This is a genomic window from Microbacterium sp. P03, assembly GCF_043556235.1.
GTDB lineage: Bacteria > Actinomycetota > Actinomycetes > Actinomycetales > Microbacteriaceae > Microbacterium.
The window spans coordinates 227,429-282,905 of the sequence record NZ_JBIGIM010000004.1 but is presented as its reverse complement, the minus strand read 5'-3'; the positions used below and the strand labels follow the sequence as shown (position 1 = coordinate 282,905).

Here is a 55,477-nt window from a genome sequence, read left to right as displayed (position 1 = left end):
CCGGGGCGGAGAACGGCACGTAGGACATGATCGCCAGCACCGTGGGGTTGTCGTTGAAGAAGATGACCAGGAAGTACGGCGCCATGATGAGGATCGTGATCGGGAACGTCGTCGAGCCGATGTCCTCCTGACGGGAGACCATCGCGCCGGCCGCGGCGAACAGGGCGGCCAGCAGCACGAACCCGAACAGGAAGAACACCGCGAACCAGAGGATGGGCGCTCCGAGCAGTTCGAGCAGCTCGCTCTGACCGATGATCGTGAGCCCGACGATGGATATCGCCGCCAGCACGAGGATCTGCGCCATGGCCAGGATCGTGTTGCCGATCACCTTGCCGGCGAGGAGCGTGCGTGCCCGGATCGCCGAGATGAGGATCTCGACCACGCGCGTCTGCTTCTCTTCGACGACGCTCGCGGCGATGGTGGACCCGAACAGGCTCGCCGCCATCAGGAAGACCACGCCGAAGCTGATCGCGACGAAGTAGCGCACGATGTCATCGGTCTGCGACGGATCCAGCAGCTCCACCCTCGGCACCTCCGACAGCTGCATCGTCAAGCCGCTCGGGGCGGATGAGTTCGCGATCAGCACGTAGCCGAACGGTGTGGCCGAGGGGTCGGCGACGATGGCGGCGTCGACCGTGCCGTCGGTCACGAGCTTCTCGGCGGCGGCGCGGTCGGCCACTTCGGTGACCTCCAGTCCCTCCGTCGAGGTGAGCAGCGACGCGGCGTCCGCGGTGATCGCCACCGGCGTCCCGCCCTGGTTCTGCGCGCTCAGCCCCCCGAACACGATCCCGGCCAGCGCGGCGATGAAGAGGATCGCCGAGGAGATCAGGAACGCCTTGCTGCGGAGCTTGGTGCCGATCTCGCGTTCGGCGACGAGCCAGACTGCGGCCGCCTCGCTCGGGGCGCTCGGGCGCGTGCCGGAGCTCCTCCCGCCGGCGCTCGTGGTGCCGGCGCCCTTCTGAGCGGTGCCGTTGTCGGCGGTGCCTCGTGTTGCAGTGCTCATTTCACGACCTCCCGGAAGATCTGGGCCAGACTCGGACGTTGCGGGGCGAAGCTGCCGACGGCTCCGCGGGTGACGGCTTCGCGCAGGACGCGCTGCGCGGTGTCCTCGGAATCGACCTCGAACAGGGCGTATCCGCCGTCGAAATCGACGATGTCCACTCCGGGCTCACCTCGAAGCCACCCGGCATCCCCGACGGTGACCAGCTCGTAGCGATGGCGGGAGTGCGCGGCGCGCAGTGCTTCGCGCTCGCCGGTCGCGCGGATGGTGCCGCCGGCGATGATGACGAGGTCGTCGCAGAGCCGCTCGACCAGGTCGAGCTGATGGGAGGAGAACAGCACCGCGACACCCGACGCGGCGCGCTCCTGCAGCACCGCGGCGACCACGTCGACGGCGATCGGGTCCAGCCCGGAGAAGGGCTCGTCCAGGATCAGCACCTCCGGGTCGTGCACGAGCGCCGCGGCGATCTGCGCCCGCTGCTGGTTACCCAGCGAGAGCGTCTCGACGTTGTCGTTCAGGCGTTCGCCCAGACCGAGGCGCTCGAGCAGAGCAGTGGCGGATGCCGCGGCATCCGTCTTCGAATACCCGTGCAGGCGCGCCAGATAGGTGATCTGCTCGAGCACCTTCATCTTCGGATAAAGGCCGCGTTCCTCGGGCATGTACCCGAAGCGTCGGCGGTCGTCGGTCGATACCGGGGTGCCGTCGAGCGTGACGGTGCCTCCGTCGGCGCCGAGCACGCCCAGCACGATCCGCATCGTGGTGGTCTTGCCGGCGCCGTTGCCTCCGACGAAGCCTGTCAGGCGTCCCGGGCGCACTTCGAAGCCGACGTGGTCGAGCACGCGATGCGTGCCGTAGCTCTTGTCGAGATCTGTGAGTTGCAGCATGCGAATCACGCTACGGATGCCGCGTCCCGGCCGGATCCCCCGTGGGGCGGAGATCTCGCGAGCGTGAGGGGGAGGTGGCCCGCGCCGTGCGGATGAGGCGGCGTCCGGGGTCGTGCGGCGTCGCGGAAGCCGCGCGAACGGTCGCGACACGCCGCTGGGACACGCGGTGGCGCGGAACGTACGGCATGTCGCGACCGTTCGCGGCGCCGAGGGTGCGGCGCGGCCGGGGAGGGCCGGGCGACGAGGCCTTGGCGCCGAGGTCGCGGCGCGCGGGCGTCGAGCGGTCGCTCAGACCAGGTGGTGGCGGAGCGCCAGCACGGCCGCGTGCACGCGGTCGCGCGCGCCCAGCTTCTGCAGCACGTTCGAGACGTGCGTCTTGACGGTCGCCTCACCGATGTACAGCTCGGCGGCGATCTCGGCGTTGCTGCGGGCGTCGGCGAGCAGTCGCAGCACCTCGGCCTCACGCTCGGTCAGCGGCTCGGTCAGCGGTGAGGGACCGGGCCTCTCGTCCGCGGCCGGTGCCGTCACGGCCCGCACCGACCCGAAGCGCTCGATCACTCGACGGGTGACCGCCGGGGCCAGCAGCGCGTCGCCGCCCGCCACCACGCGCACGGCCGCGACGAGCTCGCTCGCGCCGGCGTTCTTCAGAAGGAAGCCGCTGGCCCCGGCATCCAGCGCCTCGAAGAGATAGTCGTCGCGGTCGAACGTCGTGACGATCACGACCCGCGCGCTCGACGTCGCATCGGCGACGATGCGCCTCGTCGCCTCGAGTCCGTCCATGTCGGGCATCTGCACGTCCATGCAGATCACGTCGGGTGCGAGCTCGGATGCTGCAGCCACCGCCTGCGCTCCGGTGCCGGCCTCGCCGACCACGGTGATGTCGCCGGCCGACTCGAGGATCGTCCGGAACCCCGCGCGCATCACGGCGTGGTCGTCCGCCAGGAGCACGCGGATCACGACGCGCCCAACGGGACGGCGAGCCGCACGCGGAAACCGCCGCGCGGGCGCGGACCGATCTCGATCGTGCCCCCCGAGGCGACGGCGCGCTCGCGCATCCCGAGCTGGCCGAGCCCCGGCCGCACCGTCACGGCGGCGCGTCCGGTGTTGACGACTTCCAGTTCGAGCGAGTCCGGCCCGTAGCGCAGGCGCACGTCGGCTGCGGCATCCGGCCCGGCATGACGCCGCGCATTCGTGAGGGCCTCCTGGGCGATGCGATAGATGTTGACCTGAGTCACGGCCGGCACCGGCGCCGGCTCGCCGACGATGGTGAACGATGTGGGCAGTCCGGCGGCATCCGAGGCGGCCACCAGCACGGGGAGCGACTCGAGGCCGATCGTCGAGGCGGGGGCGTCGTCGGTCGCGCCGGGTGTACGCAGGGTGTCGAGCAGCCGGTGCAGTTCGTCGACGGCTTCGCGAGCGGATGCCTCGATGCCCGTGATCAGGCGGGCCGAGGCATCTGGATCCGTCGGCAGCACGGCACCGGCCGCGGCCGCCTGCACACCCATCACCGACACGTGGTGGGCGACGACGTCGTGCAGCTCTCGGGCGATGCCCACGCGATCGAGGGCCACCGCCTGCGCCGCGGTGACCTCGCGTTCGCGCTCGAGCTCGGCGGTGCGCTGCACGAGCACGTCGCGTTCGGCGGCGGCCGTCCAGGCGCGCTCGCCGAAGTAGTAGGCGCCGCCGAAGTACAGCGCGTTCACGAGGATGTTGAGCATCGCGCTGGCGATGAAGGGGCTGAACGCCCCGGCGACCACTCCGGCGTCTTCGGCGTGGGTGAGGGCCTCGCCGTACATCGTGGCGAGCAGCCACACGAACATGCCGACGATGATGCCGCCGCGGACGATCGCGGCGCGCCGACGGCGGGGCGACCACGCGCCGACCGTGTAGAACGAGATGAACATGGCGATGTTGCCGACGTAGATCTCGGGCACGCGCAGGCTGACGGCCGCGAAGTAGGCGACCGCGATGATCACCGCGACGATGGCCGGCCATCGCCGTCGCGCGGCCAGGGGCGCCGCCAGCACGAAGGCGTAGACGATCGCGTACTGCATCGGACCCTGCTCGTCGCCGTAGACGCCGGCGATCGCACTGAGCACCGAGCTCAGGAGCGCGCCGACGAAGATGACGGCGGCCAGGACGACGTCGTTGCGCAGCTGCTGCCGGGTCGGCGCCAGCCGCTGCGGGCGTGGGGTGGGAGGAGCGGATGCCACGCCCCCACGCTACGGGCAGCCCGGCGGTGAGGCATCCCCCGTGCGGGGGAGGTGACGAACGGGTAGAAAGGGTCCATGACCGGTCGGATCACGATAGATCTGTTCACCACGCTCGACGGCGTCGCGCAGGCCCCGGGCGGACCCGACGAGGACACTTCCGGTGGCTTCGAGTTCGGCGGCTGGCAGGCGCCCGTCGAGGACGAGAGGATCGCCGAGCTCGTCGGCGCCGGCATCGAAGCGATGGATGCGCTCGTGCTCGGACGCCGCACCTACGACATCTTCGCGGCATACTGGCCGCAGCACACCGGCACCCCGGTCGGACGTCGTTTCGCGGAGATTCCGAAGTACGTCGCCTCACGGCATCCGTTCGTCCCCGAATGGGCAGGAACAACCCATCTGGGAGAGGATGCGGTGGCCGCCGTCACCGCACTCCGCGACGTCCACGAGAACATCCATGTGATCGGCAGCATCGACTTCGTGCAGTCGCTGCTCGCCGTCGAGGCGTACGACGAACTGAAACTCTGGGTGCACCCCATCGTCCTCGGGCAGGGACGCAAAGTGTTCCCGGACGGCGCGGTGCCTGCGCGGCTCCGGCTGCTCGAACCGCCGGTCGCGGGGAACACCGCCGTCCAGCTGCGCTACGCCCCGGACGGGAAGCCCACGACGGGTCAGATGTAGCCGCCGGCGTCACGCGAAGCGGCCTCAGAAGATCATCGGTCGATCGTCGTCGTCGTCGGGGCCGTTCAGATCGAGGTCGACGACGACCGGAACGTGGTCGCTCGGTGCCTCGCCCTTGCGCTCGTTGCGGTGGATGGCCGCGCCCGCCACGGCGTCGGCGAACGCGTGCGAACCCAGCACGAAGTCGATGCGCATGCCCTCGTTGCGGGGGAAGCGCAGCTGCTTGTAGTCCCAGTACGTGAAGCCGGTCGGCACCAGCGGACGCACGACGTCTGTCAGCCCGGCCGCCTCCAGGGCGGCGAACGCCTCGCGCTCCGGGGGCGACACGTGCGTCGCGAACCCCTCGACCACGGCGGGGTCGCCGTTGTCGGCGTTCGTCGGAGCGATGTTGAAATCACCGGTCAGCGCGAGCGCCGCGTCGGGGTCGGCTGCCAGCTCGTCCCGCACGTGCGCGGTGAGGGCGCTCAGCCAGTCGAGCTTGTAGTAGTAGTGCGGATCGCCCAGCGAGCGCCCGTTGGGCACGTACAGGCTCCACACCCGCACCCCGTCGATGGTCGCCCCCATCGCGCGGGCCTCCTGTGGAGCATCCGGCCCCTCGTGGCCTTTCGCGAATCCCGGCATGCCGGGGAAGGACGTGGCGACGTCGGTCATCGCCGAGCGGCTTGCGATGGCGACCCCGTTCCACTGCGAGAAGCCGTACGCCTCGACGTGGAAACCCGCGTCCTCGAAGGCCTCGTAGGGAAACTGCTCGGTCTTGCACTTGATCTCCTGCATCGTGAGCACGTCGACGCTCTCGCGCACGGCGAAGTCGACGATGCGGTCGACGCGGGCACGGACGGAGTTCACATTCCAGGTCGCAAGACGCATGGAGCCAGCCTAGGCCGGGGTGCCGACGCCGATCGCCTCCGAGCGCTCGAGGGCCGCACGCATCTCGACGGCCATGACGGCGCTCAGCTGCGTGGCCAGGCTCACCCGGCCGGTCGGGGTGCTGCGCCAGTCGTCGCCGGCGAGCATGAGGCCGTCGCGCTGCGCGCTCTCCCAGAGGGAGTCGGTGCTCCCGCGCACGAACGCGACCAGCTCGAGGCGCCCGGCCGCACCGGGGTCGAGGTGCGGCAGCAGCAGCCCGAGGTAGCGGTAGAAGATGCCGCGGAACAGCCCGGAGTCGCCGCCGTCGTCCTCGCTCACGAAGACACCGCCACCGGTGAGCTGCCGGATGGTCGCGAGCGCGGTCTCCTCCGCGGCCCGTAGGGGTGTGCGATCGCCGGTCGCCCGCCCGATCTCGACGGCCGCCCCGATGTAGAGGCCCTGGTTGTAGGTGAAGCGCCAGTGGTCGACCGTGCCGTCGCCGGTGCGGTTGACCCCGTCGTCGACGATCCCGTCGGCCCCGCGCATGCGGGTCGTGAGCCAGTCGAATCCGCGCCGCGCATACTCGAGGGCTCGCGGGTCGCCGTCGGCTGCGGCGAGGCGGGCCGCGAGGATCGCGAACGGGCCGTTCGCCGGCGTGTTCTTGTACGCGAGCTGCTGCGTCCGCCAGGCCAGACTCTGCCCGAACGCGTCGTTCCAGCCGCGCCGGAACGAGTACTCCCACAGCGCGCGCGCATCCTCGCCGGCCGCGACGTCGCCCGCGGCGGTGCGCAGGCGCTGCAGGGCGAGCGCGAACCAGAGCATGTCGTCGAAGTAGTCGTTGTACAGCGACCCCCGGTTACGACGACGGATGCCGCGTGCCACGCGCGCGGCATCCTCCGCCCATGCCACGCGCCGGGTGCGCTCGAACGCATCGAGCCGGACGTCGACCAGATGTGCGAGCCACCAGTAGTGGAACGGCTCGTGCAGCCGCCGCGGGAACGTCATATGTGCGATCCGACGGTCATCGGCGCCGAAGAACTCGTCGATGCTCTGCTGCGCGATATCGGCCCGATGCGCCCAGGTGGAGGCGGACGGCGCTGCGGCGTCGGCGCGTGCGTTCATGCCCCGACGATACCCAGCGCCGGCGACCGGCGGCACCGTCTCCTTCGCCGCCGGTGGCCGGTCCGTAGAATCGACGGCATGACCGCTGCCTCCACGCCCGAGCTCGAAGCCGACCGCCAGGCGCTCATCGCCCTCATCAAAGATGAGGCCGTCTTCCACGGCGACTTCACGCTCTCCAGCGGCAAGAAGGCGACGTACTACGTCGACATGCGCAAGCTGACTCTGGATCACCGGGCCGCGCCTTCGATCGGTCGCATCATGCTCGACCTCATCAAGGACGTCGACGGCGTCATCGCGGTGGGGGGCCTCACGCTGGGTGCCGATCCGATCGCCAACTCGGTGATGCACGAGTCGGCGCGCACCGACAGCCCGCTCGACGCGTTCGTCGTGCGGAAGGAGCCGAAGGACCACGGCCGCGGACGTCAGGTGGAGGGGGCGGATGTCGCCGGCAAGCGCGTCGTCGTCGTCGAAGACACCTCGACCACCGGCCAGTCCGCGCTCAAGGCCGTCGACGCGCTGCGCCGCGAGGGCGCCGAGGTCGTCGCCGTCGCCGTGATCGTGGACCGCAGAACCGGGGCACAGGCAGCCGTCGAAGCGGAAGGGCTGGAGTGGCTCGCCGCGATCGACCTCGACGATCTCGGCCTCGCACCCCAGTAGCTCCGCGCCGAAAGCAGCGCCTCGCTCGTCCCGCGCCGGAAGGGAGCGGCGGGGAGGTCAGGAGCCGACCGGCGGATCACTCCGATCGTCGCCTGCGGGCGGATCGTTCCGCTCGTCGCGGTGGCTGCGCACGAGCTGCATCACGAACACGATCAGCGTCCCCAGCAGGATGATGACGCTCACGCCGTACAGCAGTGCCTGCGCAAGCGGTGTCATGCGGGCCGCTTCCCGGCCGAGGCATCCGTCACGATCTTCTGCACCCGCGCCGCGCGCGTCTCGGGCCGCTTCGCCATGGCGATCAGGGTCAGTCCCTGCTTCCGCGCGGACGCGGGGAAGGCGTCCCAGTTCGCCCGGGCCGCAGGCGCCGCGTCGAGGGCGGCCGTGAGCTCAGGAGGTTCGATGCCGGCCTCGGGCCCGTCGAGCATGGTCCACGACCCGTTGGCCTTCGCGACCTCGATCGCGCGGACGCCCGCCGCCTCCAGGAGACCCGCGGCCTCGAGGTCGATCAGACGGGCCTTGTTGGTCGCGGCCCATCCGCTCGACGGGCGCCGCGGCGCGAACCAGAGACCCGACGTCTCCTCGTCGAAGGTCCGCACCGGACCGTCGATCCAGCCGAAGCACAGTGCGGTGCGGATCGCCTCCTCGTAAGGGATGTGGAGGTGGGTGTACCCGGCCCGTCCGCGCACGAGCCACACTCCGGTCGCCGAGGCGTGGTTCCCGGCCAGCCAGGCGCGCCAGGTCGCGGCATCCGCGGCCACCACCTTCTCGCCGTCGTCGAGCGCTCCCATCAGAGGATGTCCGTCTCCTCCACCTCGAGCGGCTCGTCGCGCACGAGGTCGGCGACGGAGTCGAGCACCTCGTCGGGGCGGAACGGGTAGCGCTCCATCTCGGTGCGATCGCTGATACCGGTGAGCACGAGGATCGTGTGCAGCCCCGCCTCGATGCCGGCGACGACGTCGGTGTCCATCCGGTCGCCGATCATGCCGGTCGTCTCGGAGTGCGCGCCGATGCGGTTCAGCGCCGACCGGAACATCATGGGGTTCGGCTTGCCGACGACGTAAGGCTCCTTGCCGGTCGCCTTGGTGATGAGGGCGGCGAACGAGCCCGTCGCCGGCACGACGCCGTGCGCGGTCGGCCCGGTCGCGTCAGGGTTCGTCACGATGAAGCGCGCGCCGGCGTTGATGAAGCGGATCGCCTGCGTGATCGCCTCGAACGAGTACTGCCGCGTCTCGCCGACCACGACGTAGTCGGGCAGCGACTCGGTCATGACGAAGTCCGCTTCGTGGAGCGCTGTGGTCAGGCCCGCCTCGCCGATGACGAATGCGGTGCCGCCCGGCAGCTGCGAGCGCAGGAAGTCGGCCGTCGCGAGCGCCGAGGTCCAGATGCGGTCTTCGGGGACGTCGAGACCGGACCGTCGCAGCCGCGCGCTGAGATCCCGCGGCGTGAAGATCGGGTTGTTGGTGAGCACCAGGAACGGGGTGCCCTCATCGCGCCACTGGGCGAGCAGGTCGGACGCACCGGGGATCGGCCGGTTCTCGTGGACGAGGACACCGTCCATGTCGGTCAGCCAGCATTCGATATCGGCGCGGGTCCGCATGGTGTCAGCCTATTCCGTGGACGCGCGCGAAGACATACGCGCGGGGGCATAGTCTCATCTCGTGGCGCGCGCCGATTGGGATCCCGAGGACCTCCCCGACCTCTCAGGGCGCACCTATCTGATCACGGGCTCCAACGCGGGTCTCGGATACTTCGCGACCGAACAGCTCGCCGGCGCCGGCGCCCACGTCATCATGACGGGCCGCAACCCGAACCGGCTCGCGTCGGCTCGTGCGGCGGTGCTGCGCCGGGTTCCGGATGCCTCGGTGCAGACGCTTCTCCTCGACACGAGCAACCTCGGCTCGGTGCGCGCGGCGGCCGCGACCGCCCGCACCCGCGGGGGACTCGACGGGCTGCTCCTGAACGCCGGCATCGTGCACCCGCCGAAAGAACGCGAGCTGACCATGGACGGCAACGAGGTCGTCTTCGCGACCAACGTGCTGGGTCACTTCGCGCTCGCCGGGGCGATGCTGGCAACCCTCGCGAAAGCGCGCGGACGCATCGTCTGGCTCGGCAGCATGTCGACGTCGATGTGGGCCTACGACCCGGTCGACCCGCAGATGGAGAGCGACTACAGCCCGTGGCGCGCCTACGTGCAGTCCAAGGTCGCCACGACGGCCCTCGGCCTCGAAGCCGACCGGCGGCTGCGTGAGACGAAGGTCGCGGTGCGCAGCATCGTCGCGCATCCGGGATATTCCACCAGCGGCCGCACGATCGGCATCCACGGGGTCAACGAGCCCTCTCGACTGACCCGCTTCACCGACAACCTGCAGGTCGCGTTCACGCAGTCCAAGGACCGCGGCGCGTGGTCGCTCGTGCGGGCACTCGTCGACCCCGCGGTCGAGGGCGGAGAGCTCGTCGGCCCGCGGTTCGTCGCCCGCGGCGCGCCGAGACGCGCGACCCCGGCCAAGATCACGCGCGACCTCGAGATCGGCGCGCGGCTCTGGGGCGTCTGCGAAGACGCCGCCGGCATGCGGTGGCCGTTCGGCCGGGCGGCCGCCGCGTCGAAGTGAGCTCTGCGCGCCGTTCTACGCGGTGAGCCAGACGGCGTCCGCCGCCCCGGCCGGAAGATGCAGGGTGTCGCCGTCGAGCGTCAGGGTCGAGGCATCCGTCACCTGCACGTCGGCGCCGGGGCGCACACCGGCGTCATCCAGCACGCGCAGCAGATCGGGGTCGCGGTCGCTCACCCGCAGCACGCGCCCGCGGTGGCCCGGCTTCGCCGTGCCGAGCAGGGTGAAGGGTTCGCGGTGCACGCGGCCCGCGGCATCCGGAATCGCGTCGCCGTGCGGGTCGAACCGAGGATTGCCGAGCCGGTGGTCGATGCCGTCGAGCAGCCGATCGCTGACGGCGTGCTCGAGAACCTCGGCCTCATCGTGCACCTCGTCCCAGGAGTAGCCGAACTCGCCCACCAGCCAGGTCTCGATCAACCGATGCCGACGGATCACCGCGGCCGCCCGCTGCTCGCCCGCGGGGGTCAGCGACACCGGGCCGTACGGGCGGTGCGACACGAGACCCTGCGCCGCCAGCTTCTGCACCATCTCGGTCACGCTCGAGGGGGCGAGCCCGAGCTCGAGCGCGAGCTGAGACGGGGTGATGCGATCGTCCTGCCACTCGGTGTGGTGGTAGATCGTCTTGAGGTAGTCGTCGATCGCGGGGGAGGCCACGCGCCCAGGGTACCGGCCGAGCATCGCTCAGCCGGTGGCCACGAGCCAGAGCAGCACGCCGTTGAGGGCGATGAGGAAGACGGATGCCGCGATCCCGGCGATCGTCGTGATCCCCCGGTTGCGGTGCGCGCCGAGCACCGCGCGTCGCGATGTGAGTACGACGAGCGGGACGAGCGCGAAGGGGATGCCGAAGGAGAGCACCACCTGGCTGAGGACGAGGGCGAGTGTGGGGTCGAACCCGACGCCGAGGATGACGAGGGCGGGGATCAGGGTGATCAGTCGGCGCGCGAGCAGCGGGACGCGCACGCGGAGGAGCCCGCGCATGATCTCGGCGCCGGCGTAGGCGCCCACCGACGTCGAGGCGAGACCGCTCGCGAGCAGCCCGACGGCGAAGAGCGTCGCGACGAGGGGGCCGATCCCGTTCTCGAGGGCGGCGTAGGCGCCCTCGAGGGTGTCCGTGCCGGCCACGCCCGTGAGGTTCGCGGCGGCCAGCAGCAGGATGCAGAGGTTGACCGTGCCCGCGATGAGCAGCGCGATCGAGACGTCCCAGCGCGTCGCCTTCAGCAGCGTCGGCGTCGGGATGCCGCGGCGGACGGCGAGCGAGGCATCCGGTCCTGTGTCGTCGCCGGCGCCCTCTACCGGAGCGAAGCGGTCGCGCGCGAGGGCGGAGTGCGCGTAGATCGCGTGCGGCATGATCGTCGCCCCGAGGATCGACGCGGCGAGGAGGACGGAGTCGGTGCCCTCGAATCGGGGGACGAGCCCGGCGACGATCCCGGCCGGATCGGGTGGGCCGATGAAGACGCCGACGGTGAAGCCGACGCCGATGACGAGGATCAGTCCGATCATCACGATCTCGAACGTGCGCGCTCCGCGCCGGGACTGCAGGACGAGGAGGCCCATCGAGATCACACCCGTGATCACGCCGCCCCAGAGCAGCGGCACGCCGAAGAGCAGGTGGAGCGCGATCGCGCCGCCGATCACCTCGGCGATGTCGGTGGCCATCGCCACGAGTTCGGCCTGCAGCCAGTACGCACGTCGGGCCCACGGGTTGCGGATGCGTCGTCCCAGCGTCTCGGGGAGGCTCTGCCCGGTGACGATGCCCAGCTTGGCCGAGAGGTATTGCACCAGCCACGCGACGATGTTGCCGAGGACGACGACCCAGACCAGCAGGTAGCCGAAGCGGGCACCGGCGGTCATGTTGCTGGCGACGTTGCCCGGGTCGAGATAGGCCACTCCCGCGACCATCGCCGGGCCGAGCAGCCAGGCGCCGCGGAACGGCGAACGGCGTCGGGCGGCTGCGGGGGCGGTGACGGGTTCGGCCGTGATCCCCAGTGATTTCGGCATACCGAAAAGCTAGACCATTTTTCGGTATGCCGAAAGCGGGTCCGGGTGGCGCTCTCGGGGCCGGCGTGCGCGCAACTCCTCACCATCGGACGCCGTGGGTGGAATTCGGGCCCGATCGGAGCGCGGCAGGGAGATTCTTGGGGAGTTACAGGCCCGGGCAAGTCGGTAGCCTTGCCCGGTGAACGCCGAACCCGAGCCACCCAGGGCCGACGCCGCGGCCGAGCCCGTCGAGCCCTTGCTCGCGGTCGGCGTGGGCCCGTGGCCGGGCGGACCGGACGCGTGGCCGGACGACCCGCACCTCGATCCCGAGCTGCTCGCCGGCGGCGACGCCCGCAACGTCATCGACCGTTACCGCTATTGGCGGATGGACGCGATCGTCGCCGACCTCGACGAGCACCGCCACCCCTTCCACGTCGCGATCGAGAACTGGCAGCACGACATGAACATCGGGTCGATCGTGCGGAGCGCGAACGCGTTCCTCGCCGACACCGTCCACATCATCGGCCGGCGGCGCTGGAACCGCCGCGGGGCGATGGTCACCGACCGATACCAGCACGTCGTTCACCACGCGGATGTCGCGGCTTTCGCATCATGGGCGGCCGAGGCATCGCTCCCCATCGTGGCGGTCGACAACGTCGACGGTTCCGTCGCGGTCGACCGGGCGGACCTGCCGGAGCGCTGCGTCCTGCTGTTCGGACAGGAAGGGCCGGGGCTCAGCGCCGAGGCGCTGGACGCGGCATCCGGAGTCGTCGAGATCACGCAGTACGGATCGACCCGCTCGATCAACGCCAGCGCTGCGGCCGCCGTCGTGATGTACGAGTGGTGCCGGCGGTGGGCGCAGGGCTGAGCGCGCCGGCGGTCACGCGCCGGTCGTCATCCAGCGCGTGCCCCGCACCCGCCACCCGAGGGTGGCCAGCCGCGCGAGGAGGTACACGCCGAAGAACGCGACCGCGAGCCACGCGAGGCCGTCCGCCCCACCCGCGCCCACCGCGTCGAGGACGACCAGCACGGGCACGAAGGCGACCAGGGTGAGGCCGCCGGCGAGCGCGAGGTATCTCGCGTCGCCCGCTCCCATCAGCACGCCGTCGAGGACGAACACGACCCCGGCGACGGGCTGGGCCACCGCGAGAACGAGCAGTGCCGGCCGGATGAGGGCGGCGAGCGCGGCATCCCCGGTGAAGATGAGCCCGATCACGCCCGACAGGGCGGCGATGACGGCGCCGACGACCACCCCGAACCACGCACCCCAGGCCACCGTGCGGCGCAGCACCCGCACGACGGTGCGCTCGTCCTCGGCGCCGAGCCCCTTGCCGATCAGCGCCTGCGCCGCGATCGCGAGCGCGTCGAGGGCGAAGGCCGCGGTGGAGAAGATCGTGAACACCACCTGCCACCCGGCCAGCTCGTCGGTGCCGAGACCGGTCGCGATGCCGACCGTCGCCAGCAGGGCCACCCGCAGCGACAGGGTGCGCAGGAACAGCCATCCGCCCGACCGCGCCGATCCGGTCACACCGTCGCGCTGGGGGAGGACGGATGCCGCATGCCGGCGTGCCATCCGGCCGACGACGACCACGTAGGCGGCGACCATCGACCACTGGGCGAGCACGGTGCCGGCCGCCGACCCGGCGATGCCCCAGCCGAGCCCGTAGATGAGGAACCAGTTGAGCAGCGCGTTCGCGGCGAAGCCGAGCCCCGCGATCCACAGCGGGGTGAGCGTGTTCTGCATGCCGCGCAGCAGTCCGGTCGCGGCGAACACGACCAGCATCGCCGGGAGCCCCCACATCGAGATGCGGAGGTACACCTCGGCCTGTTCGGTGACGTCGGGGGCGGCGCCGAACAGCGACACGAGCCATCCGGTCGAGAGCGACCCGACGAGGGCCAGCACCGCGCCCAGCCCCACCGCGAGCCACATGCCGTCGATGCCCACAGAGACGGCGCGTGAGGGGTCTCCGGCGCCGAACCGCCGGGCGACGGCGGGGGTCGTCGAATAGGCGAGGAACACCATCAACCCGACGATCGTCTGCAGCACCGCCGCGGCGATGCCGAGACCCGCGAGCGGCGCCACGCCCAGATGTCCGATGAGGGCGGAATCGACGATGAGGAACGCCGGCTCGGCGATCAGAGCTCCGAGCGCGGGCACCGCGAGCCGCAGGATGTCGCGGTTCAGGGTGTCGGGAGCGCTCACCCTGCGAGCCTACGAGGGCTGCGGCACCCGCTCGCTGCACCGCGGCGCCGCGGGCCGTCGTGTTGGGGGCCGTCACGCGGAAGCGTACGCTTTAGCGCATGACCGACTCCCTCCGATCCGGTCTCGCGCTCGATGACCTGAGCCCCGAGATCCGCCCCCAGGACGACCTCTTCCGCCACGTCAACGGACAGTGGCTGGACCGCACGGAGATCCCCGAGGACAAGGCTCGGTGGGGCTCGTTCCACCTCATCGCCGAGCAGGCCGAGAAAGACGTCCGCGCCATCATCGACGAGTCGCGCGATGCCGAGCCCGGTACCGAGACGAGGAAGATCGGCGACCTCTACGCGAGCTTCCTCGACACCGAGACGATCGACCGCCTCGGCGCGGCACCGCTGGCCGAGAACCTCGCGCTCGTCGATGCGATCGACAGCGTCCCCACGCTGCTGCGCACCGTCGGCCGCCTCGAGCGCGACGGTGTGGGCGGCATGATCGACCTCTACGTCGAGCCCGATCCCGGCAACCCCACACGGTACGTGCCGTTCCTCATCCAGAGCGGCATCAGCATGCCCGACGAGAGCTACTACCGGCTCGAGAGCTTCGAGGCCACCCGCACCGCCTACCGCGCGCACATCGAGAAGATCCTGGCGCTCGCCGGTGTCGAGGGGGCGGCGGATGCCGCCGACCGGATCATGGCGCTCGAGACCGAGCTGGCCTCGCACCACTGGGACAACGTGCGCAGCCGTGACGCGGTCGCCACCTACAACCTGAAGACGTGGGAGGACGTGGTGGAGCTCGTCGGCGTCGATCTGGCGCCGTGGCTCGAGGGCATCGCCGCCGATCACGCCGGCGCCTTCGACGAGGTGGTCGTCTACCAGCCGAGCTTCCTCGAAGGGCTCGGCGCACTGCTGAGCGACGAGCGCCTCGAGGACTGGAAGGCGTGGCTGCGCTTCAAGATCGTGCACGGCGCGGCCGCTTTCCTGTCTGACCCGTTCGTCGAGGAGAACTTCGCGTTCTATGGCACGCAGCTGACGGGCGTCCCCGTCAACCGCGAGCGGTGGAAGCGCGGAGTCAGCCTGGTCGAGGCCGCGATGGGCGAATCGGTCGGCAAGGTGTACGTCGAGCGCCACTTCCCGCCGGCCGCGAAGGAGGCCATGGACGAGCTCGTCGCGAACCTGCTCGAGGCCTACCGGCGCAGCATCCGCTCGCTCGACTGGATGACCCCCGAAACGCGCGATCGTGCCCTCGCGAAGCTGGACACGTTCACCCCCAAGATCGGGTACCCGGTGAAGTGGAAGGACTACTCGGGGCTCGAGATCGACGCCGACGACCTGGTCGGCAATGTCCGCCGCGCGCACGTGCTCGAGCACGACCGCCAGCTCGGCAAGGTGGGGCAGCCGATCGACCGGGACGAGTGGTTCATGACGCCGCAGACCGTCAACGCGTACTACAACCCGCTGATGAACGAGATCGTGTTCCCCGCGGCCATCCTGCAATACCCCTTCTTCGATGCGGAGCGGGATGCCGCGGCCAATTACGGCGGCATCGGCGCGGTCATCGGGCACGAGGTCGGCCACGGGTTCGACGACCAGGGCAGCCGCTTCGACGGCGACGGATCGCTGCGCGACTGGTGGACCGACGCCGACCGCAGCGCGTTCGAGGAGCGTACGGCGTCGCTCATCGCGCAGTACAACACCCTCGTCCCGCGGGGACTGCCGGCGGAGAACACCGTGAACGGCGCCCTGACGATCGGCGAGAACATCGGCGACCTGGGCGGGCTGAGCATCGCCCTGAAGGCCTACGCCCTCTCGCTCGGCGAAGATCCCGACGGCGTACCCACGGGTGCGCCCGAGATCGAGGGATACACCGGCGTGCAGCGTCTGCTGCTGTCGTGGGGTCAGATCTGGCAGCAGAAGGGCCGGGATGCCGAGACCATCCGTCTGCTGACGATCGACCCGCACTCCCCGAACGAGTTCCGCTGCAACCAGATCGTCCGCAACGTCGACGCGTTCTACGACGCGTTCGGCGTCACGGAGACGGATGCGCTCTGGCTCGACAATGATGAACGCGTCACCATCTGGTGACCCGTTCGTCCTCCCCCTCGCCATCACACCGGAAGGACCCCTGCTCGTGGGTGCGCCCTCTGAGCCCTTCGACACCGCGGCTTCGTCGCCTGCCCAAGGACCACACCTGAGAAGTGCCGACGTGCAGCGGGGGCTGCGGCGAGGCGGCAAACGGCCGATGCGGCGCTCCGCGGACGGTCGCCGTTCCTTCGCTTCGACGCTCGCAGCGCTCGACGGCCTGGCGGTGTCGGGGGCGCGCGTGTCTCTGCGCGTCGACGACCTCGATCGTGGCGCCGCGGTGCTGGCGGGCGATGACCACCTGACGCTCCCGGTCGCCGGGCTCGGGGTCGTCCCCCTGCTGGTCGAGGTCGCCGCGCGATTCGAGGCGGGGACGCTGGATGCGCTGGAGATCATCGACCGCGACGCCCTCGACGCGGTGTCGGTCTCCGGAGTGTGGCAGCATCTCAAGGCGCCGGCGCTGCCGATCGTCGACCTCGCGGTGCTCGCCGCGGCGACCGGCGATGCACTGGCAGTCAACGCCCTCCTCGAGCGCGTCGGCTTCGACGCCGTGCGTTCGCGGCTCGGTGCACTCGGGTTCGAGCGCTCTGCGGTGCTCGACCGCTTCCGCGATCACCGCGGTCCTGATGACGCTCCGCACCTCGCGCTCGGCACGGCCCGCGAGTTCTCCGCCCTCTTCGGCGCGCTCGTGAACGCCACCGCGGTCTCGGCCGGCGTGAGTGCGCAGGTGGCGGAGTGGCTCAGCCTGAACCATGACCTCAGTCTCGTGGCATCCGCGACCGGTCTCGATCCCTTCGCGCACGAGAACGACGAGTACGGGCTGCTCTTCATCAACAAGACGGGCCGGGACGCCGGTGTCAGGGCGGAGGCCGGAGTCCTCGCGGGTCCTCGGGCCGGGGTCTCGTACGCCCTGATCGTGTGCTTCGACGACCTGTCGATCGCGCACCGGCTGCGCGCCCACGAGGCCTTCCGAGTGCTGGGCCTGGACCTGATGGAGTACGTGTTCTAGGTCGAGCCGTCGAGAGGCGTGCGGCACCCCGCGGTCCGCGCTATTCGAGCCGGTCGACCAGTTCGAGCCCGCGCCTGGCCCACTCGATCTCGACGTGCGCGCGATCGACCAGGCCTTCGTACGCGAACCGCTTGTAGGCGATCGTGCGTTCGCGGTTCTCGGGGGCGGTGACGGCCAATCGGCGCACGAGCATCGGGTTGTCGGCCGCGTCGATCCGGCGCAACTCCGTCTCCCACTGGTCGAGCTCGGATTCCCACTGCGCGATGTGACCGCGCAGGAAGGCGCGGGCGGCGTCCGGCGTCGTGCTCTCGAGGTACGCGGCGCGGAGGTGCGCGGGGTCGCGCACCCGCTGATAGTCCAGCGATGACCGCATCCATGCGAGGTACGCCTGCTCGCCGGCATCCGTCACGTGATAGACGCGACGCGTCCCGCGCTCACCGCGGGCCTGCTCCTCGCCCTCGACCAGGCCTTCGGTCTCCATCTTGCGGAGCTCGGGGTAGATCTGCGAGTCGGGGGCATGCCAGACGTGTCCGACCGACAGCGAGAACTGCTTCTGCAGGTCGTAGCCCGAGAGCGGGCCGACGCGCAGGAGCGCGAGGAGCGCGTAGCGCAGGCTCATGAGGCTCCTTCGGCGGTCGAAGTCGGGGATCTCGGCGTGGTGTGCCGTGATCGAGATTATCGGGCGGCGAGCGGAGGCCGCGGCCACGCGTCCGCGTCCGCCCGGACCGCGCCGCGGAAAGACCAGGGGGCCCGAGCGTGCGCTCGGGCCCCCTGCCATCGTCACCGACGGGTCATGCCGACTGGTACTGCGTGCGCCAGCCACCCTGGTAGGTGGCGCGGGCGACCGTCGAGTACGGGACGGGGCTGACGACGGCGCGCACTTCGGTCTGCTCGTGCGGCTCGACGCTGGCCTTCGTGGTGCCCCCGTTCGGCTCGCCCCAGACGACCTTGAGCTCGGTGCCCTCGGGCACGTTCGGGTCGACCGTCGCGAGGGAGAGACCGCGTCGCTCGTTGGCGCTGTACCCCGTGAACATGGAGTATCCGACGACCGTGCCGTCCTCGTCGATCACCGAGTCGTAGTTCGCCGAGCCGTAGTTCGCGAGCGGGAGGTCGAAGAACTTGTAGCTGGGCCCGTCGACGTTCAGCAGCGATGTCCAGACCTTGCCGAGATCCTCGGCGTCCCACGCGAGCGTGACCTTCTTGCGCTGCGAGGCCGGGTCGACCTTCTCGAGAGCGTCGCGGCCGATGAAGTCGTGATCGAACTTGACGAAGTTGCCGTAGCCGAGCTCCCACGGGGTGAGGTAGTAGTCGGCGATGTCGTCCGAGACGAATGAGCCGGCGAGCGTCCCGGTGGCCTCGTAGCCGTCTGCCGGCAGCCACTCGCGGTACGCCTGCTCTTCGGCCCCCGTGTAGATCGCGGGCAGCGGCGAGGGGATCCAGCCGGACTCGAGCGTGTTCGACGGGTAGGCGCGCGAGCCCACGGGCACGAGCCCGAACTCGGCGCCGGCCTCGACGATGGCCGACCAGATGCGGTCGTGGTCGGCGTACGGGCCCCAGATCTCGAGACCGGGAGCACCCGCCATGCCGTGACGCAGGGTGCGCACCGTCGTACCGTCGATCGTCATCGTCGACATGTTGAAGAACTTCAGCTGCTGGAGCGATCCGCCGTTGAGCTTCTCGATGACCTGCCATGCGCTCGGACCCTGGATCTGGAAGCGGTAGTAGCGGCGCGTGACCTCGTGACCGTACGGGCGCGAGGGCGAGCGGCGGTCGATCTCGATGTCGAGGTTCGCGTAGCGACCGGTCTCGCCGTGGAACAGCAGCCAGTTCGACGCGGGCGCGCGGCCGACGTAGGTGTACTCGTCTTCCGCTTCGCGGAACAGGATGCCGTCACCGATGACATGACCGCCCGCGGTGGTCGGAACGTACTGCTTCGCCTTGTCGACCGGGAACACGGCCGTCGAGTTGATCGCCGTGTCGGAGATCAGCTTGATCGCGTCGGAGCCCTTGAGGAACAGGTTGTCCATGTGGTGCGACTGGTCGTAGAGCACCGCGGAATCACGCCACGCCTTCTGCTCCTTGATCCAGTTCTGGAAGTCGGCGGGGACGACCGGGTAGATGTACGAGCCGATCTGCGAATTGCGCAGGAGCTCGACAGGGCTGCCTGCGGCGTCGATGACCTCTTGCAGATTCTTCGGTGCCATGGTGAACCTCTCTGTTCGTGGGCGGATGCCTCGGCCGAGGCATCCATCCGGGTGTTCGCGTGCGCGCCGTCAGGCGAACACGATGGTTTGGTTGCCGTGTCGGATGACGCGGTCTTCGGCGTGCCATTGCACCGCGCGGGAGAGCACGGCGCGTTCCACGTAGGCGCCGCGGGCCTGGAGGTCGGCGGCCGACATGGAGTGATCGACGCGGGCGACGTCCTGCTCGATGATCGGGCCCTCGTCGAGATCTTTCGTGACGTAGTGCGATGTCGCGCCGATCAGCTTCACGCCGCGCTCTTTCGCCTTGCGATACGGCGCCGCGCCGATGAATGCGGGGAGGAACGAGTGGTGGATGTTGATGACCGGTACGGCGACATCATCGAGGAAGTCTTCGGAGATGATCTGCATGTACCGGGCGAGGACCACCATGTCGACGTTGCCGCGGAGGAGTTCGAGGATGCGGCCCTCGGCCTCGGACTTGTCGGGGCCCTGCGAGGGGATGTGGAAGAACGGCACACCGAAGGAGCGCACGTCCTCGGCGACGTCGGTGTGGTTGGAGATGACCATAGGGATGACGACGCGCAGCTCACCTCTCCGCTGACGCCAGAGCAGCTCGAGCAGGCAGTGGTCCGATTTCGAGGCGAGGATCGCCATGCGCTTGGGCACCGACTGATCGGTCAGGGTCCAGGACATCTCGTACGGCTGCAGCGTCGCCTCGAGGTCGGCCTCGATGTCGGGGAAGTACGACGTCAGGTCGGGGCGGTGGAACACGACACGCTGGAAGAACGCCCCGCCCTCCGGGTTGTCGGAGTACTGGTCGAGCGAGATGATGTTGCCCTTGTTGCGGGTGATCAGCGCGGTGACCGCGGCCACCAGGCCGGCCTTGTCGGGCCCGTGGACGATGAGGCAGGCGTGGTCTTTGAAGGCGTCCGTGTGCACAGTCATGGTTCCACCCTGTCAGGACTGTGCGGCGGTGTAGGCGTCGGCCCATTCCGCCGTGGCCTTGAGTCCTCCGAAGGTGTAGAAGTGCAGCTTCACACCCGCGTCGCCGGGAGCGCCGTCGGCGGGCGACTGGGGGTTGCGCTCGGCCAGCAGCGCCGACAGGTCGGATACGAAGCGGTCGGGCCCCGCCGTTCCCATCAGGTTGGTGAGCGAGAAGCCGTACTTCTTCACGATCATGGCGTTCGCGCCGATGCCGAACCGCCGGGCGAACCCGAGGAGGCGCTTGATGCCGGCCGGGCCGGGGGTGCCGATCCGGATCTGCGTGGCGATGCCGCGGGCCCGCACTTCGTCGATCCACGCGATCACGGGATCGGTGTCGAATGCGAACTGGGTCAGGATGACGGCATCCAGTCCCTGCTCCGTGAGCGCGGCGGACTTGTCTTCGAGGTGGCGCCAGAGCACGTCGCTCTTGATGTCGGGGTGACCCTCGGGGTACCCGGCGATCGAGACCTCGCGCACCCCGTACTTCTGCAGCAGCCCGGTCTGGATGACGCTGAGCGAATCCGGGTACGGGCCCTCGGGCTCGGACGGGTCGCCGCCCACCGAGAACACCTGCTCGGTGGCGCCGACCTCCTGCAGGCGCCCCAGGAACTCCTCGAGCTGATCCTGCGACTGGATGCGGCGCGCCGAGATGTGCGGCACCGGGATGAACCCCAGGTCGCGCACGGCCTTCGACGCGGCGACGCGCATGTCGATGTCCTCATTGCCGAGGAACGTCACGTTGATCTTGGTTCCCGGGGGGATGGCGTGCTTGGCCTCTTCGAGGCCGGGGATGTCCTTGCCGGTCATCTCGAGGGAGAAATCACCGATGAGGTCGAGCGCAGCCTGCCGGTTCGGGGCCGGTGTCGTGTGTGCCACTGATCGAGGTCCTTTCCACTCCCAGTGCGGGGGCGGCGTCGCACCCTGCGTCCCTCACGATACCTATCGACATAGGGAATGTCTATAGGTACATTGCCGGAATGCGGATCGCCCGGTCAGTCCTCACCCGCGACATGATCGTCGGCGTTCACCGACAGTTCGGGTGTCTTCAGCAGCAGTCGGGTCAGCAGATCGTTGAGCTGGTCGACCTCGGCGTCGCTCAGATCGGCCAGCACGATCTGCTGCCCCTCCAGCGAGATCGGCTTCATGCGGTGGTGCATGTCTGCCCCGGCCCGGGTCAGATACAGATGGCGCGACCCGCGTCTGCCATCGGCGGGCACGATCAGCTCGCGGGCGATCAGCGTATTCACGCTCTTGGACACGATCGCCTTGTTCATCGCGACGAACTCGGAGATGTCGGTCGAGGTCGCGCCGGGACGGATCGCGATCGCGGAGATCACGCGCCAGTCGTTCGTACCCAGGTTGAAGGCGGCCCGCAGCAGTCGGGACTCTCTCCACACGAGGGCGTTCGACAGCAGGTGGAGCAGACGGGGCGTGAACCTCTCGGTGTCGATCACGCCGGGAAGCGGCTCGGTCTCGATCTCGACGGAGCCCACGAACACCGGCCCGACAGTGGCATCCGCGTCGCGCGTCACCCCTGCTCCCTCCCCGCGTCGAATCGACCGCGATCCGTGCCGCGAGTCTAATCATCGAGGCGTTCACCCGACTTCCGGCGGCCGACGCGTCGTCTCCGAGTTTATCGATGATCCTGTTTACAGGTAAACCACATCGTGTTACTGTCGCCACATCGAGGTCCGGAGCCCGGACCCGATCGCAGAACGAGAGTCGATGAAGACGCCTTGCGGGGCTGTTCAGCGACGTCCGTGTCATCGATGAGGAGACATGAGATGGGCCAGATGACCCTGCCGACGGATGCGGATCCGCACACCGTCGAAGAGCTCGAAGAGCTGGCGTTCGAGCTGCGCGCCAAGCTGCTGCAGCTCTGCGGCACGTATGAAGGAGCCGTCCACATCGGCGGCGACCTGTCGGCGGCCGACATCTTCACCGCGCTCTACCAATACGGGCTCCGCGTGGACCCGACCGACCTGCGGAACCCCCAGCGGGACCGTTTCGTGCTCAGCAAGGGCCATGCGGCCGTGTGCATGTACATCGCGATGGCGATGCGCGGCTTCTTCTCCTACGAGGGGATCGTCGACACCTACGGCCAGCTCGACAGTGCGTACGGCATGCATCCGTGCAAAGTGCAGCTGCCGGGTGTCGAGTGCTCGACCGGCTCGCTCGGTCACGGACTTCCGTTGGCGGTGGGCATGGCGCTCAGCGCACGCGGTCGAGGTGAGTCGCACCGTGTGGTGTGCCTGCTCGGCGACGGTGAGACCGGCGAGGGGTCGGTCTGGGAGGCCGCGATGGCCGCACGCAGCAACGAGCTCGGCAACCTCGTCGCCTTCGTGGACCGCAACCGTCAGCTGATGACGAGCTTCGCGGAGGAGCGGGTCGTCTTCGAGCCGTATCCCGACAAATGGGCGGCGTTCGGCTGGAACGTCGTCCACATCGACGGCCACGACATGACTCAGCTCGTCGACACGATCGATGCCCTGCCGGCCACCGACAGTGACCGTCCCACCGTTGTGATCTGCGAAACCGTGAAGGGCAAGGGCGTCGACTTCATGGAGCACAACCTCGCATGGCACGCCGGATCGCTCGGCGCCGCCGACCTCGATCGCGCACTGGCCGCGCTCGAGGCATCCCGCACGAAGGAGAGCGTCTGATGCCTGTGACCTTCACGTTCGGCGAGTTCCTGGGTGCCCGGTCCGTCATCGGCACCACGCTCGCCGAGCTCGGCGACGAGTATGCCAACCTGTGGGTGCTGACGCCCGACATCGGGGCGACGCTCGTGGAGTTCCGCGACAAGTTCCCCGAGCGATTCCTCGATGTGGGGCTCGCCGAGCAGGTCTGCGTCGGCATCGCTGCCGGACTCGCCTACGACGGCAACATCCCCGTCGTTTCGGGCATGCTGCCGTTCCTTTCGATGCGGGCGCTGGAACAGGTGCGCTCCGACGTCTGCTACCCGAACCTGCCCGTGAAGATCATCGGCACGCACGGTGGCCTGGTCGGCAACGGCGGCTCGACCCACTACGCGGTCGAGGATCTCGCGCTCATGTGCGCCCTCACCAACATGACCGTCACCTCCATCGGAGACCCGCTCATGGTCGGCGAGATCCTGCGCCAGTCGATGACGATGGAGGGCCCGATCTACATCCGCCTCGCCGTCGGCAAGAAGGACAAGGTGCTCTACGAACCGGGCCAGCACGACATCCGGATCGGGAAGGGCATCATCGCCCGGCAGGGCACGGACGCCACGATCTTCACCCACGGCACCGTGGTCTCCCAAGCGCTGGACGCCGCGGACGAGCTCGCCAAGGACGGTCGCTCGGTACGCGTCGTGGACATGTTCACCCTCAAGCCGATCGACGAGGACCTGATCGCTCAGTGTGCCGCCGAGACCGGCGGACGGTTCGTGATCCTCGAGGACCACCTGGCCTACGGCGGGTTGGCCTCACGTATCGCCGACGTCGTCGCTGACCGAGGCATCCGTCTCACCGCCTTCGAACGTCTCGGCATCCCCCAGGTGTACGCGGGGTTCGGGGACGACGAGGAACTGCGCGACAAGCACGGCTACGGCTTGTCGGCCACGGTCGCGGCCACCCGTCGCGTGATCGCCGCCGCGGACTGACGGCCGCGCTCCGCGCCACCCCCTTTTGCCGCACTCGATGGAGAGTCATATGAGAACCGTCGCCGTCACCAAGATCGGCAGTCTGCGCGATCCCGACGAGGCCACTCGCGGCCGGATCGGACTGGTGGATCTTCCCCAGCCCGACCTCGGACCCGAGGACGTCCGCATCAGGGTCGCCTACTCCGCCATCTGCGGATCCGACCCCCATCTGGCCGAGGGGTTCTTCGGCACGGATGTGCCCATCGGCCTCGGCCACGAGCTCTCGGGTGTGATCGAAGCCCTCGGCGAGAAGGCGCATCGAAACGGCCTCCAGGTCGGCGACCGCGTGGCGGGCAATTTCCTCCGCTTCTGCGGCACCTGCCGTCCCTGTCAGGAGGGCAGGCAGCAGTTCTGCGAGCACATCCAGGACTACAACCGACCCGGCATGGCCGAGACGATCACGTGGCATGAATCCCAGGTCTACCCTCTGCCCGACAGCGTGTCCCTCCTACACGGATGCCTGCTCGAGCCCACATCGGTGGCTGTGCGCATCGCCGACAAGACGAACATCCGAGTGGGCGACCGTGTCGCGATCTGCGGCGGCGGGCCGATCGGTCAGCTGGCGCTGCAGGTGCTGAAGATGAGCGGGGCGACGTCGCTGACGATGATCGAGCCGATCGCCGAGCGCCGGGAGATGGCCCGCCGGCACGGGGCCGAGCACACGATCGACCCGACCTCCGAAGACCAGTACGCCCGCGCGGACGACATCACCGGGGGGCGAGGCTACGACGTCGTGATCGACGCCTCCGGGTCGCCGCGGGCAGTGCGCGGGCTGCTCGACCTCGCCGCGAAGGGCGCCACGGTGATCTACGGTGCGATGTATCCGCACGACTTCGAGATGCCGCTCAACCTTTCGGACTACCTCTACCTGAAGGAGCTGACGCTCACGGGGGTGTTCGTCTCGCCGTACGCGTTCCCGCGGGCGCTCGACGTGCTGCCCCACCTCGACCTCGACGAACTGACTCAGGCGGTCTTCGACCTCGAGGACGCGGCGGAGGCCTTCGCGGTCCATGTCAGCGGGCGCTATCCCAAAGTCGTCCTGCGGTGCAACGACATCGAGGATCGGGCGGTGGCGTCGTGACCGCCGGCGACGAAGCGGTGACCTCCACCCTCGCTCCGGCGCTGGAGGCGACCGACATCTCCAAGAGCTTCGACGGCGTCCACGCGCTGAAGGGCGTCACGCTCTCGGTGAACCCCGGAGAGATCCACGCTCTGCTCGGTGAGAACGGTGCCGGCAAGTCCACGCTGATCAAGGTCGTCACCGGCCTCTACGTCCCCGACTCGGGGACCATTCGACGGTCCGGCGAAGAGGTGGAGTTCGCCAACGTGCGCGCGGCGCACAAAGCGGGCATCGTGGCGCTCTACCAGGAGCTCTCGATCGTGCCGACGACGTCCGTGGCCGAGAACGTGCTGCTCGGCGAGCAGCTGCCCAGCCGGGCGGGCATCGTCGACACCCGCGCGCTGCGCCGCCGAGCCCGCGAGCAGCTCGAACGCCTCAATCAGAAGATCTCGATGCGCAAACTCGCGGGCGACCTGTCGCCGGTGCAGCAGACGATGGTCGCGGTCGCCCGCGCTCTCGCCACGGATGCCCGCGTCCTCATCCTCGACGAGCCGACGGCTTCGCTCACCGACACGGAGATCCGCGAGGTGTTCGCCATCCTCCGTTCACTCCGCGACGAGGGGGTGGCCATCGTGTACGTGTCGCACCGGCTGGAGGAGGTCTTCGAGCTGTGCGACCGCCTCACGATCATGCGGAACGGCGAAACGATCACGACCAAGAACGTCGCCGACACGAGCATCAGCGAAGTCATCTCGACGATGGTCGGGCGCAACGCCGACTCGCTCTACCCCGAGCGGGGAGTCATCTCGAAGGAGGTCGCGCTCGTCGTGGACGGTCTGAACGGCCGGCGGGTCACGGACGTCTCCTTCACGGCCCACGTGGGCGAAGTGCTCGGCATCGGGGGACTCGCCGGCTCGGGACGCAGTGAGCTGCTGCGCATCCTCGCCGGCGCGCAGCGGTCGAAGACCGGGACGATCACCGTGGGCGGAGTGGATATCCCCCGCCGCTCGGGCGTCGGCCGTGTGCTGGCGGCAGGGGTGGCCCTCGTGCCGGAAGAGCGTCGAAGCCAGGGGGTCCTGCTCGGATCGTCGATCCAGGACAACATCGCCCTCGCGAACATCTCCGCGGTGAGTCGCGGGGGGTGGGTCTCGGGCAGTCGGATCGCACAGATCGCCGAGCGCGGGATGTCCGACCTGCAGATCAAGGCGCGCAGCCCCCGGCAGACCGTCGGCGAGCTCTCCGGAGGCAACCAGCAGAAAGTCGTCCTGGCCAAGATGCTGGCACGCCGACCGAAGGTGCTGCTCATGGACGAGCCCACCCGGGGCATCGATGTCGGAACGAAGGCCGAGATCTATCGGCTGATCCGGGAACTCGCGGCGACGGGCACGACGGTGATCGCCGTGAGCTCCGAGCTTCCGGAACTCATCGGGATGTGCGATCGCATCCTCATCATGCACGAGGGCTCGATCGCGGGCGACGTGCCCGCGGAGGGCGCCGACGACGAACTCCTCCTCTCTTACGCCTACGGAAGGTCCACATCATGACGATCCAGAAGGAGCCGACGCGCACGGGCGCCATCATGGCGCAGCAGTCGCGGACGGTCGGCCGCGTGCTCGTGCAGAGCGGCACGATCGTGGCGCTCATCCTGCTCATCATCTTCTTCTTCGCGATGCGACCCGACACGTTCCTGTCGTTCGTCAACGTCCGCAACATCCTGTATCAGATCTCGATCCTGGCGATCATCGCCGGCGCGCAGACCATCGTGATGGTCGTCGGCGACTTCGACCTCTCGGTGGGAGCGACGTCGAGCCTCGCGGGCTCGGTGACGGCCGCGCTCCTGCTGGGCGAGAACTCGATGGGCGTGTCCGTTCTCGCCGGTCTCGCCGTGGGGCTGCTGGTCGGGCTCGTCAACGGCGTGCTGATCGCCTACCTCCACCTGTCGGCGTTCATCGCGACGTTGGCCACGATGACGTCCGTCATCGGTCTCGCGTATCTCGTCACCGGCGGCACCACGGTGTTCGGCATGCCGGCGGCGTTCAACGAGCTGGGCCAGGGGCGGTTCCTCAATGTCCCGCTGCCCGTCTATTTCGCCGCCGTGATCGCCGTGCTCATCTGGGCGCTGCTGCGGTTCACGACACTGGGCCGGCGCCTCCACGCGATCGGCGGCAACGAGGAGGTCGCTCGGCTGTCGGGCGTCAACGTGCGCTGGGCTCGATTGCTCGCCTTCACGATGGCGGGGTTCGTGTCCGCCATCGGCGGCATCCTGCTCGCCGCCCGCCTGGGCAGCGCCGCCGCCGAGCAGGGAGGCGACAACACGCTGTTCTCCGTCGCCGCCGTCTTCCTGGGCATGACGGTCATCCGCTCGGGCGCCGCCAACCTCGGGGGCACGATGATCGGCGTGGCCATCATCGGCGTCATGAGCAACGGTTTGAACATCCTGGGCGTCAACGCCTACATCCAGCAGGTGGTGACCGGGCTCATAATCATCGCCGCCGTCGTCCTGTCCGGCCTCAAGACGCGGGAGCGGTAGCACCTCTCCCACGGGCCCCGCCGCGAGGTATCCCGCGGGGCCGCACATCCCCCACGAAGCGCAAATCACACGAAGGAGTAGATACGTGCGTACAAAGTTCAAGGTGGCAGCCGCGCTGGCGACTGCGGCGGTCCTGGCACTGACAGGATGTTCGGGCTCGAGTTCGGGCGGCGACGCCAGTGGTGGTGGTGGGGGCGACGGGATGTTCAAGGTGATCGCCTTCACGTCCGGCAACCAGACCCCGGTCGGCGCGTGGTGGGTCAAAGCGGTCACCGCGAAAGCGGATGAGCTCGGCTGGGACCTCACGATGATCCAGGGAGACTTCGACTTCCAGAAGATGAACCCGGCGGTGGAGAGTGCGATCGGCCAGGGCGCCGACGTGATCCTGGACGGCTACACGGATGTGTCTTCGATCGGCTCGATCGTGACGGCGGCGAAGGATGCCGAGATTCCGATCTTCTCCATGGATGCCGGCACCGAGGCCACCGACGCCTTCGCCACCAACATCACCACCAACCAGCAGCAGATCGTCGACAAGACGGTCGAGGGGATCGACGCGGCGATCGGCGGACTCGACGGCAAGACCGTCATGGTCATCGGACACGACCCGCACGCCGGCATCCGTCTGCGTTCGGCGCTCGCCGTCACGGCGCTCGAGGCTGCCGGCGCAACGGTCGTCGGTGGTGAGCCTCAGCAGGTGACCAACCCGGCCACCGGGCGCACCGAGGCGCTCAACTTCGTGTCGGACTACCTCTCGGCGAACCCCGATGGACTCGACGCGGTGTGGGCCGGCTGGGACGACGCCGCGCTCGGCGCCGCGCAGGGCCTGTCGGAAGCCGGGTCCACGGCGCCCGTCACCGGGGTCGACGCGCTCGCGGAGACCCTCGCGTCGATCGAGGCGGGCGGCAACATGCTCGCGACCGTCGACCAGCCCTGGCCGCAGGTGCTCGACATGCTGATCACCGACGTGGAGGCCTACCAGGCGGACGGCACGATGCCGGCGGAGAACTTTGTCGCGGTCGACGTCACGCTCGTCACGAAGGACAACGCGGCCGACACCACGCCGTCCGACAAGCTCTGACGCCTCACCTCACCCACCGCGGGGGCGGCTGCCGTGGCATCCGCCCCCGCACCCCTGTCGTTTCACCCACCCAGACACTCGAAGAAGAGGAAATCCATGCGTCTCGACGGAAAAGTCGCGCTCATCACCGGCGGAGCGAGCGGTATCGGACTCGCGACCGTGCGCAAGTTCGTGCGCGAGGGCGCGCGAGTCATGATCGCCGACATCAATCTCGAGCAGGCGCAGGCCGCCGCCGACGCGATCTCGGGTGAGGGGTTCGAGGGCACGGTGGCGGCGGTCGGCGTCGACGTGTCCGTCTTCTCCGAGGTCGAGGCCGCCGTCGCCCGGGCCGTAGAGGTCTTCGGCAGGCTCGATGTCATCTTCAACAACGCGGGGATCGCGGGCGGCAAGCCTCTGCTCGATCACGACCCCGAGGTCGACTACGCGCCCATGATCAGCATCGATCAGGATGGCGTGTACTACGGCATCCTCGCCGCCGGCCGCCAGTTCCGAGACCAGGGCACCGGCGGCGTCATCATCAGCACGTCGTCGATCTACGGCGAGCAGGCCGCGGAGCTGTCGTTCACCTACAGTGCGGCGAAAGCCGCCGTCATCTCGTTCACGCGTTCTGCCGCCTACGAGCTGGCGGAGTTCGGCGTCCGTGCCGTCGCGATCACCCCCGGCCGGGTGTCGACCCCGATCATCAATCAGTTCAGCCCGGAGCTGCGCGAGCTGTTCGCCTCCGAGCAGCTGCGGGGCACCATGACCGCGCCGGAGGAGATCGCCGACGTCGTGGCCTTCCTCGCCTCCGACGAGTCCAACGTGATCAACGGCACCGTCGTGCACGTCGACGACGGCTACTCGGTCTACAAGCAGCGGCTCGATCTGCCCACCTTCTGATCGCTCGAGAGACGTGGAGACGCTCATGACCGTCGACTCGCAGGTCCGCATGGCTCTTGATGTGGCGTGCCACATCAACGTGTTCGCACGGGATGCCTCCGCCGAACTCCTGCCCGCCGCTCTGGATGCCATCGCGGAAGCCGGGTACTCCCGGGTGGTGCTCCCCCCGCTCGGCCCGGCGACCACGGACGCGACCGCACTGGCCCGTCTTCTGAGCGATCGAGGCCTGACGCCGATCACGATCGCAGGCGGGCAATCGGCGGGGGCGGATGTCTCGTCGGCCGACGCCGAGGAGCGCGCGGCCGGCGCGGCGATGCTGCGCTCCGTCGTCGACCTGACCGTCGCACTGGGCGGCGACCAGATGAACGGCGTGCCGTACGGACCTTTCGGGCCCCCCACCGGCCCCACCCCTCCCGCGGCCGTGGAACGAGCCGCCCGCGAGGTCGGGGCGGTCGCCGACGACGCGCACGAGCGCGGGGTCGCCATGACCTTCGAAGTGCTCAACCGCTACGAGACCTCGCTCATGAACACCGCGGCCCAAGCCATGGCGTTCGTCGAGGCGAGTGGCTCCGAGCACCTGCGCATCCACCTCGATACGTTCCACATGGCCATCGAGGAGGCGGATATCTCCGGGGCGATCCGCCTCGCGCTTCCGAAACTCGCCTATCTCGAGCTCGGTCAGTCCGGCCGGGGCGCGCTGAGCGCCGGTGTCGTCGACGTCGCAGACATCGTCCGATGCGCGGTGGATGACGGCTATCGGGGGCGGTGGGGGGTCGAGGCCTTTTCACGCAGCACCCTCTCCGAACCCGTGGCCGACATGCTGGCGATCTGGCGCGAACCGTATGACGATGCAAGAGTGCTGGCGGAGGATGCTCTACAGGTCATCCAGCGAGGCTGGTCCGCGAGCACCGTCGGACGCCGCGCGCAACGACTCTCCCGGAACGCCCCTGCGTGAACCCCCCGAAACAGACGAAGGAGTCATCATGACCACTGTCCTCCCGACCGCCGATGCACTGATCGACGCAGCGGTCTTCTCCGGCAAGATCTTCATCGACGGCGAATGGGTCGTCGGTGGTGGGGGCGCGATCCCCTCGATCGAACCCGCGACCGGCGAGACGCTCGCGATGGTGGGCATCGCGGACGCCGGCGACGTGGCCCGCGCGGCCGAGGGTGCGGCCCGCGCCCAGAAGGCCTGGGCCGCTCTCCCGCACCCCGCCCGGGCTGCGGTCCTGCGCAAGGCAGGACAGCTCTGGGAGCAGCACGCCGAGGAGATCGGCGGCTGGAACACCCGTGAGGTCGGGGCCATCCCGCCGCTCGCGGGCTTCGCCCTGCACGTCACCGCGGCCGAATGCTACGAGGCATCCGCTCTGCCGTCTGCTCCCCAGGGCTCGATCCTGTCCAGCGAAGAGCCGAGGCTCTCGCTCGCGCAGCAGGTCCCCGTGGGCGTCGTGGGCGTCATCTCGCCGTTCAACGTGCCGCTCATCCTCGGCATCCGCGCCGTCGCCCCGGCGCTCGCGCTCGGCAACGCCGTCCTGCTGAAGCCCGACCCGCGGACGGTCGTCACCGGAGGCGTCTCGATGGTGCGCATCTTCGAAAAGGCCGGTCTGCCGGCAGGGCTGCTGCAGCTGATCCCGGGCGGCGCCGACGTCGGCGAGGCGATGGTCGCCGACCCGCGCGTTCGCGTGATCGCCTTCACGGGCTCGACCAAGGCCGGCCGCGCCGTCGGTGAGATCGCGGGTCGCCACCTCACGCGCGCCCACCTCGAACTGGGTGGCAACTCGGCCTACATCATCCGCGCGGACGCCGACGTCGACAAGGCCGTGAACCTCGCGACCTGGGGTTCCTTCCTCCACCAGGGCCAGATCTGCATGACGGTCGGGCGGCACATCGTGCACGAGTCGGTGTTCGAGGAGTACGTCACGAAGCTCGCCGCCAAGGCCGACTCGATGCACGTCGGCGATCCGGCAGCCGGTCAGGTGCATCTCGGCCCCCTCATCGACGAGGTGCAGCGTGACCGGGTGCACACGCTGGTGCAGGATGCTGTGGCCCAGGGCGCGCAGCTCCGCGCCGGCGGCACCTACGAGGCTCTCTTCTACCGGCCGACCGTGCTGGCCCACACGCCGAGGGACGCCGCGGCCTACTGCGACGAGGTCTTCGGGCCCGTGGCATCCGTCGTGTCGTTCTCGACCGACGACGAGGCCGTCGCGCTCGCCTCGGAGACCGACTACGGGCTGTCGCTCGGCATCGTCACAGCGGATGTCTTCGCAGGGCTGGAGATGGCGCAGCGCATCCCGACGGGCATCGTGCACATCAACGACCAGACGGTGAACGATGAGGCGAACTCGCCGTTCGGCGGTGTCGGGTCGTCGGGCACGGGTTCACGCCACGGCGGAGCCCAGGCCAACATCGACGCCTTCACCGAGACGCGCTGGATCACGATGCGACGCGAGCCCGGGCAGTACCCGCTGTGACCGCCCAGGACACCCCGCGCACCTGCCATCGATGAGGAGAGCACCATGGAGATCACCGCCGCCGTCGCCGAAGAGATCGGCGCGCCCCTTTCGATCGAGACCGTCGACCTGGACGAACCCGGCCCCGGCGAGGTGCGCGTGCGCCTCGTCGCGACCGGTGTCTGCCACACGGATGCCATCACCCGGGACGGGCACCTGCCCCTCCCGCTCCCTGGAGTCCTCGGGCACGAGGGTGCGGGCGTCGTCGACGCGGTCGGCGACGGTGTCACATCGGTCGAGGAGGGCGACCATGTCGTGATGGGCTGGCCGTTCTGCGGAGAATGCCGCAACTGTCTGCGGGGCGAGCCCCGCTACTGCGACCAGCTCGGCCCCGCGGTGGCCGCGGGGGTGCGCTTCACCGGCCCCCTCGCGGGGACGGGGGCGTATCACCGCGCCGACGGGTCGCACATTTCGGGTCACTTCTTCGGACAGTCGTCGTTCGCGACGTACTCGATCGCGCTGGCGTCCTCGCTGGTCCGCGTGGACCGCGATCTGCCTCTGGAGCTGCTGGGCCCGCTGGCATGCGGAATCTCCACCGGGGCGGGTGCGGTCTTGAACACCGCACGGCCCGAGCCGGGCGAGAGCATCGTGGTCTTCGGGGCGGGCGCCGTCGGGCTCGCCGCCGTCATGGCGGCCCGCAACACGCCCGCGACGACCATCGTCGCGATCGATCTCAACGAGTCCCGCCTCGATCTCGCACGGCGATACGGGGCCACGCACACCGTCCTGGCGACGGCCGATGACGTGGCGGACTCCGTGCGGGAGGCCTGCGGGGGCGATCCCGACTACGTCATCGAGTGCACCGGCGTGATCTCCGTCGTCGAGCAGGCTGTGGGCCTCATCGGGATGCTGGGCACCTGCATCCTGGTCGGAGGGGCTCCCGCCGGCGCGAGCTTCGAGGTGGCGCATCAGCCCGCGCTCTGGGGCACGCGCATCGTCGGGACGCTCGGCGGCAGCGGGACGAGCGCCCGGCTCATTCCCGCGCTCATCGCCCTCCACGCGCAGGGACGCTTCCCGTTCGACGAGCTCGTGCGCTTCTACGAGCTCGCCGACGTCGAGCAGGCGATGGCCGACAGTGCGTCGGGTGAGGTGATCAAGCCCATCCTGCGCATCTCACCGGTCTGACGCCGACGCGGTCGTTTCACCCCACGTGCGCGATCGGGGCGTCGGCGTCGGGCAGGAGCTCCTCCTTCGTGCCGCGGATCATGAAGAACGCGACCACCGAGCCGGCCGCCATGACGATCGCCGCGGCCAGGAACGTCGCGGAGTAGCCGGCAGTGAATGCGGCCAGCTGCGACGGACCGTCCGTGACGGTCCTCGACGAGACCGCGGCGGCGTAGAACGCGGTGAAGATCGACAGGCCGATCGATCCGCCGATCTGCATCGCCGAGTTGGCCGTGGCGGATGCCGCACCGGCATCGTGCGGGGCGACCCGGGCGAGCGCGAGGTTCTGCATGGGGATGAACAGGTTCGCCATCCCGAGGCCGAGGATCACGAGCCCGGGCAGCACCTCGACGAAGTAGTTCCCGTCGGGCGTGATGCGACTGAGGTAGAGCAGGCCGGCCGCCGCGATCAGCGGTCCGGCGATCATCATCGGACGCGGACCGATGACGGGGAGCAGACGCGTCAGGACGGGGGCGCACACCATGATGACCACGGTCATCGGCAGCGAGGCGAGGCCCGCGATGAGCGGGGTGAAGCCGAGGACGATCTGAAGATGGAACGCCAGGTAGACGGTGCCGCCGATCATGGCGCTGCCCGAGATCGCCTGGAGCAGGAACGCACCGCCGCGGACGCGGTCGGTCACGACGCGCAGGGGCAGCAGCGGCTGCGCGACCCTCGACTCGATGAAGACGAAGGCGGCGAGCAGCAGGACGCCCAGGACGAGGAACCCGATGGTGTCCCATCGGGCCCACCCGAACTCGGCGAGGCTGAATCCGTAGACCAGCGAGCCGAGGCCGAGGGTGACCGTGAGCGCCCCGCCGACGTCGTACCGGTTGTCGCCCTCGGCCTTCGATTCCCGGAGGAACAGGAATCCGCCGACCACCCCGACGAGCACGAAGAACACGTTGACGAGCAGGCACCAGCGCCAGTCGGCGAACTCGGTGAGGACGCCGCCGAGCAGAAGGCCCACGGCGGCCCCGGTGCCGGCCACGGTCCCGAACACGGCGAACGCGGTATTGCGCTCCTTACCGCCGGGGAACGACACCGTCAGGAGTGCGAGCGCCGCGGGGGCGAGCAGTGCGGCGAACGCACCCTGGAGGCCGCGGGCCGCGATGAGCTCGGTCGAGTTCTGGGCGAGACCGCCGAACACGGACGCGGCCCCGAACCCCAGCATCCCGACCATGTACGTGCGCTTGCGACCCCAGTAGTCGGCGACCCGGCCGCCGAGCAGCAGGAGGGCACCGAACGCGAGCGCGTACGCGGTGACGACCCACTGGCGCTGACCGTCGGAGAGACCCAGGTCGATCTGCGCCTGCGGAAGGGCGATGTTGACGATGGTTCCGTCGAGGACCACGACCAGCTGAGCGAGTGCGAGGACGATGAGCGCACCCCAGCGGTGCGGAGCGACGCGGCCACCGCCGTTCGCGGCGGATACGCGGGGGAGGGGGATGGTGCCAGTGGACATAGAAGAAACCTCCGGGGCTTCATTGGAAGGGGTGCCGGAGGTTTCGAGCCTCGGACCGTGCTCGCTCACGCGGCACAGCCTTCTCCCGCCGGATCGCAGCGGGACAGGCTCTCAGTTTAGCAAACAGCTCGTGGGGGGCGGTTCGCAGGCGGCGGGGCTAAGCCTCGACGCCGTCGAAGAAGGCGCGCACGTCCTCGGCGAAGAACGCAGGCTCCTCCCACGGGCCGAAGTGACCGCCGCGCGGGGCGAGGGTGAACCGCCGCACGTCGAAGAACCGGTCGGCGTACGCGCGGGGCGGGACCGCGATGTCATGGGGGAACAGCGTGAATCCCGCGGGGGTGGTCGCGCGCAGCGCGGGATCGGGCGGAGTCAGCGCCGATTCGCGGTAGTAGCGCGCGGACGACGCGGAGGTGCGGGTGAACCAGTACAGCGACACGTCGTCGAGGATCTCGTCCGGCGTGAAGCGCCTCCAGACATCGCCGTCGCCGTCGCTCCACGCCCGGAACTTCTCGAGGAACCACGCCGCGAGCGCGACCGGCGAATCGGTGAGACCGTAGCCGAGCGTCTGCGGCTTGGTGCGCTGCAGGGCGGCGTAGGCGCCCTCGTCGACGAACCAGCTGGTCATGCCGGCGAGGAAGGCGCGCTCGTCGTCGCTCGCCTCCCAGGGATCGAGCGTGTAGCGGTGCCATGCGGGCACGTCGCCCAGGTGCAGACCGATGACACGATCCGGATGACGCTGCGCGATGACCTCGGCGATCGTGCTGCCGAGGTCGCCCCCGTGCACGCCGAACCGTGTGTGACCGAGCTGGTCCATCACCCCGGCGAACAGGTCGCCGACCCGGGCCGGGCCGGTCGGCCCGTTGCGGAGCCGGTCGGAGAAGCCAAAGCCGGGGATGCTCGGCACGACGATGTCGAAGCGATCGGCCAGGAACGGCATCGCCTTCATGAACCTCCAGAACCCGTCGGGCCACCCGTGCACGAGCATCAGGGGGGTGGCGCCGGGAGTGCCGCCGCGGACGACGTGGATGCGTTGCCCGTCCACCTCGACGATGCGCTGGTCGAGCGCGTTCCACCGCTCCTGGGTGGCGGTCCAGCTGTACCCCTCGGTCCAGTGGTCCATGAGTGGGCGGAGAACCGACGAGGGCGTGCCCCACCCCCAGTCGTCGACCTCCGCCGTGGCATCGTCCGGCCATCGCGTGCGGGCGATCCGCGTCCTCAGATCGTCGACGTCGCTGCGGGGGATGTCGATCGCGAACGGTGTCATGCCGTCACGCTAGCGCCGGAGCCTTCCACCGGGGCCGCCGCTCACCGCTCGAGCACGAAGCGGTCGCGGCCGACGAACAGCCCGGTCACCACCTGGCCGGCGAGCACGAGGCCCACGAGCACGAGCGAAGCGAGCCAGCCGCCGCTGACCGTCACGAGGGCGCCGAAGGCGATCGGGCCGACGGCGGCGATCAGGTAGCCGCCGGACTGCGCCATGCCCGACAGGGCGCTCGCCGACTGGTGGGTGCGTGCGCGCAGGCTGAACAGGCTCAGAGACATCCCCAGCGCGGCTCCGCAGCCGACGCCGCAGATGACCGCCCAGAGGAGGAAGAGCTCGGGCAGGGCGATCAGGCCGAGGATGCCGACGAGCGTGAGCGTGGGGATCGCGGCGGCGGCGAATCGACCGAAGCTCCCGCGCAGCAGCAGCGGGACGATGAGCGAGCCACCGAAGCAGAACAGCTGGTAGATCATCACGTCGAGCCCGGCCACCACTTCGGAGCGCCCGAGCGATTGCGCGATCGGAGCGAACCAGGTGACGAGCATGTAGAACGTCATCGACTGGAGCCCCATGTACAGCAGCACCTGCCACGCGAGCGGGTCGCGCCAGATGCCGCTGGCCGCCCGACGCTCGAGCGGCTTCTGATGCCGAGGCTGCGATCGCAGCGACGCGATCCACGCCACGACGGCGAAAGGGAGCAGCGCGCCCGTCCACAGCAGGGCCGCACGCCAGCCGAGTGTCGACCCGCCGGCCTCGATGTGCGAGATCGGGACGACGACCCCCGACGCCACCGCGCCCATGCCCGACAGGCACGCGGTGAAGGCGGCGGTCATGGAGGGCACGCGATCGGCGAAGTCCCGCTTGATGACCGCCGGCATCAGCACGTTCACGACCGCGATCGAGGCTCCGATCAGCGCGGTGCCGAGCCACAGGTTCGCGGCGAGACCCGGGAGCGACCGCCAGACCGTACCGGCACCGAGCAGCAGCAGCGAGAACATCACGGTGCGCGACATCCCGAACCGCGCGCTCAGGACGTGTGCGAGCGGCGAGACGACCGCGAAGGCGATCAGCGGCACCGCAGCGAGGGCGCCGAGCGCCGCCTCGGTCGTGCCGAGGTCGTCCGAGATCTGGGCGAGCAGCGGCCCGATCCCCGTGATCGTCGGCCGGAGGTTGAGCGCGATGAGCAGCACCGCGGCCAGCAGAAGCAGGCGCGACGACCTGGTGGTCGTCGCGCCTGCGTCGTCGAGGGGCGAGTCTGCGATCAGTGCGCCTGCGCGGCGAGGGCCGCGACGTCGATGTGGGCGATCGAGCGCGTGTCCTGGAACGCCCGCACGCCCTCGATGCCCTGCTCGCGGCCCATGCCGGACTGCTTCATGCCGCCGAACGGCGCACGCAGGTCGAGCCGCGTGGCGCCGTGGTCGTTGACCCAGACGTAACCGCACACGAGCTGGCTGCCCACGCGGTTCGCCGAGTCGACATCGGCGGTCCAGACCGACCCGCAGAGTCCGCCCCAGCTGTCGTTGGCCGCAGCGATCGCCTCGTCCTCGGAGTCGAACCCGATGATCGGGATGACCGGCCCGAACTGCTCCTGCGTGACGACGCGGAGCGAGGGGTCGGGGTTGACCACGATCGCGGGACGCAGGAAGTTGCCGCCCGCCAGCTCGCCACCGGGCAGCTGACCGAATTCGCGGACGTCGGCTCCGGCATCCTTCGCCTCTTCGATGATCTCGGCGACGAACGCCTTCTGCACCGGCGAGTGCAAGGGGCCCATCGTGGTGCCCTCATCGAGGCCGTACCCGATGACCGCCTTGTCGAGGCGGGCCGAGAGACCCGCGACCAGCTCGTCGAGGCGCGAGTTGTGCACGTACAGGCGCTTGGCGTTCATGCAGATCTGACCGGTCGTGTCGAACACGGCGGCGTAGATCCGGTCGAGGTGGGTGTCATCGAGGATGGCGTCCTCCAGGAAGATCGCCGCGTCGTTTCCGCCGAGCTCGAGGGTCACGCGGGTGAGCGACTTCGAGGCCATCTCCATGATGCGCTTGCCGCCGTTCACCGACCCCGTGAAGCAGACCTTCGCGATGTCATCGCTCGAGATCAGCGCCGCCATGTCGGCGTCCTTGCCGGTGACGACGTTCAGCACACCGGCGGGGAGCTTCTCAGCGATGCGCTGCACGACGCGCGTGGTGGCCAGCGGTGCCGAGGGCGGCGGCTTGACGATCGCCGTGTTGCCCGCGAGTAGAGCGTGGGGGAGCGCGGCCCCGAGGATCGCGATCGGCCAGTTGAACGGCACGATGACGGTGACGACGCCGAGTGCCTGGTACGAGATCGTCGTCTCGACCGGGATGCCGGGCACCACGGGGAGGACCTTGCCGGAATCGACTTCCTCGGCGAGCGAGAGCGCGAGGCCCCAGCGGATCTCGAACACGAGTGCGTCGATCCAGCTCTCGAATCGGATCTTGCCGTTCTCCTGGGAGAGGATCGCGGCGTCCTCGTCGCGGTCGTCGGCGATCCCGGCGATCGCGTCGGCCATGATGGCGGCGCGCTCGGTGGCGCTCAGCGCCGACCACGCGGGGAACGCCCCCTTCGCGGCCGCGATGGCATCGTCGACGTCAGCGGTGCTGGCGGCGGCGGCGCGACCGACGATGACGCCGGCCTTGGCCGGGTCGGCGATGTCGAGCGTCGCGTCGGTGTGACGCTCCTCGCCGCCGATGTACAGGCCGGTTCGTACTTCCGTGCTCACAGTGTCACTCATGTGTCACACCTCTCTGTGCGATGTTTCTCGGGTGGATGGTGGTGTTGCAAAGGCCGGGGGGCCGGGGGATCGTGCTCATTCCATCATCGATTCAGATGGATGGATAGGGGCCGTCGACGGCTTCGGCTCAGTGCTCCGAGGCGGCCGGAGGTGCGACCACCGGTGTGCCGTGCGTGTGGAAGCTCTCGATCGTCTTCATGCCCCACGCCTGGCCCTTCTTGCGTTCTTCCGACGTCCACTCGACGACGGGCTGGTCGGGGTCGAGCAGCAGCCGGGCGCCGGCGTTCGCGAATTCGATGCGATTGCCGCCGGGCTCCCAGACGTACAGGAAGAAGGTCTGGTTGATGGCGTGCTTGTGCGGTCCTGACTCGATGTAGATGCCGTTCTCCAGGAAGATGTCGGCGGCCTTGAGGATGTCTTCGCGCGTGTCGGGGGCGAACGCGATGTGGTGCAGGCGGTTGCCATGACGCGTCCAGTCGTCGGAGTAGACGACGTCGTAGGACTTGTTGTTGAAGTGGAACCACCACGCCGCATAGCCGGCGGGCTTGCCGTCGACGTCGTCGAGCTTGATGCGCTCCGATTCGCGACCGCCGAGCGCCTGCGCGATGAACTCGCCGTTGGCGACGACGTCCTTCGCGAGGAAGTTGATGTGGTCGAGTCGACGCGCGTTGACGCCGCGACCGGGGAACGCGGATGCCTGGTTCTTGAGCGCCGGCTTGTCGTCGGTGGCCACGTACCGCTCGGTCTCGTAGTAGATCCCCATCGCATGGCCGTCCGGGTCGCGGAACGTGAAGGTCGGTCCGGTGCCGACCTCGCCGTCCGCCCAGCCATCGCCGAGCCCCGTCGCCTCGATCGCGGCCACCCGGCGCTCCAGGGCGTCCTGACTGGAGGCGCGGAATGTCGTCCGGCCGACACCCGCGGCATCCGACGCCGTGAGCTTGATCGTGTACAGCTCGTAGTCGTCCCACGTGCGCAGGTACACGGAGTCGCCCTGCTCGGCCACCACCCGCATCGCGAGCAGGTCGCGGAAGAACCACAGGCTCTTGTCGAACTCGGGGGTCAGCAGCTCGACACTGCCGATGTGGGCGACGTCGAACGAGGTGAAGTCAGTCATCTCGGTCCTCTCAGGAAAGCTTTCGGGTGGGTGTTCACAGCGGGGTTCTCACAAGCGCGGTCGCGGGAAGACCGCGCCGTCGAAGATCTTTCGTGCCGTCCGGAGCGAGGTGGACGACGCGTGCCACGTGCCGTCGGTCTCCGCGACGCGCACCCGGGCCGGGAAACTTCCTCCGGGGTGCTCGATCCCGAAGACCTCGCCCTCCGCGCGTCCGGCGAGATCCGATCCCACTGCGCCGTCGATCGCCACCCCCGCAGCCACGGATGCGGCCATCAGCACACCGATCGACGTGTGCACCCGCGTGGGGATGAACGACCGCGTCCCGACCACGCCGCCGGCCCGGGGAGGAGAGAGGAGGATCACTTTCGGGACCGTCGAGTCGGCGACGTCCCCGAGACCCATCAACGGTCCGGCGAGCAGTCGGATGCGCTCGACGGCTGCCGCGAGGTCGGAGCGCGCCTCGAGATCGGCGGGGCTCTCGGTGCCGTCGACACCGAACTCGTCCGCGCGCAGCAGCACGACCGGCATTCCGTTGTCGATCAGCGTCGCGCGATGGCCGTCGAGGTCGTCGGTGAGTCGCCCCGTCGGAAGCAGTGGCCGATCGCCCGACGTCATCTCCAGCTCGATCCCGCCCGCCGTGCCCGGCACCCCGTCGATCGCCGCACCGCCGTCGTACTCGGGCTCCCCGTCCGTGAGTGCGAACGTCGCCGTCGCGACGTCTCCCGTGTTCACGAGGCGGATGCGCACCGATGCGGTGTCGCCGGATGCCGCGACCAGGCCGCGTTCGAGAGCGAACGGCCCGACCCCGGCGAGGAGGTTCCCGCACGTCTGCGCGTCCGAGACGACGGCTTCGCCCACCACCACCTGCAGGAACAGGTAGTCGATGTCGATGCCGGACTCCGCGGAGCGCGAGACGATCGCGACCTTGCTGGTCAGAGGGTGCGCTCCGCCGAGGCCGTCGATCTGCGCCGGATCGGGGCTGCCCATGATGCGGAGCACCAGGTCGTCGCGCGAGGCCGGTTCCGCGGGCAGATCGGAGGCGACGAAATACGCCCCCTTCGAGGTTCCGCCCCGCATGAGCATGCACGGGATCCCGGTGGCGGCCATGGTGTCGTCCCGCTCAGTCCTGGCGGGCGTCGTGCGCGGTGAAGTCCCGCTCGGACACGTACCGCACGCCGAGGTCGGCGAGCACCCCGCGGAGGTCGTTGCGGTCGAGGCTGAGTTCGCCCGACCGATAGGCCTCGCGGGATGCCGCTTCCTTCGCGACACGCGCATCGGACGCGGACAGGACGGATGCCGCCTCGCCGCGGGGCACGCACAGCACGCCGTCGTCGTCGGCCACGATCACGTCCCCCGCGCGCACGACCGTGCCCCCGACCGTGATCGGAACGTTGACGCTGCCGGCGGTGGCCTTGACCGTGCCCTGCGCGTTGATCGCGCCCGACCACACCGCGAAGCCCATGGCGCGGAGGTCGACCACGTCGCGCACGCCGCCGGTCGTCACGAGCCCGCGCACGCCGCGGTGGTGCAGAGCCGTGGCGAACAGCTCGCCGAACGAGCCGTCGAGCGAGGGGGAGACAGACGTCACGACCAGGATGTCTCCCGGCCGGCACTGCTCGACGGCGGCGTGGATCATGAGGTTGTCGCCGGGCCAGGCCAGGACCGTCACGGCCGAACCCGCCAGGCGGGTGCCCTCCTGGATCGGGCGAACCGATGCGCCGACAAGGCCGCGGCGGCCCATCGCCTCGTGCACCGTCGCGACACCGTGCACGCCGAGGGCGTCGATGGTCGCGGCATCCGCCCGCTCGATGTCGGTGACGACGAAGCCCGTCCTGCCGACGGCGTCGCTCACGCGAGCACGTCCGTCACCTGGGGGTAGTAGCGCATGTACGCCTCGCCCTTCGTGTCGACGGGCAGCCCGAGGTTGGGACCGGCGTTGCGCTTGACCTGCACGCCGCGGCGAATGGCCAGTGACGTGTAGTACTCCCACATGTGCTTCTGGGCGGGAAGGCACTCCATCGCCTTCTGCTTGAGGGGGAAGGCGTCGGTGATGTCGAGCAGCACATTGGGCTTGAAATCGCTCTGTTCCGGCTGGTGCGGCTCGAAGAAGAACACGGGCGGAGCGCCGATGATCTCGTCGGTCGTGGGGAACGAGCCGTCGGAGTTCGCGACGCCGATCGCCTGCGCCAGCACGCGGGCCTGCAGCGCCATGCGCGCGGCGACCGGGTGGTCGCCGTTGTACGGATCGGTGAGCGGGTGCGTCAGCACGACCGTGGGCTGCGCGCGTCGGAACGCGTCGACCAGCAGGGAGACCGCGTCGGGCGACTCGATCAGCGGATAGTCGCCGAGGTCGAGGAACTCGATCGCTGCCCCGAGGGCGGATGCCGCGGCCTCGGCCTCGTCGCGCCGGATGGCCTTGATCTCGTCGAGCGACTTGCCCTGCAGCCACTGGCTCGCCGACTCGCCGCGTTCGCCGTAGGAGAGGCAGACGACCGTGGCGCGCTCGCCGCGCATGGTGGCGGCCGCGATCGCGCCGCCTGCGCGCCAGACGAAGTCGCCGGCGTGGGCGCTGACCACGAGCAGGGCGGGTGCCACATCGACCATCGGATCTCTCCCTCGACTCCGCGGGACGGTGGTGCCGGCGGCGGTGACGGCACGGCGCGGCAGCGGATGCCATCCCCGACGCAACCACATCCGCGGACGCTGGTCAAGATATTGGCGACAATTTTGTCGCAACCGTTCTAGGCCTAGCGGAATGCTCGCGATTGTGTCTACAATTTCGGCGACGGAATACCTACGTGCAGAGGGAAATGCGCTCGGCCGTCCCCATCATCGGACAAGGAAGTCGAGGAGACACTCATGGCACGCAACCTCCAGGAAGTGCTGGACCAGGCGGGGAACACGGTCGAGCACCTGCGCAACTCGCCGCTGGGCACCTACATCTACCCCGTGGTCCCCGCGGAGTTCACCAACTGGCGGCGCGAGCAGATCTCATGGCGCGAGACCGCGGTGCTGTTCGACCAGTCCCACCACATGGTCAACTTCTTCATGTCGGGCCCGGACGCCCTCAAGCTGCTCAGCGACACCGGCATCAACAGCTTCGCGAACTTCCCGCTCAACACGGCCAAGCAGTTCGTGCCCACCGCCTCCAACGGCGGCGTGATCGGCGACGGCATCCTCTTCCGCGAGGGGGAGGACGACTACGTGTACGTCGGCCGCGCGCCCGGTGCGAACTGGCTCCAGTTCCACGCCGAGACCGGCGGGTACGACGTCGAGACGCGATACGACGACCGGTCGCCCTCGCGCCCCTACGGCGCCGCGGTGAGCCGCGAGTACTACCGCTTCCAGATCCAGGGCCCGAACGCCTGGCAGGTGATCGAGAAGCTCAACGGCGGAGAACTCGAGAAGGTCCGCTTCTTCCACATGGGCGAGATGACCGTCGCCGGCGAGCACGTCCGGACGCTGCGTCACGGCATGGCCGGCGCGCCGGGTCTCGAGCTCTGGGGCCCCTACGAGCAGCACGGCAAGATCCGCGACGCCATCCTGGAGGCGGGACAGGAGTTCGGCATCGAGCCGTGCGGCTCTCGCGCCTACTCCTCGAACACCCTCGAGTCGGGCTGGATCCCGTCGCCGCTCCCGGCGATCTACTCGAGCGAGGACGAGCGCGCGTACCGCGAGTGGCTGCCGGCCGACAGCTACGAGGCGATCAACGCGCTCGCGGGGTCATTCGTCTCGGACGACATCGAGGACTACTACCTCAACCCCTGGGAGCTCGGATACGGGTCGTTCGTCAAGTTCGACCACGACTTCATCGGCCGCGACGCGCTCGAGAGGATCGATCCGGCGGCACAGCGCAAGAAGGTGACGCTGGCGTGGAACGACGAAGACCTCGCGAAGCTGCTCACCACCCCGATCGATCGCGACGGGACGGGCTACCAGGTGTTCGACCTGCCGAACGCGAACTACGGCTCGTCGAACTACGACGCCGTGATCGACGCGAACGGCGACACGGTCGGCCTCTCGCTGTTCACCGGCGTCACGGCCAACGAGAAGCGTGGCCTGTCGCTCGCGACGGTCGATGCCGGAGTGCCGATCGGCGCCGAGGTGCGCGTGGTCTGGGGCGAGCCCGACGGAGGGTCGCGCAAGACCACGGTGCAGCCGCACGAGCAGCTCGCGGTGCGTGCCGTCGTCAGCCCGGTGCCCTACGCCGCCACGGCCCGCACCGAGTACCACGGCGGGTGGCGCACGGCGGCCGCATCGGTCTGACCAGCTTTCGGCCGCGAACGGCACGACAGGAGGAGAGCGGATGCCGCGGCATCCGCTCTCCTTCCGCGTGCGGGCGTCAGCCGAGGCGCACGCGCACGGGCATCGACTCCCAGCCGCGCAGCGTGTTGTTCAGGTGACGGCGCTCGGGCCCCGCCGGCTCGATCTCGACGATGCGGTCCAGGAGGGCGTCGACGGCGCAGATCGCCTCGAGTCGCGCGATGTGCTGGCCCACGCACTGGTGGATGCCCATACCGAAGGCGACATGGCCCGACGGGTCGCGGTCGAGATCGAATCGATCGGGATCGGACCAGCGCCGGGGGTCGCGGTTGGCCGACCCGAGGAACATCATGATCTTCTCCCCGTCGGCGATGTCGACGTCGCCGACGCGCAGGTCGCGGGTCGCGGTGCGGAAGAAGGTCTGCACGGGGGACTCCATCCGCACGGCCTCCTCGAACGCGACGCGCACGAGGTGGCGGTCGCGCCGCAGTCGCTCCACCGAGCCCGGGTTGTGGGCGAGGGCGTGCACGACGGCCGCGATCCCGGTGACGGTCGTGTCGACACCGGCGGTGAGCAGCGAGCGCACGATCATCGGCGCGTGCTCGTGTGTGATCTCCCCCCGGTCGGCCGCCGCCCAGATCTGCGCGCCGAAACCGTCTGGCGTCAGATTCTCGCGCCGGCACTGCCGGGCGATCCACTCGGTGGTGCGGGGCATGTGGGGTGCGGCATCCGTCACCAGGGCGTTCGCGGGTCCGAAGGCGTTGAAAGCGAAATCGCCGTAGGGCAGCAGATGCTCGCGGCCCGTCTTGCCGATGCCGACCGCGTCGGGGAAGACGCGCAACGGGAACACCTCCGCGAGGTCGCCGACGGCGTCGAACTCGTCGCCACGGGCGATCAGCGCGTCGACCACCTCGGCCGCGTCGGCGCGCCACTGCGCTTCCAGCCCGCGCAGCCGTCGGGCCGAGATGAGCGCCTCGACCACCGCGCGCGGCGCATCGTGGCGGGGCGGGTCGGCCTCCAGCAGGACCGACGGCGGACGCCACGGCGTCTCGGTGCGGAAGTTCGAGAGACCCACGCCCGCCGCGGACTGGAACTCCTGCCAATTCACGAGGGCCGCGTGCACTTCGTCGTAGCGGGCCATGGCGTAGACGCCGTACTTCTCGAGCCGGACCACGGCCGCCGCATCCCGCAGGATCGCCTGGTAGGGGAGCGGGTTCTGCAGGAACTCCGGGTCGAACGGGTCGATGGATGCCGCGTCCGTGGTCGCCGTGTCGATGAGGGTCATTTCTTCTCCGGTTCGAGGATCGAGGTCGCAGGTCGGTTCACAGGTCGAGGACGAGCCGTGACGAGGCGGCCCGCGAGATGCAGGGGAACAGGCACGCCGAGGTGGCGCGCTCGTCTTCGTCGAGCAGGGAATCGCGGTGGTCGGGGACGCCGCGCAGCACGGTGGTCTCGCACGTGCCGCAGACCCCCTGCGCGCACGACGTGAGGATCGAGACGTCGACCCGCCGGAGCGCGTCGACGATGCTCTCGTGGGCTGCGACGGTGACGACGGCACCCGAGCTCGCGACCTCCACCTCGAACGCGGCCCGCGGGCGCCCGTCATCGGCCCGCGCGGTGAAGCGCTCGAGACGCACGCGTGGGCGGCCGAGCACCGGAGTCCACGCGTCGACCGCGTCGAGGAGCCGTTCGGGCCCGCAGGCGAACACGCGCGTCAAGCCCTGGGCTTCCGGCATCCAGTCGTCGAGTCGCACACGGGCGCCCTCGTCCGCCGCCCGCACCGTCACGCGGTCGCCGTAGCGCCCGAGTTGCTCCAGGTAGGCCATCCGCGCCCGTGAGCGGCCGAGGTAGAGCAACCGCCACGGTGTCCCGAGAAGCTCCGCCTGCTGGATCATGGGCAGGATCGGCGTGATGCCGATGCCGCCGGCGAGGAAGAAGTAGTCCCCGGCCGGTCCCAGACGGAAGTTGTTGCGCGGTCCGCCGAAGCCGACGATGTCACCGACGTCGAGGCGGGTGTGGATCAGCTCCGAGCCGCCGCGGCCCGCGCGCTCTCGGAGTACCGCGATCGTGAACGTGTGAGCATCCCAGCGATCGCCGAGGAGGCTGTACTGGCGGGTCGTGCCGTCGGGCAGCACCACGTCGAGGTGAGCACCCGGCGCCCAGTCGGGCAGGCGTCCGCCGTCGGGGCGTGCGAGCGTCAGCTCGATGACGTCCTCGGCGGCCTCGCGGCGCCGACGGACGACCAGCGCCGCCCCGTGCGCCACGTTTCGACGGGCCTCCCCGACGACCTCGGTGCTCACATCGGCCTCCTCGCCGTGACGGCGACCGTGCCGTCTTCTGGAACGCTATTGCGGCCGCCGTCGCGGTGTGGTCGCGCTTTCCGTTCAACGGAAACAGGGCTACGACCGCACCCGACCGTGGATCGAGAAGAACTCGCCGTGCGTACCGCGCACGGTGCGGGTCACCATGTCGTGCAGCCAGTCGAGGCCCGCCAGCTGCGACGTGGTCGTGCGACGGTACAGGCACACCTCGACCGTCGGCATGGCGAGCGGCAGCGGGCGCACCACGAGCGGCCACGCCTCGGCCCAGCCGTCCGCGATCGTGTCGGGTGCCGTGGCGATGAGGTCGGGGCTGGCCGCGAGCAGGCCGGGCAGCGACGCGAAATGGGTGAGCGTCACCTCCGTGTGCACGGCGGCGCCCTCGCGGCGCAGCGTCGCGCGCAGGTGCGGGAGCCCGGAGTCCCCGGCGACCACCACGTGGTCGGCGGCGACATAGTCCTCGAGCGTGAGCGCAGATGCGGCGAGGGGATGCGCCGCCGCCATCAGGACGGCGTATCCCTGCGACTTGAGCACCGTCGGCTCGAAGCCACCGGGCACCGGCGACGAGGTGATCGCCAGGTCGACGTCGCCGCGCGCGAGCCAATCGGGGAGTGCCTGCACGTCGAGGGGCACCGCGTCGATGCCGACGTGCGGGGCGGCGCGGCGCACGGCCCGAAGGATCGACGGGAGGTACCCGATCTCGCCCAGCTCGGAGAGGGCGAGTCGGAATCTGCGCCGGGTCGTCCCGGGGTCGAACCCCGTGATCGCATCGACCGTGCGGTCGATGCCCGTCATCGCGTCGCGGAAGCCCGGGTAGACCGAGGTCGCGAGAGCCGTGGGCTGCATCGTCCGGCCCTCACGCGCGAAGAGCGGGTCGTCCAGGTCGCGGCGCAGGCGCCCCAGTGCCTGGCTGACCGCGGGCTGGGTGACGTGCAGGCGGTCCGCCGCGACCGTCAGGCTCCGTGCTTCGAAGACCGCGACGAAGACGCGGATGAGGTTGAGGTCCACGAGCGCCGGATGCGGCATCCTTTCGCTCTCATTAGCAATGCTTATCGGCGAGCGTACCCGCGGTATCCCCTGGTAACTAGCATTGCTCTCACCGGAACGAAGGAGTTCACATGACCGAGTCGCTCGCCGAGGCGATCACCCGCGCAGGAAGCGCCGTGTCGCTGCTGCGGAATGCGCAAGCACGCCCGACCGTCTTCCCCGTGACGCCGGAGTTCAGCAACTGGCGCTCCGAGCAGCAGGCGTGGCGCACCTCCGTGGCGCTGCTCGACCAGTCCCACCACATGACCGATCTGTTCCTGACCGGCCCCGACGCCCTCCGGCTGCTGAGCGACGTGGGCGTCAACAGCTTCGCGAACTTCCGCGTCGACAATGCGAAGCAGTTCATCGCCGTGAACCACGAGGGATACCTGATCGGCGACGCGATCCTCTTCTACCTCGCCGACGAGTCCTTCGATCTCGTGGGCCACCCCATGGTGATCGACTGGGTGCAGTACCACCTCGAGACCGGTGACTACGACGCGCGGGCCGAACGTGACGGCAACTCGCTCGTGCGCGCGGGTGATCCCGCGCTGTTCCGCTATGAACTGCAGGGACCGCAGGCACTCGCCCTGATGGAGAAGCTCACCGGCGAGCCCGTGCCGCCGACGAAGTTCTTCCACATGGCGACGTTCACGATCGCCGGCCTCATGGTGCGTTCCCTCCGACACGGGATGGCCGGCCAGCCCGGGTTCGAGCTCTTCGGACCGTGGGCGGAGGGGGAGCGCGTCCGCGAGGCGATCCTCGACGCCGGCGCGGAGTTCGACCTCGTGCTCGTGGGGTCGAAGGCGTATTCCTCGGCGAACCTCGAATCGGCATGGGTGCCGTCGCCGCTCCCGGCGATCTTCACCGGCGAGGGCACCGCGGCGTATCGGGAATGGCTGCCGGCCGCGCGCGCCGGGTCGCTCGCCGGCTCGCTCGCGTCCGACGACATCGAGGACTACTACGTCACCCCGTACGACCTCGGGTACGGCCGGAGCGTGGCATTCGACCACGACTTCATCGGGCGCGCGGCGCTCGAGCGTCATGCCGCGACCCCGTTGCGGACGAAGGTCACGCTCGTCTGGAACGAGGACGACGTCGCAGCCACCATGCGCACCCTCTTCGAGCCCGGCACCCCTGCCAAGTACATCGATCTGCCGAAGGCGCGCTACGGGCTCTACCAGGTGGACCGCGTCCTTCTCGACGGCGTTGACGTCGGCATCTCGCACGACGCGGGGTACATCACGAACGAGCATGCCTTCGTTTCCCTCGCGAGCATCGACACCGCCCACGCCGAGCCCGGCACCGAGGTCGAGGTCGTGTGGGGCGAGGAGCCGAACTCTCGGAAGCCCGCCGTCGAGCCGCACCGCCAGGTGCGCGTCCGTGCGACCGTTCAGCCGGCCCCGTACTCCGCGTTCGCCCGGGAGAACTACCGCAAGAGCTGAGGGGAGCGGGCGCCGTTCAGGGCAGTTCGCGCAGCGCCTCGATGACGCTCCGCAAGTGCACCCGGACGGCGTGCTCAGCGGCATCCGGATCCCGCGCCACGATCGCATCGATGATCGCCGCGTGCTCGAGCACGGAGATCTTCGCCCGGGCGGGGCGCCCCGACAGCTTGAACTGGTGCCGGACGCTCTGCGCGTGGAGTCGCGCGAGGACCTCGGCGGCGGTGGCGTGCCCGCTCCATTCGCGCGTGCGCTGATCGAGCAGCTGGTTGAGGCGCGAGTACTCGGGGAGATCGCCGTCTGCGACGGCTGCCGTCATGGCGGCGCGCAGCTCGATGAGCTCCCGCACCTGCTCGTCGGTGACCGCGCCGGCGGCCTTGGCCGCGCACAGGCCCTCGACCCCCATGCGCACCTCGAGGATCTCGATCGCCTCGTCGAGCGAGATGGCGCGCACCCTCGATCCCTTGTTCGGCAGGCGCTCGACGAGTCCCTCTCCGGTGAGCTCGAGGAGGGCGGTGCGCACCGTCGCGCGACTCGCAGTGAACGTCGCGCTGAGGTCGGCCTCGATGAGCCGCTGATTCGGCACGTACTCGCCGCGCACGATCGCCGCGCGGATCAGATCGGCCGTCCTCTCTTCGGCGGCGGTCGCCGTGTACTCGGCGGTGGCGGACTCGGACATGGCGCTCCTCGGGCCCGTCCGACCGATTCCGTCGAGATTCGAGCCACTATTGTCGACGATACCGGGGCGGATGCCGCGGACGAAGGAGTTCGCATGCGCGTCGCCGTGCTCGGCCTCGGTGAGGCCGGCAGCATCTATTCGGCCGATCTCGCCGCCCGCGGGGCATCCGTCGCCGGGGTGGATCCGCGAGCGGTGGCCACACCGGTGGGAGTCACGCGCGCCGCGGACATCGCCACCGCGGTGCAGGCCGCAGACATCGTGCTCAGTCTCGTCGGCGGAACCTCGTCGCGTGGTGCCCTCGCCGAGGCGCTGCCCGCGATGAGCCCCGAGGCGATCTACGCCGACATGAACACGAGCCACCCCGACACGAAGCGGGCGCTCGCGGATGCAGCATCCGCTCGGGGTGTCGCGTTCGTCGATATCGCGATCCTCGCTCCGGTGCCCCGCGCGCGCATCGGCACGGCGCTGTTGCTGAGCGGGCCGGGAGCGGGAGCGCTGCTGCCGACCCTGCGCGGGCTCGGCCTGCCCGCGGAGGATGCCGGACCCGAGCCCGGCACCGCCGCCGGACTCAAACTGCTGCGCAGCGTCTTCATGAAGGGCCTGGCCGCCGTCGTGTTCGAAAGCGCGGTGGCGGCCGAGGTCGTGGGTGCGCGCGACTGGGTGATCGACCAGATGGCCTCTGAGCTCGGCCCTTCGGGACGTGAGCTCGTCGAGCGGATGATCGAGGGCACGCGGCTGCACGCGGTGCGACGAGAGGACGAGATGCGCGACGTGCGCGCCTACCTGCAGAGCCTCGATGCGACCCACGCCATGACGGACGGGACGATCGAATGGCTGCGCCGCATCGCCGCGGAGGAAGAGCGGTCGGACGCCGCGGCATCCGACCCGCGTTCGGCCTGACGGATCGCGCCCTGAAGGTCAGGCGTCCGCCCAGACCTCGGCCGCCAGCGCCACGGTCGCCTCGATCTTCGCCCACTGCTCGTCCTCGGAGAGCACGTTGCCCTCCTCGGTGGACGCGAAACCGCACTGCGGGCTCAGCGCCAGCTGGTCGAGCGGGGCGATCGAGGCTGCTTCGTCGATGCGGCGCTTGAGGTCGTCGGGGCTTTCCAGCTCGCCGGACTTCGTGGTCACCAGGCCGAGTTCGACCACCTTGGCGCCCTTCGGCAGGAACCGCAGGGGCTCGAAGCCACCCGCGCGCTCGCTGTCGTACTCGAGGAAGTACCCGTCGAACGTGGTCTCGCCGAGCAGCTGTTCGGCGACCGGCTCGTAGCCGCCGGACGAGATCCACGTGGAGCGGAAGTTGCCGCGACACACGTGCGTGGTGATCACCATGTCGTCGGGCTTGTCCCGCAGCGACGCGTTGATCAGCCGCGCGTAACGCTCGGCCAGGTGATCGGGATCGATGCCGCGCTCGGCGGCCTTCGCGAGTTCCGTCTCGGAGCAGAGGTACGCCCAGGCCGTGTCGTCGAACTGGAGGTAGCGGCATCCCTCGTCGTAGAAGGCCTGCACGGCGCCGCGGTAGGTCGCCGCCAGGTCGTCGAAGATGTCGTCGCGGTCGGCATACGGTGAGCCCTCGAGAGCGTCGGCCTCGAGCCGGAAGTCGAGCACGGTGGGGGCCGGGATGCTGACCTTCGGGGTGACCCCGGCGGCTTCGGCGACCGATGTCAGGAAGCGGAAGTGCTCGAGCATCGGATTGTCGGCGGAGAAGCCGACGGGACCCCCGATCTTGAGCCCGAGCGGGCGCGTCTGGACGCCCTGGAACTGGATGCCGTGGTCGAGCTCCACGACATCGACGCCGTCCAGCGTGCCGAAGAAATCGAAGTGCCACCAGGAGCGGCGGAACTCGCCGTCGGTCGCGACCTTGAGGCCCGACTGCGCCTCACGCGCGACGAGTGCGGTGATCGCGTCGTCCTCGACGGATCGCAGCTCCGCGTCGTCGATCTCACCGGCCGCGTGACGTGCGCGTGCGGTTTTGACCGCGGCAGGACGGAGGAAGCTGCCGACGATATCGGCGCGGAAAGGGGGGTTCACGGACATGCGGATCACCCTACTTGAGCGCTCTGCGCCGGAGTCTCCGCGTTACGCCGGGAGATGCTCCTGGATCGGTTCGGCCTGCCCCTAGACTCGCGGCATGCACAGCCTCTCGCACATCCTGCCGCTCCTCGCCGATGTCCAGTCCACCGACAACACCGGCGCCTCCGTCGGCGGGACGGTGGGTGGGGTCATCGGCTACATCCTGTTCGTCGCCGCCGTGTGGCCCTTCCTGAAGAAGGCCGGGCAGCCCGGATGGACGGCACTCATCCCCATCGTCGCGGCGTTCTTCATCGTCCGCGCCGCGGGCCTGTCCGCGTGGTGGGCGCTGCTCTACCTGGTCCCGATCGTCAACATCGTGTTCGCGATCGTGGTGGCGCTGCGACTCGGGCGGGCCTTCGGCCACGGGGCGCTGTTCTCGGTGTTCCTCCTGTGGCTGTTCTCGCTCATCGGCTATTTCGTCCTGAGCTACTCGGGCGACACCTGGGATCGCGCGCGCATCTGATGCGCAGGCGGGCGCCCCGCGTCAGGCGGCGCCACCCCGCGACTCGAAGTACTCCATCGAGCGCGTCGACGATGTGACCAGTGGCCGGAAGCGGCCGCCGGGAAGCGCCTCGGGGTGTCCCTCGGGAAGATAGGCAGCGCGCATCGCGGCGCCGACGTCACGCGCGGCACGCGTGAGGAGCTCGATGTGGGGGAGCGGGTCGGTCCCGTCGTTGGCCACCACGACGCTGAGCGCGGCGATGACATCGTGATGAGCGCCGCGAATCGGCACGGCGATGCCGCGGGACTCCTCGTGGATGTGGCCGTCGCAGACAGCCCACCCGCGCGCGCGCACGGTCCGCAACGCGGCGAGCAGATCGCGTTCGGTGGTCAGGGTGTGAGACGTGTAGCGCTCGCGCGGTTCGGCCAGGATCGCGGCCAGCACCTCCGGGCCGGCATGCGCGAGCAGCACGAGTCCGCTCGAGGAGGCGTGCAGGGGGATGCGTCCGCCGATGAGCGTCGCGTTCACGACGGCGTCGCGCGCAGAGAGTCGATCGAGGAAGAGCACCCCGGTACCGCTGAGCACCCCCAGCTGGGCGTGCTGCCGCACGCGCGCGTGCACGGCCTGCAGGAAGGGGCGGGCGAGTTCCCGCAGCCCGAGCGCGCCGGGAGTGCGGCACGCGAGCTCCCACAGGCGCACGCCGAGCCGGTACGTGCGATCGGGCAGGCGCTCCAGCAGTCCCTCGTGCTCGAGTTCGCCCACGATCCGGTGGGCGCTGGACGGCGCCAGGTCGGCGCGATCGGCGATCTCGGTCAGCGTCAGGAAGGGGACGGCGGCTTCGAATGCGCCGAGCACTCGGAGGTGCTTGCTCAGCACGGTCTGCCCGTCGGATGCCCGTGCCATGAGTGTTCCTCCCGCTGACCTCGTCGTCATCTGCGACGGGATCGGCCCGTCGCTCCCGATCCTAAGCGTGGCGACTTCCGTTGAACAGAAGTCCCGGCACCCGGCCGATGACGGGCGTCTACGGTCGAGGCATCCGACAAAGCCGTCAGATCACGAAGAGGGAACCATTGCCAGAACTCGGTGCAAAATCGTTGACAATCTCGTCTGCGATCTCTAGCGTCGTGCAGAAGCGGACGTGGACCTGTCCGCCGTCCCGCACCGTCGCCCCCCGCAATGACGCCATGAGGAGAGGTGAGGCATGGCCGCCCGCCTGACACTGCACGATGTGAACCTCCGCTTCGGGGGGATCAAAGTGCTGCAAGAGGTGTCGTTCCAGGTCGAGCCCGGCGAGGTCTTCGGGCTCGTCGGCCCCAACGGCGCCGGCAAGACGTCGCTGTTCAACTGCATCAGTGGTCACTACAAGCCGACGAGTGGATCGATCACGATCGACGACACCGAGGTGATGGGACTGGCCCCCGCCAAGCTCGCACACCACGGGCTGGCGCGCACGTTCCAGCATCCCGCGCTGCAGCTGAAGGCCACCGTGCTCGAGAACGTCCTGCTCGGAGCCCACACGCGTCTGCCCGGCGGTCCGCTCGCCTGGTCGGTGCGGCTGCCCCGCACGACGAGGTCCGAGCGCGAACTGCGCGCCGAGGCGATGACGCTCCTCGAGCGCACGAACCTCGCGTGGGCCGCCGACCTGCCGGCCGACGAGCTCAGCCACGGGCTGCACAAAGGCATCGAGCTGTGCCGGGCACTGCTGCTGAAGCCGTCGCTGCTGCTGCTCGACGAGCCCGCCGCCGGGCTCTCGCACGGCGAGGTCGAGAGCTTCATCGTCACGATCAAGCGCCTGCGCGTCGAAGACGACATCACGGTCATCATCGTGGAGCACCACATGGGGCTGATCGCCGCCCTCACCGACCGCGTGCTCGTGCTCGACCACGGTCGCACCCTCATGGAGGGGACCGCCGCCCAGGCCCAGGCCGACCCGCGCGTGATCGAGGCCTACATCGGGAAGGACGCGACCGATGACGCTGCTTGAACTGGTCGACGTCACCGCGTTCTACGGTCCGGTCCAGGTGCTGGAGAGCGTCTCACTCGAGGTCCCCGACGGCGGGGCCGTCGGCATCCTGGGCGCCAACGGCGCCGGCAAGACGACGACCCTGCGCGCGATCAGCGGCACCGTGCGCGCGGGGGGAACCGTGCGCTTCGACGGACGCGACATCCGCGGACTGGGTCCCGACCGCGTCGCCGCGCTCGGGATCGCCCACGTTCCCGAGGGCCGGGGGACCCTGACCCAGCTCACCGTGCGCGAGAACCTCCGCGTCGGGGCCTACCTGCGCAAGGACCGCAAGGCGATCGCGACCGACATCGACTACTGTCTCGACCTCTTCCCGCAGCTGCAGGACCGCATCACCTCGAGTGCCGCGGCGCTCTCCGGGGGCGAGCAGCAGATGCTCGCGGTCGGACGGGCGATCATGGCGCGGCCCCGGCTGATGCTGCTGGACGAGGCGTCCTTGGGACTCGCTCCGAGCACCGCCCAGTCCGTCTACCAGGCGATCGGCCGTCTGCGCCGGGAGTCGGGCATCGCGATGCTGATCGTCGAGCAGAACGCCAACCTCGCCTTCACGCTCGTCGACACCGCCACCGTACTCGAGACCGGTCGCAACGCGCTGACCGGCACCTCGGCCGAACTCAAGGGCATGGACGAGATCCGCCGCGCCTACCTGGGAGGCTGACGCGTGGGCACCTTCATCCAGCTCATCATCGACGGACTGTCGACCGGTTCGATCTACGCGGCCCTGGCCCTCGCGATCGTGCTCGTCAACCAGGCCACCGGGCTCATCAACTTCGCGCAGGGCGGCATCGCGGTGCTGTCGGCGTACATCGCCTACGTGTTCGTGCAGTTCGGCCTTCCGGTCGTCCTCGCGATCCTCCTCACCGTCATCGTGTCGTTCTTCCTCGGCGGACTCATCGAGCGCACGCTCGTGCGCCGGTTCGAGCGCGGCGACCCCGACACGGCGGTCGTGGTCACGATCGGCATCCTGACCCTCATCACGGGTATCTGCGCCTGGATCTGGGGCTACAACAACCGCCAGTTCCCCTCGCTCTTCCCCCTCGACAGCATCAACGTGCTCGGCGCCGTCATCAGCTGGCGCTCACTCGGAACCATCCTCACGATCGTCGCGATCATGCTGGTGCTCCAGCTGCTCTTCCAGAAGACGAAGCTCGGCCTGGCGCTGCGGGCCGTCGCCATCAACCCCGAGTCGGCAGCCTTCTCCGGCCTGCCGGTCGGTCGCCTGCTGATGGTCGGCTGGGGCCTGGCGGCGTCGCTCGGCGCGGTCGCC

General features: G+C 69.6%; 54 protein-coding genes (2 of these 54 cut by a window edge). 23 read left to right on the top strand and 31 right to left on the bottom strand.

What is annotated here, in order from left to right:
* The 4 genes from ACFXOO_RS12615 to ACFXOO_RS12600 all read right to left on the bottom strand — a co-directional run.
* A protein-coding gene (locus ACFXOO_RS12615) for an ABC transporter permease (RefSeq protein WP_394563777.1) crosses the window boundary here: on the bottom strand, nt 1–1,003 show its 5' portion. Its footprint begins 176 nt before the window's first position; 1,003 of the gene's 1,179 nt are visible here — the first part of the coding sequence; it begins with the start codon at nt 1,001–1,003; its stop codon lies off the left edge, out of view.
* The gene (locus ACFXOO_RS12610) at nt 1,000–1,884 is read right to left on the bottom strand and encodes an ABC transporter ATP-binding protein (protein ID WP_378852877.1); all 885 of its coding nucleotides are present in this window, start codon (nt 1,882–1,884) and stop codon (nt 1,000–1,002) included. The genes ACFXOO_RS12615 and ACFXOO_RS12610 overlap by 4 nt, the downstream gene beginning before the upstream one ends.
* 288 nt (nt 1,885–2,172) lie before the next feature.
* The gene (locus ACFXOO_RS12605; RefSeq protein ID WP_394563776.1) at nt 2,173–2,841 is read right to left on the bottom strand and encodes a response regulator; all 669 of its coding nucleotides are present in this window, start codon (nt 2,839–2,841) and stop codon (nt 2,173–2,175) included.
* Nucleotides 2,838–4,097 carry a sensor histidine kinase gene (locus ACFXOO_RS12600; protein ID WP_394563775.1) on the bottom strand — a complete coding sequence of 420 codons (1,260 nt, stop codon included), beginning with the start codon at nt 4,095–4,097 and terminating at the stop codon, nt 2,838–2,840. The genes ACFXOO_RS12605 and ACFXOO_RS12600 overlap by 4 nt, the downstream gene beginning before the upstream one ends.
* A 75-nt stretch (nt 4,098–4,172) precedes the next feature.
* Between ACFXOO_RS12600 and ACFXOO_RS12595 the strand changes: the two genes are divergently transcribed.
* Nucleotides 4,173–4,775, top strand: a complete 603-nt coding sequence (locus tag ACFXOO_RS12595; protein ID WP_378842814.1) for a dihydrofolate reductase family protein — start codon at nt 4,173–4,175, stop codon at nt 4,773–4,775.
* A gap of 24 nt (nt 4,776–4,799) precedes the next feature.
* On the opposite strand, the gene ACFXOO_RS12590 is transcribed toward ACFXOO_RS12595, so the two are convergent.
* Nucleotides 4,800–5,642, bottom strand: coding sequence for an exodeoxyribonuclease III (locus ACFXOO_RS12590; protein WP_378852885.1), 843 nt, complete (start codon nt 5,640–5,642; stop codon nt 4,800–4,802).
* Between the two features lie 9 nt (nt 5,643–5,651).
* A complete protein-coding gene (locus ACFXOO_RS12585) occupies nt 5,652–6,743 on the bottom strand; it encodes a glycoside hydrolase family 76 protein (RefSeq protein WP_378852887.1) in 1,092 nt (363 codons plus the stop codon).
* 78 nt (nt 6,744–6,821) lie between these two features.
* On the opposite strand from ACFXOO_RS12585, the gene pyrE reads away from it, so the two are divergent.
* Complete coding sequence (gene pyrE, locus ACFXOO_RS12580; RefSeq protein ID WP_378842820.1) at nt 6,822–7,400, top strand: orotate phosphoribosyltransferase; 579 nt, start codon at nt 6,822–6,824, stop codon at nt 7,398–7,400.
* A 57-nt stretch (nt 7,401–7,457) separates the two neighbouring features.
* On the opposite strand, the gene ACFXOO_RS12575 is transcribed toward pyrE, so the two are convergent.
* Genes ACFXOO_RS12575 through ACFXOO_RS12565 form a run of 3 tightly spaced genes read right to left on the bottom strand, consistent with a single transcriptional unit; the run spans nt 7,458 to nt 8,997 of the window.
* Nucleotides 7,458–7,616 (bottom strand): hypothetical protein, encoded by a 159-nt coding sequence (locus ACFXOO_RS12575; protein ID WP_378842822.1) that lies wholly within the window; start codon nt 7,614–7,616, stop codon nt 7,458–7,460.
* Nucleotides 7,613–8,188, bottom strand: coding sequence for a YdeI family protein (locus ACFXOO_RS12570; protein WP_394563774.1), 576 nt, complete (start codon nt 8,186–8,188; stop codon nt 7,613–7,615). Before ACFXOO_RS12570 ends, ACFXOO_RS12575 begins: the two co-directional genes overlap by 4 nt.
* Nucleotides 8,188–8,997: an HAD-IIA family hydrolase gene (locus ACFXOO_RS12565; RefSeq protein ID WP_378842826.1), complete on the bottom strand. Its 810-nt coding sequence runs from the start codon at nt 8,995–8,997 to the stop codon at nt 8,188–8,190. Before ACFXOO_RS12565 ends, ACFXOO_RS12570 begins: the two co-directional genes overlap by 1 nt.
* Before the next feature lie 61 nt (nt 8,998–9,058).
* On the opposite strand from ACFXOO_RS12565, the gene ACFXOO_RS12560 reads away from it, so the two are divergent.
* Nucleotides 9,059–10,009, top strand: coding sequence for an SDR family NAD(P)-dependent oxidoreductase (locus ACFXOO_RS12560; RefSeq protein WP_394563773.1), 951 nt, complete (start codon nt 9,059–9,061; stop codon nt 10,007–10,009).
* Between the two features lie 15 nt (nt 10,010–10,024).
* Here the strand turns inward: ACFXOO_RS12560 and ACFXOO_RS12555 are convergent, their stop codons facing one another.
* A complete protein-coding gene (locus ACFXOO_RS12555; protein WP_378842830.1) occupies nt 10,025–10,660 on the bottom strand; it encodes a metal-dependent transcriptional regulator in 636 nt (211 codons plus the stop codon).
* 27 nt (nt 10,661–10,687) lie between these two features.
* Nucleotides 10,688–12,004 (bottom strand): Nramp family divalent metal transporter, encoded by a 1,317-nt coding sequence (locus tag ACFXOO_RS12550; protein ID WP_378842832.1) that lies wholly within the window; start codon nt 12,002–12,004, stop codon nt 10,688–10,690.
* Nucleotides 12,005–12,182: 178 nt separating this feature from the next.
* Between ACFXOO_RS12550 and ACFXOO_RS12545 the strand changes: the two genes are divergently transcribed.
* Entirely contained in the window at nt 12,183–12,851 is a 669-nt protein-coding gene (locus tag ACFXOO_RS12545; protein ID WP_394563772.1) for a TrmH family RNA methyltransferase, read from the top strand.
* A 12-nt stretch (nt 12,852–12,863) separates the two neighbouring features.
* Here ACFXOO_RS12545 and ACFXOO_RS12540 read toward each other — a convergent pair whose 3' ends face one another.
* Entirely contained in the window at nt 12,864–14,186 is a 1,323-nt protein-coding gene (locus ACFXOO_RS12540; RefSeq protein ID WP_378842834.1) for an MATE family efflux transporter, read from the bottom strand.
* 98 nt (nt 14,187–14,284) lie between these two features.
* On the opposite strand from ACFXOO_RS12540, the gene ACFXOO_RS12535 reads away from it, so the two are divergent.
* Complete coding sequence (locus ACFXOO_RS12535; RefSeq protein ID WP_394563771.1) at nt 14,285–16,267, top strand: M13 family metallopeptidase; 1,983 nt, start codon at nt 14,285–14,287, stop codon at nt 16,265–16,267.
* Between the two features lie 46 nt (nt 16,268–16,313).
* Nucleotides 16,314–17,273, top strand: coding sequence for a serine hydrolase (locus tag ACFXOO_RS12530; RefSeq protein WP_378852891.1), 960 nt, complete (start codon nt 16,314–16,316; stop codon nt 17,271–17,273).
* 40 nt (nt 17,274–17,313) lie between these two features.
* On the opposite strand, the gene ACFXOO_RS12525 is transcribed toward ACFXOO_RS12530, so the two are convergent.
* The 5 genes from ACFXOO_RS12525 to ACFXOO_RS12505 all read right to left on the bottom strand — a co-directional run bounded on the left by ACFXOO_RS12525 (nt 17,314) and on the right by ACFXOO_RS12505 (nt 21,993).
* Nucleotides 17,314–17,892, bottom strand: a complete 579-nt coding sequence (locus tag ACFXOO_RS12525; protein ID WP_394563770.1) for a PadR family transcriptional regulator — start codon at nt 17,890–17,892, stop codon at nt 17,314–17,316.
* 172 nt (nt 17,893–18,064) lie between these two features.
* Nucleotides 18,065–19,477 carry an aminomethyl transferase family protein gene (locus ACFXOO_RS12520; protein WP_394563768.1) on the bottom strand — a complete coding sequence of 471 codons (1,413 nt, stop codon included), beginning with the start codon at nt 19,475–19,477 and terminating at the stop codon, nt 18,065–18,067.
* Nucleotides 19,478–19,546: 69 nt separating this feature from the next.
* Nucleotides 19,547–20,422, bottom strand: a complete 876-nt coding sequence (gene purU, locus ACFXOO_RS12515; protein WP_378842844.1) for a formyltetrahydrofolate deformylase — start codon at nt 20,420–20,422, stop codon at nt 19,547–19,549.
* Nucleotides 20,423–20,434: 12 nt separating this feature from the next.
* The gene (locus ACFXOO_RS12510) at nt 20,435–21,268 is read right to left on the bottom strand and encodes a methylenetetrahydrofolate reductase (protein WP_378843047.1); all 834 of its coding nucleotides are present in this window, start codon (nt 21,266–21,268) and stop codon (nt 20,435–20,437) included.
* A gap of 185 nt (nt 21,269–21,453) precedes the next feature.
* Nucleotides 21,454–21,993, bottom strand: a complete 540-nt coding sequence (locus ACFXOO_RS12505; protein WP_378842846.1) for a MarR family winged helix-turn-helix transcriptional regulator — start codon at nt 21,991–21,993, stop codon at nt 21,454–21,456.
* A gap of 252 nt (nt 21,994–22,245) precedes the next feature.
* Between ACFXOO_RS12505 and ACFXOO_RS12500 the strand changes: the two genes are divergently transcribed.
* The 10 genes from ACFXOO_RS12500 to ACFXOO_RS12455 all read left to right on the top strand — a co-directional run bounded on the left by ACFXOO_RS12500 (nt 22,246) and on the right by ACFXOO_RS12455 (nt 33,313).
* On the top strand, nt 22,246–23,124 hold the full coding sequence (locus tag ACFXOO_RS12500; protein WP_378842848.1) for a transketolase: 879 nt from the start codon (nt 22,246–22,248) through the stop codon (nt 23,122–23,124).
* On the top strand, nt 23,124–24,089 hold the full coding sequence (locus tag ACFXOO_RS12495; RefSeq protein WP_394563767.1) for a transketolase family protein: 966 nt from the start codon (nt 23,124–23,126) through the stop codon (nt 24,087–24,089). Before ACFXOO_RS12500 ends, ACFXOO_RS12495 begins: the two co-directional genes overlap by 1 nt.
* A 49-nt stretch (nt 24,090–24,138) precedes the next feature.
* Nucleotides 24,139–25,209 (top strand): zinc-binding dehydrogenase, encoded by a 1,071-nt coding sequence (locus tag ACFXOO_RS12490; protein ID WP_378842852.1) that lies wholly within the window; start codon nt 24,139–24,141, stop codon nt 25,207–25,209.
* Nucleotides 25,206–26,732 carry a sugar ABC transporter ATP-binding protein gene (locus tag ACFXOO_RS12485; RefSeq protein WP_394563766.1) on the top strand — a complete coding sequence of 509 codons (1,527 nt, stop codon included), beginning with the start codon at nt 25,206–25,208 and terminating at the stop codon, nt 26,730–26,732. The genes ACFXOO_RS12490 and ACFXOO_RS12485 overlap by 4 nt, the downstream gene beginning before the upstream one ends.
* Nucleotides 26,729–27,718, top strand: a complete 990-nt coding sequence (locus ACFXOO_RS12480) for an ABC transporter permease (protein ID WP_378842856.1) — start codon at nt 26,729–26,731, stop codon at nt 27,716–27,718. Before ACFXOO_RS12485 ends, ACFXOO_RS12480 begins: the two co-directional genes overlap by 4 nt.
* Nucleotides 27,719–27,803: 85 nt before the next feature.
* Nucleotides 27,804–28,799 carry a sugar ABC transporter substrate-binding protein gene (locus ACFXOO_RS12475; protein ID WP_394563765.1) on the top strand — a complete coding sequence of 332 codons (996 nt, stop codon included), beginning with the start codon at nt 27,804–27,806 and terminating at the stop codon, nt 28,797–28,799.
* Between the two features lie 96 nt (nt 28,800–28,895).
* Complete coding sequence (locus ACFXOO_RS12470) at nt 28,896–29,678, top strand: SDR family NAD(P)-dependent oxidoreductase (RefSeq protein WP_394563764.1); 783 nt, start codon at nt 28,896–28,898, stop codon at nt 29,676–29,678.
* 25 nt (nt 29,679–29,703) lie between these two features.
* Nucleotides 29,704–30,633 carry a sugar phosphate isomerase/epimerase family protein gene (locus ACFXOO_RS12465; RefSeq protein ID WP_394563763.1) on the top strand — a complete coding sequence of 310 codons (930 nt, stop codon included), beginning with the start codon at nt 29,704–29,706 and terminating at the stop codon, nt 30,631–30,633.
* A gap of 28 nt (nt 30,634–30,661) precedes the next feature.
* On the top strand, nt 30,662–32,149 hold the full coding sequence (locus ACFXOO_RS12460; protein ID WP_394563762.1) for an aldehyde dehydrogenase family protein: 1,488 nt from the start codon (nt 30,662–30,664) through the stop codon (nt 32,147–32,149).
* A 45-nt stretch (nt 32,150–32,194) separates the two neighbouring features.
* Entirely contained in the window at nt 32,195–33,313 is a 1,119-nt protein-coding gene (locus ACFXOO_RS12455) for an NAD(P)-dependent alcohol dehydrogenase (RefSeq protein ID WP_394563760.1), read from the top strand.
* A 16-nt stretch (nt 33,314–33,329) separates the two neighbouring features.
* On the opposite strand, the gene ACFXOO_RS12450 is transcribed toward ACFXOO_RS12455, so the two are convergent.
* From ACFXOO_RS12450 to ACFXOO_RS12415, 8 genes are all read right to left on the bottom strand, one after another.
* Complete coding sequence (locus tag ACFXOO_RS12450; protein WP_394563759.1) at nt 33,330–34,817, bottom strand: MFS transporter; 1,488 nt, start codon at nt 34,815–34,817, stop codon at nt 33,330–33,332.
* A gap of 157 nt (nt 34,818–34,974) precedes the next feature.
* Nucleotides 34,975–36,081, bottom strand: coding sequence for an epoxide hydrolase family protein (locus ACFXOO_RS12445; RefSeq protein WP_394563758.1), 1,107 nt, complete (start codon nt 36,079–36,081; stop codon nt 34,975–34,977).
* Nucleotides 36,082–36,122: 41 nt separating this feature from the next.
* The gene (locus tag ACFXOO_RS12440) at nt 36,123–37,268 is read right to left on the bottom strand and encodes an MFS transporter (RefSeq protein WP_394563757.1); all 1,146 of its coding nucleotides are present in this window, start codon (nt 37,266–37,268) and stop codon (nt 36,123–36,125) included.
* Between the two features lie 71 nt (nt 37,269–37,339).
* The gene (locus ACFXOO_RS12435) at nt 37,340–38,830 is read right to left on the bottom strand and encodes an aldehyde dehydrogenase family protein (RefSeq protein WP_394563756.1); all 1,491 of its coding nucleotides are present in this window, start codon (nt 38,828–38,830) and stop codon (nt 37,340–37,342) included.
* Between the two features lie 127 nt (nt 38,831–38,957).
* Nucleotides 38,958–39,944 (bottom strand): VOC family protein, encoded by a 987-nt coding sequence (locus ACFXOO_RS12430; RefSeq protein ID WP_378842876.1) that lies wholly within the window; start codon nt 39,942–39,944, stop codon nt 38,958–38,960.
* Nucleotides 39,945–39,992: 48 nt separating this feature from the next.
* The gene (locus ACFXOO_RS12425) at nt 39,993–41,051 is read right to left on the bottom strand and encodes a PrpF domain-containing protein (RefSeq protein ID WP_394563755.1); all 1,059 of its coding nucleotides are present in this window, start codon (nt 41,049–41,051) and stop codon (nt 39,993–39,995) included.
* A gap of 13 nt (nt 41,052–41,064) precedes the next feature.
* Nucleotides 41,065–41,796 (bottom strand): 4-carboxy-4-hydroxy-2-oxoadipate aldolase/oxaloacetate decarboxylase, encoded by a 732-nt coding sequence (locus ACFXOO_RS12420; protein ID WP_394563754.1) that lies wholly within the window; start codon nt 41,794–41,796, stop codon nt 41,065–41,067.
* Nucleotides 41,793–42,548, bottom strand: a complete 756-nt coding sequence (locus tag ACFXOO_RS12415; protein ID WP_394563753.1) for a PIG-L deacetylase family protein — start codon at nt 42,546–42,548, stop codon at nt 41,793–41,795. Before ACFXOO_RS12415 ends, ACFXOO_RS12420 begins: the two co-directional genes overlap by 4 nt.
* A gap of 255 nt (nt 42,549–42,803) precedes the next feature.
* On the opposite strand from ACFXOO_RS12415, the gene ACFXOO_RS12410 reads away from it, so the two are divergent.
* On the top strand, nt 42,804–44,210 hold the full coding sequence (locus ACFXOO_RS12410; RefSeq protein WP_394563752.1) for an aminomethyl transferase family protein: 1,407 nt from the start codon (nt 42,804–42,806) through the stop codon (nt 44,208–44,210).
* Between the two features lie 76 nt (nt 44,211–44,286).
* On the opposite strand, the gene ACFXOO_RS12405 is transcribed toward ACFXOO_RS12410, so the two are convergent.
* The 3 genes from ACFXOO_RS12405 to ACFXOO_RS12395 form a co-directional block, all read right to left on the bottom strand.
* Nucleotides 44,287–45,492, bottom strand: a complete 1,206-nt coding sequence (locus ACFXOO_RS12405; RefSeq protein WP_378852923.1) for a cytochrome P450 — start codon at nt 45,490–45,492, stop codon at nt 44,287–44,289.
* 37 nt (nt 45,493–45,529) lie between these two features.
* On the bottom strand, nt 45,530–46,507 hold the full coding sequence (locus ACFXOO_RS12400; RefSeq protein WP_378842888.1) for a PDR/VanB family oxidoreductase: 978 nt from the start codon (nt 46,505–46,507) through the stop codon (nt 45,530–45,532).
* Between the two features lie 99 nt (nt 46,508–46,606).
* Nucleotides 46,607–47,551, bottom strand: coding sequence for a LysR family transcriptional regulator (locus ACFXOO_RS12395; RefSeq protein ID WP_378852927.1), 945 nt, complete (start codon nt 47,549–47,551; stop codon nt 46,607–46,609).
* A 92-nt stretch (nt 47,552–47,643) separates the two neighbouring features.
* On the opposite strand from ACFXOO_RS12395, the gene ACFXOO_RS12390 reads away from it, so the two are divergent.
* Nucleotides 47,644–48,996, top strand: a complete 1,353-nt coding sequence (locus tag ACFXOO_RS12390) for an aminomethyl transferase family protein (RefSeq protein WP_378842892.1) — start codon at nt 47,644–47,646, stop codon at nt 48,994–48,996.
* Between the two features lie 16 nt (nt 48,997–49,012).
* On the opposite strand, the gene ACFXOO_RS12385 is transcribed toward ACFXOO_RS12390, so the two are convergent.
* Complete coding sequence (locus tag ACFXOO_RS12385) at nt 49,013–49,672, bottom strand: GntR family transcriptional regulator (RefSeq protein ID WP_394563751.1); 660 nt, start codon at nt 49,670–49,672, stop codon at nt 49,013–49,015.
* Nucleotides 49,673–49,765: 93 nt separating this feature from the next.
* On the opposite strand from ACFXOO_RS12385, the gene ACFXOO_RS12380 reads away from it, so the two are divergent.
* On the top strand, nt 49,766–50,572 hold the full coding sequence (locus tag ACFXOO_RS12380) for an NAD(P)-binding domain-containing protein (RefSeq protein WP_378842896.1): 807 nt from the start codon (nt 49,766–49,768) through the stop codon (nt 50,570–50,572).
* A gap of 18 nt (nt 50,573–50,590) precedes the next feature.
* Here ACFXOO_RS12380 and ACFXOO_RS12375 read toward each other — a convergent pair whose 3' ends face one another.
* A complete protein-coding gene (locus tag ACFXOO_RS12375; RefSeq protein WP_394563750.1) occupies nt 50,591–51,709 on the bottom strand; it encodes a 5-methyltetrahydropteroyltriglutamate--homocysteine S-methyltransferase in 1,119 nt (372 codons plus the stop codon).
* A gap of 94 nt (nt 51,710–51,803) precedes the next feature.
* Between ACFXOO_RS12375 and ACFXOO_RS12370 the strand changes: the two genes are divergently transcribed.
* Entirely contained in the window at nt 51,804–52,208 is a 405-nt protein-coding gene (locus ACFXOO_RS12370) for a DUF5684 domain-containing protein (protein WP_378842900.1), read from the top strand.
* Between the two features lie 21 nt (nt 52,209–52,229).
* Here the strand turns inward: ACFXOO_RS12370 and ACFXOO_RS12365 are convergent, their stop codons facing one another.
* Nucleotides 52,230–53,090 (bottom strand): IclR family transcriptional regulator, encoded by an 861-nt coding sequence (locus tag ACFXOO_RS12365; RefSeq protein ID WP_378842902.1) that lies wholly within the window; start codon nt 53,088–53,090, stop codon nt 52,230–52,232.
* A gap of 298 nt (nt 53,091–53,388) precedes the next feature.
* Here ACFXOO_RS12365 and ACFXOO_RS12360 point away from each other — a divergent pair, with 298 nt between their 5' ends.
* The 3 genes in view from ACFXOO_RS12360 to ACFXOO_RS12350 are tightly spaced (at most 3 nt apart) and all read left to right on the top strand, a layout consistent with a single transcriptional unit that may run on beyond the window.
* Nucleotides 53,389–54,171, top strand: a complete 783-nt coding sequence (locus ACFXOO_RS12360; protein ID WP_378842904.1) for an ABC transporter ATP-binding protein — start codon at nt 53,389–53,391, stop codon at nt 54,169–54,171.
* The gene (locus ACFXOO_RS12355) at nt 54,158–54,868 is read left to right on the top strand and encodes an ABC transporter ATP-binding protein (RefSeq protein ID WP_378842906.1); all 711 of its coding nucleotides are present in this window, start codon (nt 54,158–54,160) and stop codon (nt 54,866–54,868) included. The genes ACFXOO_RS12360 and ACFXOO_RS12355 overlap by 14 nt, the downstream gene beginning before the upstream one ends.
* Nucleotides 54,869–54,871: 3 nt before the next feature.
* Nucleotides 54,872–55,477, top strand: the 5' portion of a protein-coding gene (locus ACFXOO_RS12350; RefSeq protein WP_378842908.1) for a branched-chain amino acid ABC transporter permease. Its footprint extends 276 nt past the window's final position; 606 of the gene's 882 nt are visible here — the first part of the coding sequence; the start codon lies at nt 54,872–54,874; its stop codon lies beyond the right edge, outside the window.

Bases quoted from the DNA above. Each gene is read 5' to 3' on its own strand.
- ACFXOO_RS12480 (WP_378842856.1), top strand. From the start codon at position 26,729: ATGACGATCCAGAAGGAGCCGACGCGCACGGGCGCCATCATGGCGCAG.
- ACFXOO_RS12450 (WP_394563759.1), bottom strand. From the start codon at position 34,817: ATGTCCACTGGCACCATCCCCCTCCCCCGCGTATCCGCCGCGAACGGC.
- ACFXOO_RS12415 (WP_394563753.1), bottom strand. From the start codon at position 42,548: ATGGTCGATGTGGCACCCGCCCTGCTCGTGGTCAGCGCCCACGCCGGC.
- ACFXOO_RS12470 (WP_394563764.1), top strand. From the start codon at position 28,896: ATGCGTCTCGACGGAAAAGTCGCGCTCATCACCGGCGGAGCGAGCGGT.
- ACFXOO_RS12410 (WP_394563752.1), top strand. From the start codon at position 42,804: ATGGCACGCAACCTCCAGGAAGTGCTGGACCAGGCGGGGAACACGGTC.
- ACFXOO_RS12495 (WP_394563767.1), top strand. From the start codon at position 23,124: ATGCCTGTGACCTTCACGTTCGGCGAGTTCCTGGGTGCCCGGTCCGTC.
- ACFXOO_RS12375 (WP_394563750.1), bottom strand. From the start codon at position 51,709: ATGTCCGTGAACCCCCCTTTCCGCGCCGATATCGTCGGCAGCTTCCTC.
- ACFXOO_RS12520 (WP_394563768.1), bottom strand. From the start codon at position 19,477: ATGGCACCGAAGAATCTGCAAGAGGTCATCGACGCCGCAGGCAGCCCT.
- ACFXOO_RS12370 (WP_378842900.1), top strand. From the start codon at position 51,804: ATGCACAGCCTCTCGCACATCCTGCCGCTCCTCGCCGATGTCCAGTCC.
- ACFXOO_RS12445 (WP_394563758.1), bottom strand. From the start codon at position 36,081: ATGACACCGTTCGCGATCGACATCCCCCGCAGCGACGTCGACGATCTG.
- ACFXOO_RS12455 (WP_394563760.1), top strand. From the start codon at position 32,195: ATGGAGATCACCGCCGCCGTCGCCGAAGAGATCGGCGCGCCCCTTTCG.
- ACFXOO_RS12355 (WP_378842906.1), top strand. From the start codon at position 54,158: ATGACGCTGCTTGAACTGGTCGACGTCACCGCGTTCTACGGTCCGGTC.
- ACFXOO_RS12385 (WP_394563751.1), bottom strand. From the start codon at position 49,672: ATGTCCGAGTCCGCCACCGCCGAGTACACGGCGACCGCCGCCGAAGAG.
- ACFXOO_RS12570 (WP_394563774.1), bottom strand. From the start codon at position 8,188: ATGGGAGCGCTCGACGACGGCGAGAAGGTGGTGGCCGCGGATGCCGCG.
- ACFXOO_RS12510 (WP_378843047.1), bottom strand. From the start codon at position 21,268: ATGACCGGCAAGGACATCCCCGGCCTCGAAGAGGCCAAGCACGCCATC.
- ACFXOO_RS12575 (WP_378842822.1), bottom strand. From the start codon at position 7,616: ATGACACCGCTTGCGCAGGCACTGCTGTACGGCGTGAGCGTCATCATC.
- ACFXOO_RS12365 (WP_378842902.1), bottom strand. From the start codon at position 53,090: ATGGCACGGGCATCCGACGGGCAGACCGTGCTGAGCAAGCACCTCCGA.
- purU (WP_378842844.1), bottom strand. From the start codon at position 20,422: ATGACTGTGCACACGGACGCCTTCAAAGACCACGCCTGCCTCATCGTC.
- ACFXOO_RS12435 (WP_394563756.1), bottom strand. From the start codon at position 38,830: ATGAGTGACACTGTGAGCACGGAAGTACGAACCGGCCTGTACATCGGC.
- ACFXOO_RS12550 (WP_378842832.1), bottom strand. From the start codon at position 12,004: ATGCCGAAATCACTGGGGATCACGGCCGAACCCGTCACCGCCCCCGCA.
- ACFXOO_RS12585 (WP_378852887.1), bottom strand. From the start codon at position 6,743: ATGAACGCACGCGCCGACGCCGCAGCGCCGTCCGCCTCCACCTGGGCG.
- ACFXOO_RS12425 (WP_394563755.1), bottom strand. From the start codon at position 41,051: ATGGCCGCCACCGGGATCCCGTGCATGCTCATGCGGGGCGGAACCTCG.
- ACFXOO_RS12390 (WP_378842892.1), top strand. From the start codon at position 47,644: ATGACCGAGTCGCTCGCCGAGGCGATCACCCGCGCAGGAAGCGCCGTG.
- pyrE (WP_378842820.1), top strand. From the start codon at position 6,822: ATGACCGCTGCCTCCACGCCCGAGCTCGAAGCCGACCGCCAGGCGCTC.
- ACFXOO_RS12405 (WP_378852923.1), bottom strand. From the start codon at position 45,492: ATGACCCTCATCGACACGGCGACCACGGACGCGGCATCCATCGACCCG.
- ACFXOO_RS12610 (WP_378852877.1), bottom strand. From the start codon at position 1,884: ATGCTGCAACTCACAGATCTCGACAAGAGCTACGGCACGCATCGCGTG.
- ACFXOO_RS12500 (WP_378842848.1), top strand. From the start codon at position 22,246: ATGGGCCAGATGACCCTGCCGACGGATGCGGATCCGCACACCGTCGAA.
- ACFXOO_RS12460 (WP_394563762.1), top strand. From the start codon at position 30,662: ATGACCACTGTCCTCCCGACCGCCGATGCACTGATCGACGCAGCGGTC.
- ACFXOO_RS12360 (WP_378842904.1), top strand. From the start codon at position 53,389: ATGGCCGCCCGCCTGACACTGCACGATGTGAACCTCCGCTTCGGGGGG.
- ACFXOO_RS12590 (WP_378852885.1), bottom strand. From the start codon at position 5,642: ATGCGTCTTGCGACCTGGAATGTGAACTCCGTCCGTGCCCGCGTCGAC.
- ACFXOO_RS12380 (WP_378842896.1), top strand. From the start codon at position 49,766: ATGCGCGTCGCCGTGCTCGGCCTCGGTGAGGCCGGCAGCATCTATTCG.
- ACFXOO_RS12525 (WP_394563770.1), bottom strand. From the start codon at position 17,892: ATGAGCCTGCGCTACGCGCTCCTCGCGCTCCTGCGCGTCGGCCCGCTC.
- ACFXOO_RS12395 (WP_378852927.1), bottom strand. From the start codon at position 47,551: ATGCCGCATCCGGCGCTCGTGGACCTCAACCTCATCCGCGTCTTCGTC.
- ACFXOO_RS12490 (WP_378842852.1), top strand. From the start codon at position 24,139: ATGAGAACCGTCGCCGTCACCAAGATCGGCAGTCTGCGCGATCCCGAC.
- ACFXOO_RS12535 (WP_394563771.1), top strand. From the start codon at position 14,285: ATGACCGACTCCCTCCGATCCGGTCTCGCGCTCGATGACCTGAGCCCC.
- ACFXOO_RS12465 (WP_394563763.1), top strand. From the start codon at position 29,704: ATGACCGTCGACTCGCAGGTCCGCATGGCTCTTGATGTGGCGTGCCAC.
- ACFXOO_RS12595 (WP_378842814.1), top strand. From the start codon at position 4,173: ATGACCGGTCGGATCACGATAGATCTGTTCACCACGCTCGACGGCGTC.
- ACFXOO_RS12430 (WP_378842876.1), bottom strand. From the start codon at position 39,944: ATGACTGACTTCACCTCGTTCGACGTCGCCCACATCGGCAGTGTCGAG.
- ACFXOO_RS12565 (WP_378842826.1), bottom strand. From the start codon at position 8,997: ATGCGGACCCGCGCCGATATCGAATGCTGGCTGACCGACATGGACGGT.